Source organism: Pirellulaceae bacterium (genome assembly GCA_029243025.1).
Classification (GTDB): Bacteria; Planctomycetota; Planctomycetia; order Pirellulales; family Pirellulaceae.
Window position 1 is genome coordinate 57,672 of the sequence record JAQWSU010000060.1, and the last position, 57,671, is coordinate 115,342.

General features: G+C 52.7%; 52 protein-coding genes (1 of these 52 only partly in view). 16 read left to right on the plus strand and 36 right to left on the minus strand.

Going from position 1 to position 57,671, the window contains the following annotated elements:
• The 10 genes from moaA to P8N76_28995 form a co-directional block, all read right to left on the minus strand.
• Nucleotides 1-775 carry the 5' portion of a GTP 3',8-cyclase MoaA gene (gene moaA, locus P8N76_28950; GenBank protein MDG2385730.1) on the minus strand. 254 nt of this gene lie to the left of the window's left edge, so 775 of the gene's 1,029 nt are visible here — the first part of the coding sequence; its start codon is at nucleotides 773-775; its stop codon lies off the left edge, out of view.
• Nucleotides 776-784: 9 nt separating this feature from the next.
• Entirely contained in the window at nucleotides 785-1,213 is a 429-nt protein-coding gene (locus P8N76_28955; protein ID MDG2385731.1) for a molybdenum cofactor biosynthesis protein MoaE, read from the minus strand.
• Between the two features lie 135 nt (nucleotides 1,214-1,348).
• The gene (moaD, locus tag P8N76_28960) at nucleotides 1,349-1,594 is read right to left on the minus strand and encodes a molybdopterin converting factor subunit 1 (GenBank protein ID MDG2385732.1); all 246 of its coding nucleotides are present in this window, start codon (nucleotides 1,592-1,594) and stop codon (nucleotides 1,349-1,351) included.
• Nucleotides 1,591-4,581, minus strand: a complete 2,991-nt coding sequence (locus P8N76_28965; protein ID MDG2385733.1) for an FAD-linked oxidase C-terminal domain-containing protein — start codon at nucleotides 4,579-4,581, stop codon at nucleotides 1,591-1,593. Before P8N76_28965 ends, moaD begins: the two co-directional genes overlap by 4 nt.
• Before the next feature lie 70 nt (nucleotides 4,582-4,651).
• Nucleotides 4,652-5,131, minus strand: coding sequence for a hypothetical protein (locus P8N76_28970; protein MDG2385734.1), 480 nt, complete (start codon nucleotides 5,129-5,131; stop codon nucleotides 4,652-4,654).
• Between the two features lie 7 nt (nucleotides 5,132-5,138).
• Nucleotides 5,139-5,912: a hypothetical protein gene (locus P8N76_28975; protein MDG2385735.1), complete on the minus strand. Its 774-nt coding sequence runs from the start codon at nucleotides 5,910-5,912 to the stop codon at nucleotides 5,139-5,141.
• Nucleotides 5,913-5,924: 12 nt separating this feature from the next.
• Complete coding sequence (gene folE, locus P8N76_28980; protein MDG2385736.1) at nucleotides 5,925-6,575, minus strand: GTP cyclohydrolase I FolE; 651 nt, start codon at nucleotides 6,573-6,575, stop codon at nucleotides 5,925-5,927.
• 126 nt (nucleotides 6,576-6,701) lie between these two features.
• Nucleotides 6,702-7,391, minus strand: a complete 690-nt coding sequence (locus P8N76_28985; GenBank protein MDG2385737.1) for an LON peptidase substrate-binding domain-containing protein — start codon at nucleotides 7,389-7,391, stop codon at nucleotides 6,702-6,704.
• Nucleotides 7,392-7,444: 53 nt separating this feature from the next.
• Complete coding sequence (locus P8N76_28990) at nucleotides 7,445-7,834, minus strand: DUF309 domain-containing protein (protein MDG2385738.1); 390 nt, start codon at nucleotides 7,832-7,834, stop codon at nucleotides 7,445-7,447.
• Nucleotides 7,835-7,884: 50 nt separating this feature from the next.
• The gene (locus P8N76_28995; GenBank protein ID MDG2385739.1) at nucleotides 7,885-8,613 is read right to left on the minus strand and encodes a Bax inhibitor-1 family protein; all 729 of its coding nucleotides are present in this window, start codon (nucleotides 8,611-8,613) and stop codon (nucleotides 7,885-7,887) included.
• A gap of 337 nt (nucleotides 8,614-8,950) precedes the next feature.
• Between P8N76_28995 and nth the strand changes: the two genes are divergently transcribed.
• Both nth and dcd read left to right on the plus strand, forming a co-directional pair.
• A complete protein-coding gene (gene nth / locus P8N76_29000; protein ID MDG2385740.1) occupies nucleotides 8,951-9,592 on the plus strand; it encodes an endonuclease III in 642 nt (213 codons plus the stop codon).
• A gap of 79 nt (nucleotides 9,593-9,671) precedes the next feature.
• Entirely contained in the window at nucleotides 9,672-10,241 is a 570-nt protein-coding gene (gene dcd / locus P8N76_29005; GenBank protein ID MDG2385741.1) for a dCTP deaminase, read from the plus strand.
• Nucleotides 10,242-10,311: 70 nt separating this feature from the next.
• On the opposite strand, the gene P8N76_29010 is transcribed toward dcd, so the two are convergent.
• The 3 genes from P8N76_29010 to P8N76_29020 all read right to left on the minus strand — a co-directional run bounded on the left by P8N76_29010 (nucleotide 10,312) and on the right by P8N76_29020 (nucleotide 14,406).
• The gene (locus tag P8N76_29010; GenBank protein MDG2385742.1) at nucleotides 10,312-11,814 is read right to left on the minus strand and encodes an AAA family ATPase; all 1,503 of its coding nucleotides are present in this window, start codon (nucleotides 11,812-11,814) and stop codon (nucleotides 10,312-10,314) included.
• A 162-nt stretch (nucleotides 11,815-11,976) separates the two neighbouring features.
• Complete coding sequence (locus P8N76_29015) at nucleotides 11,977-13,521, minus strand: SLC13 family permease (protein ID MDG2385743.1); 1,545 nt, start codon at nucleotides 13,519-13,521, stop codon at nucleotides 11,977-11,979.
• A 30-nt stretch (nucleotides 13,522-13,551) separates the two neighbouring features.
• A complete protein-coding gene (locus tag P8N76_29020) occupies nucleotides 13,552-14,406 on the minus strand; it encodes a hypothetical protein (protein MDG2385744.1) in 855 nt (284 codons plus the stop codon).
• Nucleotides 14,407-14,716: 310 nt separating this feature from the next.
• Between P8N76_29020 and acnA the strand changes: the two genes are divergently transcribed.
• The 3 genes from acnA to P8N76_29035 all read left to right on the plus strand — a co-directional run bounded on the left by acnA (nucleotide 14,717) and on the right by P8N76_29035 (nucleotide 19,518).
• Entirely contained in the window at nucleotides 14,717-17,425 is a 2,709-nt protein-coding gene (gene acnA / locus P8N76_29025; protein MDG2385745.1) for an aconitate hydratase AcnA, read from the plus strand.
• 87 nt (nucleotides 17,426-17,512) lie between these two features.
• Nucleotides 17,513-18,409, plus strand: a complete 897-nt coding sequence (locus tag P8N76_29030; protein ID MDG2385746.1) for a UTP--glucose-1-phosphate uridylyltransferase — start codon at nucleotides 17,513-17,515, stop codon at nucleotides 18,407-18,409.
• 2 nt (nucleotides 18,410-18,411) lie between these two features.
• Nucleotides 18,412-19,518, plus strand: a complete 1,107-nt coding sequence (locus P8N76_29035; GenBank protein ID MDG2385747.1) for a hypothetical protein — start codon at nucleotides 18,412-18,414, stop codon at nucleotides 19,516-19,518.
• Here the strand turns inward: P8N76_29035 and P8N76_29040 are convergent.
• Entirely contained in the window at nucleotides 19,457-19,924 is a 468-nt protein-coding gene (locus P8N76_29040; protein MDG2385748.1) for a hypothetical protein, read from the minus strand. The two genes, P8N76_29035 and P8N76_29040, sit on opposite strands and share 62 nt — an antisense overlap.
• A gap of 1,121 nt (nucleotides 19,925-21,045) precedes the next feature.
• Here P8N76_29040 and P8N76_29045 point away from each other — a divergent pair.
• Nucleotides 21,046-21,402 (plus strand): hypothetical protein, encoded by a 357-nt coding sequence (locus P8N76_29045; protein MDG2385749.1) that lies wholly within the window; start codon nucleotides 21,046-21,048, stop codon nucleotides 21,400-21,402.
• A gap of 59 nt (nucleotides 21,403-21,461) precedes the next feature.
• Here P8N76_29045 and P8N76_29050 read toward each other — a convergent pair whose 3' ends face one another.
• Genes P8N76_29050 through P8N76_29060 form a run of 3 tightly spaced genes read right to left on the minus strand, consistent with a single transcriptional unit; the run spans nucleotide 21,462 to nucleotide 23,472 of the window.
• Complete coding sequence (locus tag P8N76_29050) at nucleotides 21,462-21,875, minus strand: pilus assembly protein (GenBank protein ID MDG2385750.1); 414 nt, start codon at nucleotides 21,873-21,875, stop codon at nucleotides 21,462-21,464.
• Between the two features lie 12 nt (nucleotides 21,876-21,887).
• Complete coding sequence (locus tag P8N76_29055) at nucleotides 21,888-23,072, minus strand: VWA domain-containing protein (protein ID MDG2385751.1); 1,185 nt, start codon at nucleotides 23,070-23,072, stop codon at nucleotides 21,888-21,890.
• Between the two features lie 4 nt (nucleotides 23,073-23,076).
• On the minus strand, nucleotides 23,077-23,472 hold the full coding sequence (locus P8N76_29060; GenBank protein ID MDG2385752.1) for a TadE/TadG family type IV pilus assembly protein: 396 nt from the start codon (nucleotides 23,470-23,472) through the stop codon (nucleotides 23,077-23,079).
• A gap of 417 nt (nucleotides 23,473-23,889) precedes the next feature.
• On the opposite strand from P8N76_29060, the gene P8N76_29065 reads away from it, so the two are divergent.
• Nucleotides 23,890-24,759: a deoxyribonuclease IV gene (locus P8N76_29065; protein ID MDG2385753.1), complete on the plus strand. Its 870-nt coding sequence runs from the start codon at nucleotides 23,890-23,892 to the stop codon at nucleotides 24,757-24,759.
• Nucleotides 24,760-24,784: 25 nt separating this feature from the next.
• On the opposite strand, the gene P8N76_29070 is transcribed toward P8N76_29065, so the two are convergent.
• Nucleotides 24,785-25,807: a zinc-binding dehydrogenase gene (locus P8N76_29070; protein MDG2385754.1), complete on the minus strand. Its 1,023-nt coding sequence runs from the start codon at nucleotides 25,805-25,807 to the stop codon at nucleotides 24,785-24,787.
• A 278-nt stretch (nucleotides 25,808-26,085) separates the two neighbouring features.
• Between P8N76_29070 and P8N76_29075 the strand changes: the two genes are divergently transcribed.
• From P8N76_29075 to P8N76_29090, 4 genes are all read left to right on the plus strand, one after another.
• Nucleotides 26,086-26,493, plus strand: coding sequence for an Hpt domain-containing protein (locus tag P8N76_29075; GenBank protein MDG2385755.1), 408 nt, complete (start codon nucleotides 26,086-26,088; stop codon nucleotides 26,491-26,493).
• 167 nt (nucleotides 26,494-26,660) lie between these two features.
• Nucleotides 26,661-28,379 (plus strand): ATP-binding protein, encoded by a 1,719-nt coding sequence (locus P8N76_29080; protein MDG2385756.1) that lies wholly within the window; start codon nucleotides 26,661-26,663, stop codon nucleotides 28,377-28,379.
• A 749-nt stretch (nucleotides 28,380-29,128) separates the two neighbouring features.
• Nucleotides 29,129-29,788 (plus strand): sigma 54-interacting transcriptional regulator, encoded by a 660-nt coding sequence (locus P8N76_29085; GenBank protein ID MDG2385757.1) that lies wholly within the window; start codon nucleotides 29,129-29,131, stop codon nucleotides 29,786-29,788.
• A 374-nt stretch (nucleotides 29,789-30,162) separates the two neighbouring features.
• Nucleotides 30,163-30,522 carry an HPF/RaiA family ribosome-associated protein gene (locus P8N76_29090; protein MDG2385758.1) on the plus strand — a complete coding sequence of 120 codons (360 nt, stop codon included), beginning with the start codon at nucleotides 30,163-30,165 and terminating at the stop codon, nucleotides 30,520-30,522.
• A 95-nt stretch (nucleotides 30,523-30,617) separates the two neighbouring features.
• Here P8N76_29090 and P8N76_29095 read toward each other — a convergent pair whose 3' ends face one another.
• Nucleotides 30,618-31,040 carry a universal stress protein gene (locus P8N76_29095; protein ID MDG2385759.1) on the minus strand — a complete coding sequence of 141 codons (423 nt, stop codon included), beginning with the start codon at nucleotides 31,038-31,040 and terminating at the stop codon, nucleotides 30,618-30,620.
• Between the two features lie 271 nt (nucleotides 31,041-31,311).
• Between P8N76_29095 and P8N76_29100 the strand changes: the two genes are divergently transcribed.
• Together P8N76_29100 and P8N76_29105 are read left to right on the plus strand one after the other, a co-directional pair.
• The gene (locus tag P8N76_29100; GenBank protein ID MDG2385760.1) at nucleotides 31,312-31,584 is read left to right on the plus strand and encodes a DUF4404 family protein; all 273 of its coding nucleotides are present in this window, start codon (nucleotides 31,312-31,314) and stop codon (nucleotides 31,582-31,584) included.
• Between the two features lie 61 nt (nucleotides 31,585-31,645).
• Nucleotides 31,646-32,329: a protein-L-isoaspartate(D-aspartate) O-methyltransferase gene (locus tag P8N76_29105; GenBank protein MDG2385761.1), complete on the plus strand. Its 684-nt coding sequence runs from the start codon at nucleotides 31,646-31,648 to the stop codon at nucleotides 32,327-32,329.
• 43 nt (nucleotides 32,330-32,372) lie between these two features.
• On the opposite strand, the gene P8N76_29110 is transcribed toward P8N76_29105, so the two are convergent.
• The 7 genes from P8N76_29110 to P8N76_29140 all read right to left on the minus strand — a co-directional run bounded on the left by P8N76_29110 (nucleotide 32,373) and on the right by P8N76_29140 (nucleotide 40,486).
• The gene (locus tag P8N76_29110) at nucleotides 32,373-32,573 is read right to left on the minus strand and encodes a hypothetical protein (GenBank protein ID MDG2385762.1); all 201 of its coding nucleotides are present in this window, start codon (nucleotides 32,571-32,573) and stop codon (nucleotides 32,373-32,375) included.
• Between the two features lie 132 nt (nucleotides 32,574-32,705).
• Nucleotides 32,706-33,137, minus strand: a complete 432-nt coding sequence (locus P8N76_29115) for a hemerythrin domain-containing protein (GenBank protein MDG2385763.1) — start codon at nucleotides 33,135-33,137, stop codon at nucleotides 32,706-32,708.
• 60 nt (nucleotides 33,138-33,197) lie between these two features.
• On the minus strand, nucleotides 33,198-34,706 hold the full coding sequence (locus P8N76_29120; protein ID MDG2385764.1) for a sulfatase: 1,509 nt from the start codon (nucleotides 34,704-34,706) through the stop codon (nucleotides 33,198-33,200).
• A 1-nt stretch (nucleotide 34,707) separates the two neighbouring features.
• On the minus strand, nucleotides 34,708-36,549 hold the full coding sequence (locus P8N76_29125; protein MDG2385765.1) for an alkaline phosphatase D family protein: 1,842 nt from the start codon (nucleotides 36,547-36,549) through the stop codon (nucleotides 34,708-34,710).
• Nucleotides 36,550-36,595: 46 nt separating this feature from the next.
• Nucleotides 36,596-38,005, minus strand: a complete 1,410-nt coding sequence (locus P8N76_29130; GenBank protein ID MDG2385766.1) for a sulfatase-like hydrolase/transferase — start codon at nucleotides 38,003-38,005, stop codon at nucleotides 36,596-36,598.
• A gap of 44 nt (nucleotides 38,006-38,049) precedes the next feature.
• Entirely contained in the window at nucleotides 38,050-38,997 is a 948-nt protein-coding gene (locus P8N76_29135; protein MDG2385767.1) for a hypothetical protein, read from the minus strand.
• 139 nt (nucleotides 38,998-39,136) lie between these two features.
• On the minus strand, nucleotides 39,137-40,486 hold the full coding sequence (locus tag P8N76_29140) for a hypothetical protein (GenBank protein ID MDG2385768.1): 1,350 nt from the start codon (nucleotides 40,484-40,486) through the stop codon (nucleotides 39,137-39,139).
• A gap of 526 nt (nucleotides 40,487-41,012) precedes the next feature.
• Here P8N76_29140 and P8N76_29145 point away from each other — a divergent pair.
• Entirely contained in the window at nucleotides 41,013-41,384 is a 372-nt protein-coding gene (locus tag P8N76_29145) for a winged helix-turn-helix domain-containing protein (GenBank protein MDG2385769.1), read from the plus strand.
• Between the two features lie 361 nt (nucleotides 41,385-41,745).
• On the opposite strand, the gene P8N76_29150 is transcribed toward P8N76_29145, so the two are convergent.
• From P8N76_29150 to P8N76_29165, 4 genes are all read right to left on the minus strand, one after another.
• Entirely contained in the window at nucleotides 41,746-43,293 is a 1,548-nt protein-coding gene (locus tag P8N76_29150; protein ID MDG2385770.1) for a tripartite tricarboxylate transporter permease, read from the minus strand.
• A 1-nt stretch (nucleotide 43,294) separates the two neighbouring features.
• Nucleotides 43,295-44,680 carry a tripartite tricarboxylate transporter substrate-binding protein gene (locus tag P8N76_29155; GenBank protein ID MDG2385771.1) on the minus strand — a complete coding sequence of 462 codons (1,386 nt, stop codon included), beginning with the start codon at nucleotides 44,678-44,680 and terminating at the stop codon, nucleotides 43,295-43,297.
• 151 nt (nucleotides 44,681-44,831) lie between these two features.
• Nucleotides 44,832-46,766, minus strand: coding sequence for a plastocyanin/azurin family copper-binding protein (locus P8N76_29160; protein ID MDG2385772.1), 1,935 nt, complete (start codon nucleotides 46,764-46,766; stop codon nucleotides 44,832-44,834).
• Nucleotides 46,767-46,839: 73 nt separating this feature from the next.
• Nucleotides 46,840-49,479, minus strand: coding sequence for a HEAT repeat domain-containing protein (locus tag P8N76_29165; GenBank protein MDG2385773.1), 2,640 nt, complete (start codon nucleotides 49,477-49,479; stop codon nucleotides 46,840-46,842).
• A gap of 389 nt (nucleotides 49,480-49,868) precedes the next feature.
• Here P8N76_29165 and P8N76_29170 point away from each other — a divergent pair, with 389 nt between their 5' ends.
• The gene (locus P8N76_29170) at nucleotides 49,869-50,819 is read left to right on the plus strand and encodes a sugar phosphate isomerase/epimerase (GenBank protein ID MDG2385774.1); all 951 of its coding nucleotides are present in this window, start codon (nucleotides 49,869-49,871) and stop codon (nucleotides 50,817-50,819) included.
• 77 nt (nucleotides 50,820-50,896) lie between these two features.
• The gene (selD, locus tag P8N76_29175) at nucleotides 50,897-51,949 is read left to right on the plus strand and encodes a selenide, water dikinase SelD (protein ID MDG2385775.1); all 1,053 of its coding nucleotides are present in this window, start codon (nucleotides 50,897-50,899) and stop codon (nucleotides 51,947-51,949) included.
• On the opposite strand, the gene P8N76_29180 is transcribed toward selD, so the two are convergent.
• The 6 genes from P8N76_29180 to P8N76_29205 all read right to left on the minus strand — a co-directional run bounded on the left by P8N76_29180 (nucleotide 51,950) and on the right by P8N76_29205 (nucleotide 56,193).
• Nucleotides 51,950-52,756, minus strand: a complete 807-nt coding sequence (locus tag P8N76_29180) for an RNA methyltransferase (protein MDG2385776.1) — start codon at nucleotides 52,754-52,756, stop codon at nucleotides 51,950-51,952. It abuts the gene before it with no gap.
• A 136-nt stretch (nucleotides 52,757-52,892) separates the two neighbouring features.
• Entirely contained in the window at nucleotides 52,893-53,792 is a 900-nt protein-coding gene (locus P8N76_29185; GenBank protein MDG2385777.1) for a TIM barrel protein, read from the minus strand.
• A 105-nt stretch (nucleotides 53,793-53,897) separates the two neighbouring features.
• A complete protein-coding gene (locus P8N76_29190; GenBank protein MDG2385778.1) occupies nucleotides 53,898-54,185 on the minus strand; it encodes a hypothetical protein in 288 nt (95 codons plus the stop codon).
• 387 nt (nucleotides 54,186-54,572) lie between these two features.
• On the minus strand, nucleotides 54,573-54,767 hold the full coding sequence (locus P8N76_29195; GenBank protein MDG2385779.1) for a hypothetical protein: 195 nt from the start codon (nucleotides 54,765-54,767) through the stop codon (nucleotides 54,573-54,575).
• 111 nt (nucleotides 54,768-54,878) lie between these two features.
• The gene (locus P8N76_29200; protein ID MDG2385780.1) at nucleotides 54,879-55,097 is read right to left on the minus strand and encodes a hypothetical protein; all 219 of its coding nucleotides are present in this window, start codon (nucleotides 55,095-55,097) and stop codon (nucleotides 54,879-54,881) included.
• Between the two features lie 133 nt (nucleotides 55,098-55,230).
• Entirely contained in the window at nucleotides 55,231-56,193 is a 963-nt protein-coding gene (locus tag P8N76_29205; GenBank protein MDG2385781.1) for a N(4)-(beta-N-acetylglucosaminyl)-L-asparaginase, read from the minus strand.
• Between the last annotated feature and the right edge of the window lie 1,478 nt (nucleotides 56,194-57,671).

The following is a 57,671-nucleotide window of genomic DNA, read 5'->3' on the forward strand; positions in this document are numbered from 1 at the left end:
CGATGCGACCAATTCCATCGGAGAATGCGAAGTCGACTGCTGGTTGGCTCGGATCGGGGCGGGGTAAGGCTTGTAACGGTCCGTAAGCCGCTTCGAGCAATTCGCGAATCGTCTCTCCACTCAGCACTTGGTCGGTCTTCCAATTGCCTTCCGCGTCCAACGGCATGAATTCGATAAAACGCAGTTCGAGTCCCGATTCTCGTGCGAATTGGCCGAGTGGTACGATTTCCTGCTCGCTGATGCCGCGGATCGCCACGGCGTTTAGTCGGATGCGATCGAAGCCGATTTGCCGGGCCGATTCGATGCCTGACAGCACGCGATCGAGACCCTTCCGGCGGGTGATCTGCTGGAATGTTTCTTCGCTCAAGCCGTCGAGACTGACGTTGAGACGCTGCAACCCGGCTTGGGCCAACGCTTCCGCTTGTTCCGACAGTAAAATTCCGTTGGTCGTCATCGCCAAGTCGCAAATGCCGGGAATCGCTGCTAAGCGGCCGATCAGTTCCGGCAAACTGGCCCTCACTAAAGGTTCGCCACCGGTGATCCGCAAACGGTTGATACCCATCGGAATTACCGCCCGGACGAGTGATTCGATCTCTTCAAAGGAAAGCAACTCTTCCCGAGGTTGAAAGCGGATCTGTTCATCGGGCATGCAATAAAAACAGCGAATGTTGCAACGATCGGTGACGCTGATCCGCAAATTGGTGTGAACACGACCAAGCGAATCGGCAACTGGTTGGGCGTCCAAACTAGGGAGATTATCAGGATGAGTTGGCATGTGTTCGACTCAAGTAGAGGAAGGGGGGAGGCCAGGATGCACCCACTCGGTGGTGCCATCCGTCCAGTTTTCCTGCTTCCAAATGGGAACTTCTTCTTTAATACGATCCATCAACCATTGAGCGGCTTCAAATGCATCTCGTCGGTGCGGGGTGCTGACAGAAACCAGAATACTCGCTTCCCCCAACTCCAGATGTCCGAGTCGGTGGATGATGACACAGTGAATGATTGGCCAGCGATCACGGGCTTGGTGCTCGAGCTGTCCCAGTTTTCGCTCTGCCATCTCCGGGTAGCATTCGTATTTTAGCGCCTGAGTTTGACGCTCGCCGGTGAATTCTCGCGTCGTCCCCACAAAAACAACGACCGCACCAGCCTGAGTGGAATGTGTTTGCTGCAGGGCTGCCGCGGAGTCGATCGGTTTGTCAGTTAGCTCAACCAAGGCACTTGCACGTTCGCGAAAAGGGAGATGGGTTCCGGTACTTTCCTCTCATTGTAAGTGCAGACCGACCAATTCGGAATCGGTTGCCAGCGGATGGAAAGCTGTTTTTAGAACGAATTTTCGAGTCAAGAATGGTTAGCCACCACTCACCGGCGGAATGCAGGCTACCTCGTCGTCGGCGGAAAGTTTTGTTTGGTCGTCGACGTATTCGGCGTTCACGGCGAAGCGTACATGATTTAGAAGGGATTCGAGAGCCGGGGCAGTCGTTGCGAGAGCCGCTTTCAAATCGGCAACGGTGGCGCCATCCTGACACTCGACAATGAGTGAGTCTTGTGCTGCAAGTTGTTGGGCAGCGGCGAAGAGACGAACGTGAATTTTCACTTGGCAACTAACTCCTCGGTGGAAGGCGACAGTTCTTGACTGATTTCGGGCATCAAGCCATAGGCCAAGGCGAGTAATTTGAGCGGGTGCAGCGTGGTTTTTGTGGTGCCTTGTTGCATCTGCAGTTTGCAACTACTGCATTCGCTGGCCCCAATTTGCAGCGACGGATTTCTCATGGCCGAAATCAGCCCCCAGCCGGCACGCAAGCTATTGCGGAAATTCTCGCGTTTCAAACCGTAAGTGCCGGCCATTCCCGAACATCCATCTTCCATCGGTCGGACGGACATTCCCGGGATGAGTCGTAACAGGTTTTCGCCCGCATTCCCTTTGTCGAGGGCGCGGATGTGGCACGGTTGATGATAGCCCACTGACGCGTTGATCGGTTTTAAATCAAGTTCCAACTGGCCCAGTTGGTGCATTTTCCAGAGGTATCCGCAAGCTTCACTGGCATTTTCTGAGACAAGGCGAGCGTCCTCGTCGTCCAAGATATTCGTGTATTCTCGGGTGAGGCAAAGCGCTGCAGCCGGCTCGGTTGCCACAATGTGATAACCTTGTCGAACTGCATCGGCTAATAGAGCCACGTTCTTCTGAATGATTGGTGTTGCGCGTTCCACCGCACCGAGCGACAGCATCGACATGCCTGATTGAAGCTGGTTCGGGGGAACGTAGATCGAGACGCCGTTGTGTTCCATTACGGACACAAAGGCTTCTGCGAGTTGTGGGTCGAACCAATTGGCGAAGATATCGACAAAGTACAAAACCTTACGCCCGCTTCGTCGGGTGGGTTTTGTCAGTCGTTTCTTGGCCGCTTGGCGGATGAAGCTGCGGGTAGCAATTCGAGGTAATTTGCGATTTTGGGCGATCCCGAATGTTTTTTCCATGAGCCAGCGAAAGCTCGGATTGGCGATCGCCCAATTGGAAAAGGGACGCACCAGGTTGCCCCAGGAGGCTGCTGCATCGAGGTGAGTTAGGAACCAATCGGAAACCGTGAGGCCGTTGTTCGTTACGTAATGCGCCTTACACTCCATCATTAACTTGGGAATGTCGACTTCCGCCGGACATTCCAGGCGGCATTGATGACAATTCACACAAAGATCGGCCACTTCTTTTAGTGTTTCGCCATGGAGTTCGGTTCGATCGAGCGCCCCAGTCACGATGGCTCGCATCAGATTTGCCTTCGCTCGCGGTGTGGCCTCTTCTGAGGGGGACAACCGATTGATGGGACACATGCGTTCGAAGCCTGATGTGGTGAGGCATCCACCGCATCCATTGCAGCTTCTGGCAGCCTGAACTATCGTTGTCTCGTCCCAATTCAGTTCGAGCGGAATCATTTCTGGTTGCGGTGTGTCATCGCCCGTTTGGCCGACGGCGTCCGGTTCACTGGAGTCTCCCAATTCGTCGCGGCGTTGCAGTTGAGGCGCGACGGGGCGCAGGTTTTGTGTGAGCACTTGTCCTGATTCATCGACAATCTTCCCCGGATTGAAGATGTTTTGGGGGTCAAAGATTTGTTTGAGCTCTTGAAAGACGTTGTAGAGCGGGCCGTATTGTTCCCGCAAAAACCAGGTGCGGCTGAGGCCGTCACCATGTTCCCCGCTAATCGTACCACCCACCTCCAGCACTTGCTCGTAAAGATCGCGAGCCAGGTGTTGCATACGGCGGACGTGGTCAGGGTCGGCCAGATCGAGAAACGGTCGAATGTGTAGCTGGCCGTGACCCACATGCCCGTACAGTGATGCGGTGACTTGATGTTTTTTTAAGACATTCTGAAGTTGAATGAAAAAACCAGGTAGTTCTGGTGGTGGCACGCAGATGTCTTCGACAAAGGGTAAAGGCCTTGTCGAGCCCTTGAGTCGATAGAGCGAGGGCACCACATGTTGGGGAAGTCGCCAATAGAGTTCAACGTCATCCGGTTCCAGGGCGATTTTCGCGTCGAAAGCCAGCCGTTTTCGTCGACAAATGTAGTGAACGGTCTGCTGGAGCTTGTCACGCACCTCTTTCGCGCTGTCTCCTTCCATTTCAACCAGCAGCAACGCTTCGGTCGACTCCGGTAACAGCAGGTCGTACCGGACGTCCGATTCGCAGGCGAGTCGTAGCAGGCGGCGATCCATCAAGTCGCACGCTGATGCGTTCATTCGAGGGATTTCAATTGCCGCGTGAGCTGCTTGTTCCAGACGTTCAAACAGTAGCAAAACGACGCCGCGATGTTTGGGGAGTTTCGAAACGCGAACTGTGGCTTCGGTGATCAAACCCAGCGTGCCTTCGGAGCCAATCATCAGCTTGGCAAGGTCCAACGAATCGTCTGACAGGATGTCATCCAAGCGATAGCCGCTGCGGTTGACGGGCGCTGCAGACCGATATTCGGCTACCAGCGACGAGTTGGCTGCGATCAGATCGCTGACTTGGCTGACCAGTCGCCTGACCGTGGCAGATGCAAGTCGATCTTGTAAGCGATGTCGCCCCAGTTGCACCAGCTCTCCGCTGGCCAGCACAACTTTCATGCTCTCGATATGTTGCCGCGTTGATCCGTATCGGAGCCAGTGGCTGCCGCTGCCGTCGATTGCCAACGCGCCACCGATCGTTGATACCGTACGATTCGCAGGGTCGGGGCCAAAGCCCTGGTGACGCGGTGCCAACATCCGATTTAGATCACTCAACACAACGCCCGGCTGCACGGTGACCGTTTCGTCGGTCGTCTCAACCAACCGCCGCATCGCATGAGAGAAATCGATCACGAGACCTGGACCGAGCGAATCACCGGCCAATCCCGTACCAGCTCCCCTGGCATGGATCGGCAGATTGTTTTCGCTTGCATATTCGACGCAGGCGACTACGTCTGCTGTATTTTGTGGGCGAATGACAGCGAGCGGCTTGATTTCATAGATGCTCGCGTCGCTCGAATAGACTTGCAGAAAAACGTCGTCACACCGGATTTCACCTTCCAGCAAGCCTCGTAAATCCGCCTGAATTCTGTCCCGTTCTTGGTCCATTCGTCAGTGGGCTTTGCAAATTCAGTGTCAAACCGAAAGGGGAAGGTAATGTTGTTGGGGCCGTTTGGGATCAGCCGGCTGGGTCCGTCTCACCAGCTTGTTTAAGTCGAGCCGTCTCTTGCCGATAACGCTCATGGACTTCCAAGTCAAAGTTGCGATGGGATTCCAAGTCGTCCAGGCCGCGATACTGTGCGTGGCACCGATAGCACTCGAGCAAGTCGCCCATCACAAGATAGAGAATGACGTCGACCAGAGCAGTCGCAAACAGGATGGCAAAACTTAAAATGACTTGGTGGTAAAACCAGGCGACGGAGCTGAGAACGAAGCCGGTACAGACAATCGCCACCCCGAGTCGCTGCGGAAAGTCTTTGCGAATAAATAATTCATGACTGGGGCAAGCGAGGCAACGCGTCAGGCTCGCCGACTGCAAAATCGGCACCCGCTCAAAAAGCTGTCGCGAGCATTCCGAACAGTTCAAAGGCTGATCGGTTTCCAGTGTGGACCGGCAGGTTTGTTCGCAGTACGGACAGTGAAAGGTGATGGTAGCCATAGCTTTATCATAACGGAAACGGGGTTTGCACTGACAGTAACTGAGACGTCAACTCACCCAGGAAAGCAAAAATGACAGCGACGTAAAGAATTCCAGTCGCACTTTGAGTGTTGGGAATCTTTAGCGTTTGCCAGGACATCCACGCGAGCGCCACCAATCCTAACAAGCCGGCGAGCCAACGGAGCCCAACAAAGGCCAAAAAGGCTTGGGACTGAAAACGATCCGGCGACCAACTGCCGACGAGGCCTCCGAGACCGACAACCGCACGAAACAAGACCGCAACGACCATCAACATGATCAGACGCCGCAGGGGACCCATCTTCATGCTGGGTGTGTTTAAGTACCAATGCCCCAGCAACATAGCCGAGAATGTAAAGCCGAGCACGAGGCCGGAACTCAGTGTGTTGATCAGATTAGTCCAGAGCGGTACTTCGTTTTCTGCTCCCAAGCTTGCCACAAGACAGCCACCGGAAAAGTCGAGGAGGGTGACGACCAACAAGACGATCCAACCGAGCTGTTTCATTTCGTAGAGCCAGAAAATGGAGCCGGCATAGGAGGCGATGGCTGCTGCGATGCTGATCCCCAAGATCCAGTTCGCGTTTGGAGTTGGAGAGGGCAGCATCGCCACGATAGCGGCCACAAACGTGTTTAATCCCAACGCGACCCATAGATGGACACGGAAAAATCCGCTCGTTACCGCCTTTGCGGAGGTAAACGTCATGGCGGCAGCGAGGCCGAATGCCAGACGAAAGACAAATTCAATGAGCACGAGCCACAACATGATCGACTTCCACTATGAGTGTCGATTGCCGTAAATCAATTGCATGATCTCGCTCCGTGACGATAGGTGGGAGCGAAACAGACCCTTCATCGAACTTGTGACGCACATGCTGCCCGGTTTACGGACTCCACGAATCGTCATACAGGAATGGGTCGCTTCAACGATCACCGCCACACCTTTTACATTCAGTTCGTCAATGAGCAGATTGGCAATTGTTTCGGTCATTCGCTCTTGCACTTGGGGACGTCTTGAGATGACTTCCACGACACGTGCCAACTTGCTCAAACCGAGTACTTTTCCATTCGGGATGTAACCGATGTGCGTCTGTCCAGTGAAGGGTAGGAGATGATGCTCGCACATGCTGCAGAAGCTGATGTCGCGTACCAAAACAACTTCGTCATACTTTTCGGTGAAAAACTTTTGCGTATGCACTTTGGGGTCTTGATGGAGACCCTGAAACATTTCCGCATACATTCTCGCGACACGGGCGGGTGTTTCCAATAATCCTTCTCGATCAGGCTCTTCGCCAACTGCAGCGAGAATTTCACGAACGGCTCGCTCGATTCGTCCGAGATCGACGTCAGGAGACTTGAGTTCAGATTCGTTGTCGTCATCGCCGCATGGCGAATCCTTGACGGCGTCAGCTTTTGAAATATCGGACATGCACAGACAACCAATGGCTCGAATGCGGTGAAAGACAACTCAGACCCCCAATCCTAGAGGATGTGATTCAATTCGGGGAGTGGGTTACCCGCGAGTTCCGGCGATGAACTTGTGCAGGAAAGAAGCCTAGTTTTCGCTGAATTCGGGTGGGAACGTCATTTGTGATCCAATGCTTACCGCCGAAAGTTGCTGCAGGTATTCAATCAACGTTTCACTGCGGCTCTTGACATTAAACTCTTCGAGGAGTTTTTGTTTTTGGGTGATTTGCAGAGGAGCTGAGTAGGCGATGACGTCGCTGAGCATCCCGAGCGAGAGCTGGCTTTTTAGCAATTTTTCCAGCGATTCCTCCGTCGTACTTCCGTCAACCGAGATGGTTCGATAGGCGGAGATGAGCGACTTTTGTAACTTCATGTCTTCCTCGGGCGTGAAGCCATGAGACAAATCATCGATGAGTTCGACCTTGGCTGATCGATACAGTTTGGCCTCGTCAAGTTCACGAATCACTAGCACCCGTTTGAGTCCTGCAAGCAGACAGTGGTAGCTACCGTCTTTTTGCTGGCTGTGAGAAATGATTTGACCCAGGCAACAAACGGGCCGAATGATCGGCTCCCCAGTGAATTCGGACTGCGAACCGGTTTCAAGCAGGGTCATCGTGATGAGTTGATCGCTGGCCAAGGCGTCCTCGAACATCTCCAAGTAGCGTGGTTCAAAGATCCGTAGAGGCTGGACCACATGTGGAAACATCACCAGATCGTGCAATGGGAACAGTCGCGTGATTCCGCTGAAATCGCTTGGGACAAGATTGGATCCGGACAATTGCTCCGCCTTTTCTGTTGCCTTGTAACGGTAAAAACTCGTTGTTGCGAGCGTTAACTGGGTGCCGGATTAAGATGTATCTCAGGGATTAAGTCAGGCTCGATTTCGATGTTCGGAAACTGTTCTTCGGAAGCGAGAATTTCCGCACAGCACGCTTCAAGTTCGCTCAATAATTTCTTCAGGTTCAGGCCCAGGTGGTGATCGCCGTAGTCTACTAAATAGGTACGACAGGTGTGGTACAACTTGCGCGATCCTCGAATGTTTCCGTTACCAAAATGGTGAAGGCAGACGGCGACTTGAATCAGCCCTTGGTAAAAGCGACGGGAATCCCCCTGGACGTCAGCCCACAATTCCTCCCAAACGTCGTGGGCTTCGAAAAACTCGCACTCATTGAACAGCTGGATGCCCTGGAGGTATCGCGGATCGTATTCGATGTTATTCATTGCTTGTTCGGGGGGGGAAAGCTGTCTGTTAACTGCAAATTCCTTGGTTCTCAATCGCGTCGCATGGACAAAATCAAGATGTAGTAGAACAGCGTAGCGACGGAGCTGAACAACGCAAGGGCCGCTGCCACATCCTGGTCGGTGCGATAGTGATGAAGCACGTTCGACGTGTGATACAGAATATATCCGCTTGGCAAGCCCACCATGGCAACCGAGAACCAAGTACCGATGTTTAACCCGAAGAATATGGAACAAAGGATCAGGCCCATTGCTAGGATTCCACCCAACAAGAGAAACATTCGCATGAAGGAGAAATCAAATCGCCCAATAAATAGAACCGCTGTCAGACCCCCGAAGGTCACCAGGGTAGTGAGGGCTGCCGATTCAATTACCGAGCCCCCCACCTGAAACTGGGCGATGGCCAGCAGTGGAACAAAAATAACCGCTTCCGCCGCAACAAACAAAAGCAGCCCGAGATATTGCTTTAGCCGGGAAGCGCCTGATTCGGCCCAACGATTGGCGATCCAACTTGCGCCCATGACCCCCCCGAGAACAAATAACCAGTTCCAGCCGCCAGTTGCTGTCATGCTGATCTGTTCTAAGGTTACCTGTGGAATGGCGGTGAAGATGATGCATTCCAAACCGACAAAGGCGAGAATTGCCAATCCCAGGTGCAAGTAGGTCCTCTGGATCAAGCCGATGCGGTCTGATTCTAAGGCGTGAGCGGCCGATTGTTCGGCGTATGCCGCGGGAAATGTGTTGGATTGAGCGTATCTCATCGAGGACTCCTCCTACTTTTCGCGTGTGGCGGCAGCTTTTTGGCCGTGAAATGCTGAGGAACCTGCAAAAACGGCTGTGGAGAGCGGCACGGTTCGCGAGTGGGCGCCAAACGCTATCCGACTTCTGGGTGATGCACATGGTGTGTCAGAGAAAATTTAGATCGCCGTTTGATCGGAGTCACGGGAATCATAGCCGATCGGTGCTGTTTGGACAACGAAACGACGCTCGCTCAGCAGGGGTGGAATTCTTATAATGCCGAACTTTCGGAATGGAAGAGCCAAGCGACACGAAAATATCGTTCGTCGTTTGGGTTCAATTTTGAGGGTTGTATCTGTCGTGGCCAAGAAAAAGATCAAGTCTGGCGTGAACCGTATCTTGAGAAGCCTGCGCAAGCAGTATCCGGTCGCCGAATGTGCCTTGAATTACGAGACACCCGTGCAGCTGCTGGTGGCCACGATCCTCTCGGCCCAATGCACGGATCAACGCGTCAACATTGTCACGAAGGAGTTATTTCGCAAATATCCGACGGCGGAGGCCTTGTCCAAAGCGCCTCTCAAAAAAATCGAAAAAGAGGTGAAGAGCACTGGCTTTTTTCGAAATAAAGCGAAAAACATCAAGGGCTGTTGTACGGCTCTCGTGGAACGTTACGATGGCGAGGTGCCGCGGGATCTGCAGCTTCTTGTTGAGTTGCCTGGCGTTGGACGCAAAACGGCAAATGTCGTGCTGGGAACCGGCTTTGGTCTTGCAACCGGCGTTGTTGTGGATACGCATGTTTCTCGCATTAGTCGGCGATTGGGACTGACGACTCAAAAGGATCCCGTCAAAATTGAACGTGATTTGATGGAACAACTGCCCAACAAAGAATGGGTCATCTTTTCGCATCGCGTGATTCATCACGGACGACAAGTGTGTAAGGCCCGTAAGCCCGATTGCGAACAGTGCAAAATGCGCGATATTTGCCCAAGAATTGGAGTTTAGGTGGTTCTGAGTTCAAGCCGTGATAGACTATCGGTTCATGTTTGTAGATGGAATGCTCGGGTGGCGACGGAAAGCGATCATGATTCTAACCGGCAATGAGATTCGCAAACGTATCGGGAACGAAATTGTCATCGATCCGTTCGACGAAGATCAGTTAAATCCCAACAGCTACAACTTGTCGCTTCATGATGAAATCATGACCTACGAAGAGGTTGTGCTGGATATGCGGTCGCCAAATCGGGTTCGTAGGACTGGCGTTCCGAACGAGGGATTGGTGTTGAGTCCGAATCAGCTCTACTTGGCGCGAACCGCGGAACGTACCGAGACGCATCAACTGGTCCCTTTGATTCAAGGCCGTTCCTCGATTTCCAGGCTTGGCTTGTTTGTCAATGTTTCATCGGGCTTTGGGGATGTGGGATTTTGCGGCTACTGGACATTGGAAATGTACGCGATTCAACCTGTCCGGATTTACGCCGGGGTTCCTATTTGTCAGATTTCCTACCACACGACCGTTGGTGAAATCTCGGAATACCAGAGTGACAAGTATCAACACAATCAAGATATTCAGCCGAGCTTGCTCTATCAGGAGCTGAATCCGGGTGTCGAGTCGTGTGAGCAGCAGCTGAAATTGGAGTTTGGTCGCCATTAGTGACGGCCGGGTGGCGTCCTCTTCAGAGCACCGGGGCGTTCATGACTGGCTAAGCCGTCTGGGGTGGTCTCTACATGACGGCAAAATAGTTTTCGACGGCAAAGTCCATGCGGGCTTCCGACATCTCGGGCTGTTCACCCTCGTACAACGCTAGATTTCTGACCTGCAACAGAATGTCACGAGGCTGGCAACAGCGAAACGGGCGGTTAACCGACGTGTAATGTTTCTCGATCAAATAGCGCACCGTCTGATCGTCGTACTCGATCCCCATAATCGGTGACATGATTTTGAAGAGTTCGATGAACTCGCCTTGAGACGGATTTTCCACTTCAATCTTGTAGGGGATTCGACGCAGAAAGGCGTCGTCGACTAAATCTTTGGGCTCAAGGTTGGTTGAGAAGACGACCAGTTGATCGAAGGGCACTTGAATGGATTTGCCCGATGGAAGGTTGAGGAAGTCGTATCTCTTTTCGAGAGGAACAATCCATCGGTTGAGCAATTCGTCGGTTCGCATCCGTTGGCGACCAAAGTCATCGATGACCAGGGTGCCGCAATTGCTCTTCATCTGAATGGGCGCTTCATTGATGTTGGTCGTTGAATTCTGCCGCAATTCCAAATGCTCCATGGTCAGTTCACCGCCAACGATAATTGTTGGCCGGCGAATACAGACCCAGCGTTTGTCCGCTTTTGACTCCGCGAGTAATCCACCATTCGACTCAATATGAATTTCTTCATGATGATTGGGGTCAAAGACACGAATGATTTCACCTTCGAGTCCAATCGCCCGCGGTATCCAGACGTGGTCACCAAAACACTTGGTGATTCGTTCCGCAATGCTCGTTTTTCCGTTTCCTGGAAATCCAAACAAAAACATGCCGCGTCCGGAGTTAATGGCGGGACCAAGCTTAGCAAACATCTGTTGGTTAATCAGCAGGTCTGCGAAGGCGCGTTTCAAATCGTTGGCGGTCGGATGTTGACTCGTCAGGCTTTGAGCCTTGACCGATTCAACGTAGGAACGAAGCGATACGGGGGCCGCGCCGTAATAGCTGCAGTCGTTGCTGTATCGTCGAGCCCGCTCCCGTCCCATGTCAGTCAGCTGGTAACGATAATCGTTGATTTGAGCCTGATCGCGATAGACGACCATCTGCTCGTGCTTGAGTCGTCGCAGTAATTGGTCGACCAGTGCGAACGGGATTTTGATCTGTTCCGCCACTTGACGACCCTCTGCATCACCGCGGGCCAGCAAGAATTTCATGATCAATTCTTCGATTTGGGTCTCTGTTAAACCGGCTTCTTCGAAGGTTGTTGGTTCCGCTGGCATGAAGCCGGTGGATGAATATTCGAGTTCCGGTTGGATGGTCGTGAGCCCTTCATCGTCCTCGACGTCACCCGAGGCAATGTGGTTGATGCGATTCAGCAGACCTTCCAAACGATTATCCGGGTTGTTGCCGTCGTTGCTGACCGATCGATCAGAGCGTTGCGGGGAAGGCGCGGTGCGGAGGGGCAGTTCCGGGCGTAGCGGTTGTTCGGGTAGCGTGGGGGCGACTGGGGAGGATTCTAAGGGATTGGACATTGGCAGGTTCGTCTCCTCAGCGGCCAGGTCGTTGGTGATCAGCAAGGCGCTCGCCTTGTGAAAACACTACGTTTTGACCGGGTAAGGGTCAAATTAATCGAGGCCGACTTGCCCGCGGAGTGGGGCCGCCCTGAAATCGGAAAAGCGGCGCCGAAAGGCGAATTAGGAAAGTATCGCCAACACATAGATGGTCGCCAAGGCAATTTGTAACGCAGCGAATGGGAGGGCGATTTTCACAAATTTCGCGAAAGACACGGTTAAGCCGTGCTTGTGCATGATGGTAACGGCGACCAAGGTCGAGGCCGAACCAATCGGTGTGATGTTTCCGCCCAAATTGGCACCAAAAATGACGGCCCACCAAAGCGGCGAGCTGTCGGGTGTCCCCAGGCCCTTCAGAATCTTGGCCAGCATGGCTGCGAGGGGAATGTTGTCCGTCACGGAACTGAAAAGTGCAGCACACACGAGAATGGCGCCCGTACCAATTTGGTCACCGAGCTCGATGACTTTGGCAAGACCTAACCCGATCAAATCCAGAACCCCAGCGTGCTCCATCACGTTGATGACGACAAACAACGCCATGAAGAAGCCAAGCAGATCCCAGTCGAGGGCTCGATAGAACTTATCGACCTCCGACTTAAAACGCAGCAGCATGATTCCTGCAAAGGACAATGCGACAAAACCCATCTGCAGATCATCGATATACGGCAGGATGGAAGTTGTGGCAATTGTCACAATAAACAGCGCCAACATTACGGCGGCAAAGTAAAAGAATCCTCTGCTCTGGATCCCGTCATTCTCGTCGAAGTCTGCCACCGTTCGCAGCGCCGACTCTCGCTCGTCGACGGTCTTTAATGAGTGAATGCCAAATAGTTTCGCCCCCATCCAGATGGTGACTGCCGTCGTGACCGCGACGAACGGTGAGGATTTGATGAAGAAGGTTGCGAAGTCAATATTGGCTGCGGTGCCGACGATGATATTCGGGACCGAGCTGATCAGCGTCAGCAAGCCACCGATGTTGGTCAGCAGCCCCTCCAGAAACAGGAATGCGAGCAGTTGCTGTCGTCGATTAAGTTTCTCCAGTGAGACCGCCGTCAGGGATCCCACGATGATCATTGCCGTCACGTTGTTCAGCACGGCGGAGAAAATGACGGTCATCACTCCGTAAGATGCCAATAGTTTTAAGGGGTCGCCGCCCGATGCTTTTGTGACTCGAATGGCAATCCAGGTGAACAGACCTGAACGGCTTGTCACGTCAACGAACAAACTTGAGCCCATGATGATCGCAATCACGCCCCAGTCGATGCCAGGGATGTAGACCGGCATGTGGATTTGGTGTCCATCTACATAGATTGGGTGTTCGCTGTGTGTCGCCGATGAACGTTCGTCCTGAAGAGGAGTGATGCGAATCTCTTGTGCTGTTTGGTCGTCCGTTCCCCCCTCGCCGTCTTCGACAAGGTATTCCCCCGCAACCTCACTGTGCGAGATCAGGTGATGACTGCCCACCACGACCGCCTGAAATGGAAGAATCTCGAAAAACGAACCTGCCAGTAAACAAACGATCGCAAACACACCGGCGATGATCGATTTCTTGGCGTGAATTTTCTCTTCCAACGCCAAGCACGTAATCAATCCAACAAGCAAGACCGCAAAAAAAAGCGTGACACCAAGCGACGTTGGCTCGATACGATTTGCGAGGATTATGGGCATTTGGGGTTCATCCGTGAGCAAGTCGTTTCCTTACAACAGCATTAGAGCTGTATCACGTAATTCAATAGAGAGAGGATAGGCTAAACCATGCATGGCAAGTTGGTCATTGTCTTTGGTGTTCATCACCAGGAGCTCAACGTCGTGTTGACGAATCAAGTCCGAGTAGTCTGTGAGGTGATGACCGAGTGCAACGATCGATTCGATCCGGAAGCTAATTCCAGATTTCGTTAAACGCTCTCGGCAGCTTTCAATGTATTCGGTGGGTTCTTTGAGTAACTGTTTAAGGATCGCCTCAGAGGCGATGTTAGTGTCGATCTCGGGGATTCGCCCAATCGTTCGTAAATATCTGTCAAAGACCGTTTTGTCCTCGATGTGCGTCAACAAGAGAACCCCATTCTCACCCACGCAGTTCGCTGCAACATTAACGAGATACGGTTGATCGGCCAAGTGATCGGTAATTGCCATGACGACATTTGCTGAGCAGTCCGAAGATGAAAGGTGGGTGCGGTGTGGGCTTGGAAACACAAGAACGGGTTGCGCGGTTGTTTGAGTTAGCACGTCGAGGTGAACGCCAAGACTGTGGGGATGCTCAACCACAGGGAGATGTAGGTTGCGGTAAGTGCAGATCAAATCGACGCGCGCGTCATCGATGGTTTTCAGCAAATGTTGAATTGAGGTGTCGTCATCTCGAGTCAAAAGAGTCCACTTGATTTCCGGCCGATTCAGTGTCTGTAGGAACTGCTGGATTTGATCGACGAACGCCTCGGCACCTTGCTGGTCGAGGTCGGTGACCACCAACACGCGTTGAAAGGTGACTTCTTCCAATACGAATTGTGCTTTGTCGGCGGATCGAAACACACTTTCAAATTGGTCGATATTGGTCATTTCGACATCATCTTTTTCTTGTCAATGGTCAAACACAGGTGACCCGCTTGGGCGAAACGGCGGCTTTTACAGGGCCCCTTCGTCGCAGAGCATATCACGCCCGAGACTGGCAATCGAGACCGAATTCGCCGCGACCGCGTACTAACGAGACTCGTCGAGTTTGGGTAGAATGCGGGCAAAATAGATTTGCTGCCGCCGAGCGCTGGCTTGGAGATAGGGTGCGGTCGTGCACCGTCACGCTACTCTGTTGTCTTGCTGCTGCTGCAATCGTTCGACTCTCCCAACCATAAGAGGTGCGAAGGTTTACGTCATGACTGTGAACGCTACTGATCCCTTTAACGCCCGAGATTCTTTCGAAACCGGTAATGGGCCGGCTGCGATTTATCGGCTTTCTCGTCTCGAAGATGCCGGTTTGGGAGAGATATCGAAGTTGCCATACAGCGTCCGTATCCTTTTGGAAGCTGTCCTGCGCTGTTGTGATGGCTATGTCGTCACCCAAGAGGATGTGAAAAAACTGGCCTCTTGGCAGGCCGCTGCTCCGGCGAAAAGTGAGATTCCATTTTTGCCGTCCCGAGTTGTATTGCAAGACTTTACCGGAGTTCCCGCCGTGGTCGATTTGGCGGCCATGCGCAGTGCCATGGCTCGGATGGGTGGTGATCCCGAAAAGATAAATCCGCTTATTCCAGTCGATCTCGTCATCGATCATTCGGTACAAGTCGACCGATTTGGTACGTTTGATTCGCTCGAAGCAAACGTCGATTTGGAGTTTCAACGAAATCGCGAACGGTACGAGTTTCTCCGTTGGGGGCAGCAAGCGTTGAACAATTTTCGCGCGGTTCCACCCAACATTGGAATCGTTCATCAAGTTAATCTCGAGTATTTGGCAAAGGGAGTTTTTCTGCGTGAGGATGCTCAGGGATTGGTGGCCGTTCCCGATACGCTGGTTGGAACCGATAGCCATACGACTATGATTAATGGCTTAGGCGTGGTCGGTTGGGGCGTGGGAGGAATTGAAGCGGAAGCCGTCATGTTGGGCCAGCCGTTGTACATGCTGATGCCTGAAGTCGTGGGCTTCGAGTTGACGGGCGAATTAGCGGCAGGAGCGACGGCGACCGACCTGGTCCTGACCGTCACGGAAATGCTGCGGAAAGAAGGCGTTGTCGGCAAGTTCGTTGAATTCTACGGTGCGGGGGTTTCCCGAATGTCACTTGCGGATCGGGCCACCATTGCCAATATGGCCCCCGAGTACGGTGCCACCATGGGCTTCTTTCCTGTTGATGGGGAGACACTCAACTACATGACGCGCACCGGACGAACGTCTCAGGAAGTTCAACTGGTCGAGCGGTATACGAAGGAACAAGGTCTGTTCCGAACGAATGATTCTACGGTGCCGACTTTCACTAAAACCCTTTCGCTGGACATGGGAGTCGTCGAACCGTCCCTCGCCGGTCCTAAACGACCTCAGGATCGTATTTCACTTGCTTCGATGAAGGAGTCTTTTTCTGAGAGTTTGAAAGCTCCCGTCAACGAACGGGGATTTGGGTTGTCGGGTCAGGACTTAAATCGGACCGCGGATGTCGAGAATGGTAAAGCGGTGCCGATTGGCCATGGTGCTGTGGTGATTGCAGCGATTACCAGCTGTACCAATACGAGTAATCCATCCGTCATGGTGGCCGCGGGTTTGGTGGCGAAAAAGGCGACCGAGCGGGGGCTCACGGTGCCCAGTTATGTCAAAACAAGTTTGGCACCCGGTTCGCGGGTCGTCACTGACTACCTGGACGAAGCAGGACTTACGAATTCACTGCAAAAACTTGGTTTTCATACCGTCGGCTATGGCTGCACGACTTGTATTGGGAATAGCGGTCCGCTACCGGATGCGGTTGCGAAAGCAGTCACTGATGGAGAGCTCGTGACTTCTTCCGTCTTGAGTGGAAATCGTAACTTCGAAGGTCGCGTCAATCCGCTCGTGAAAGCCAATTATCTCGCCAGCCCGCCACTGGTTGTCGCCTATGCACTGGCGGGGCGAACCGATATTGATTTGACGACGGAGCCTCTCGGGCAGGGTGTGGATGGAAAAGATGTCTATTTAAAGGAGATCTGGCCGACTCGAGACGAAGTTGCCGAGATCGTTGATCGTTCGGTCCAACCTGAAATGTTCTCGAAAGAATATGCTCAAGCTTTTGAGGGTAACGAGCGTTGGAATGCAATTTCGGTAAGTGGTGGTGAGCTTTATGGATGGCAAGACGAGAGTACTTACATCCAAGAGCCTCCGTTCATGCTTGACTTAACTCCCGACTCGGAGCCCATTCAAGCGATCAAGGATGCCCGAGTGTTGGCCCTGCTTGGCGACTCGGTGACGACCGACCACATTTCGCCTGCAGGAGCGATCGCCAAAGAGAGTCCCGCTGGCAAGTATTTGATTGAAAAGGGCGTTGATCCTAAGAACTTCAACAGCTACGGATCGCGACGCGGAAACGATCGTGTGATGTTGCGAGGCACATTCGCAAACATTCGAATTCGAAATCAGCTCGCGCCTGGAACTGAGGGCGGCTGGACTCGACATCTGCCTGTCGGTGAAACCATGGCGATTTACGATGCGGCCATGAAATATAAGGTGGACAGGGTTCCCTTGGTGGTGCTGGCTGGGCGAGAGTACGGTACTGGCAGTAGCCGGGATTGGGCCGCAAAGGGGACATTTTTGCTCGGAGTCCGCGCGGTGATTGCGACCAGTTATGAACGGATTCATCGCAGTAATCTGGTTGGTATGGGGGTGCTGCCATTAGAGTTTTCTGACGGCGCGACTTGGCAGTCTCTCGGATTGACGGGCGAAGAAACTTTTGACGTCCCGGTGGATGACCAACTCCAGCCACGTGCAACGATTGAGGTAACGGCGACGACCGCCGAGGGGCAAACCATCCGCTTTCCCGCGATCGTGAGAATCGATACTCCGGTTGAGTTGGATTACTATCGAAACGGTGGAATCCTTCAGGCGGTGCTGCGAAAACTGTTAAAATCCTAAATCAGTTCGTCGTTTTCGTTACGTTTTCCTTTAGGCTGGTAGAGGCAGAAAATTCCGTCGAAATCAATTCAGTCATAGGTTGATTCTATGCCAGTTAATGTCGCTGTGATTCCTGTTGCAGGGCGAGGGACACGCCTAATACCACTGACGAAAAGTCAGCCTAAGGAAATGTTGCCACTTGGACGTTGTCCAACAGTACAGCACGTGGTTCAGGAGCTGGCTAATTCGGGTGTCCGAGAAATGCTGTTCGTGACCGGACCGGGTAAAACGGCCATTGAAAATCATTTCGATATCGATTTGGAGATGGTTCGTCATCTGCGTAATTCAGGGAAAGAAGATCTTCTCGCCGAACTCGATTTTGAACGTGAGAAAATCGACTATTTCTACACCCGGCAACGACGTCAACTTGGGCTTGGGCATGCGGTCATGTGTGCCAGGCCTTTTGTCGGGCAACGGCCGTTTCTGATTGCTCTTGGCGATTCTTTGCTCGGTCTCAATAGTCGCTCGGATGTCTGTCGACGGATGATTGACCATTTCGATCGAGAGGGTGCCGATGCGGTGATTGCCTTCCAAAAGGTGCCCCACGAAGAGGTGGTTAAATACGGGATCGCTCAGCCACGCGGTGAAGCAGGAGATGTTTTCGAGCTGTCGGACTTGATTGAAAAGCCGAGCGTGGATCAGGCGCCAAGCAATTTGGCCGTGGCCGCTCGCTATATTTGCCGTCCGAGTGTCTTTGACTACCTCAGTCGTACCGCGCCGGGTAAGGGAGGCGAAATTCAGCTCACCGATGCGTTGCGGATGATCATCAAAGAAGGCGGGCGAATCCTGGGCGTGCAACTCGCGCCGGGTGAGAAACGATACGATGTGGGTAACTTTGAGTCTTACTATCAAGCGTTTATCGAAGCGGCTTTGGCCGACTCCCAGTACGGGCCCTCTGTGGCCCAACACATCCGGAAAATCCTCTCGGAATATGCGGAGGATTGACTATGCAGTTGTTGCGTCGAAGAGCGTATGCCCGAGCTGGACTGATTGGCAATCCTTCCGACGGTTACAATGGCAAGACGATTTCGATCAGTGTTCGCGATTTTTGGGCAGAAGTTGTGCTCTACGAATGGGACCAATTGGAGATTATTCTCAGTCAAGAAGACCGGTCAACTTTTCGGAATGTGCGCGAATTAAGCCGCGATGTGGCCTTGCATGGTTACTACGGTGGGGTCCGCTTGGTCAAGGCGACGATCAAGAAGTTTGTCGAATACTGCGAGCGCCAGGGACACACCCTGCATGAGCAAAATTTTTCGATCCGTTATTCGTCCAATATTCCACGCCAAGTCGGTCTAGCCGGATCGAGTGCTATTATCGTCGCGACCTTGCGATGTTTGATGGACTTCTATCAAGTGGGAATTGATTTGCGAGTCCAACCTTCGCTGGCTTTGTCCGTCGAGGCCGAAGAACTTGGTATCGGAGCGGGCCTCCAAGACCGAGTCATGCAAGTCTACGAGGGACTTGTTGCAATGGACTTCAGTCGCCAAAGTTTGCAGGTGATTGAAGGCTTTCAATGTGGTGTCTACCAACCTTTGGATCCCGCCCTATTGCCTCCGATTTACTTGGCATTCCGCACCGATTTAAGTGAGCCTACCGAAGTGTTTCACAATAATCTTCGCGATCGATATCGTCGAGGTGAGTCTGAGGTTGTGGAAGCAATGACTCAATTTGCCCGGCTGACTGATGATGCTCGGACGGCGATTGAAAATCGTGATCCGCAAAAACTGTCGGTCGCGATTGATGCCAATTTTGACTTGCGAAATCAGATTTGCGAATTGCACCCCGGCCAGATCGAAATGATTCATGGTGCCAGACAAGCCGGAGCAAGTGCCAAATTTGCGGGGTCGGGGGGGGCGATCATTGGCGTCGCGCCAACCCAGCAAGTCTTTCAGCGACTTACCGCGGAGTTAGCAAACATTGGCTGCCGTGTGATCCGGCCAACGATTGCCAATCAAGCCGATTACCCGCCGTGGCTCGACGTCGAAACAACTAATCAACCATCTCCAAGTCACTCTGATAGTACTCAATCGCCTCCAAAGGATTCAGATTGAAAATCGCTCGACCGTCGGTGGACCAGCAAGATCCGTTGTGACGAAAGACGGCGGTAGCCGCCTTCTGGTTTCCGACCGCTTCGACTTCTTCCATGCCGCCTCCCTCGATCGCCTCGAATTGGATGGCAACACCCACCAAAGCGGTCAAATCGCCACTTTTGCGGTCCCGAGCAAACGAAACTTCATTGGAAAAATCACAATCGACCCACGCTAAGCCACGCGGTCGCCCGGTCGCAGAAGCGGCGTTGAGAAAATCTGCTTCCAGCCATTCACGTCGCAAACAAAACTGTTTCCTTGCGGATTCCAAACGTGCTTCACGACGATATCCAGACAGAACACGGTATAGCCAAATGACTCCGACGGTCACTGCGACGCCGAGAATCACTAAAATGGTATTTTGAATCATGACGACTTTTCTCCTCACGGTCGTCCCAGCGGATAGAAGTGCCGAACTTGCATCGACCTCGATATTATGACAGGCCCCACGAATTCTACATTGAGCGACCTCCGTTCGGCAAGATTTCGCCTCGGAAAAGATCTGTTTCCTGTGTGGGCAAGGTCGCTTGCGATCATCTTACTTGGTAAAAGACTCCGCGGGGGAAAAATCTCATGGGAAAAGAGCTGGGTCGAACTGGCGACTCGAATCGACCTTTTCTGTTGGGGGTTCAAGTATGATTTGCAGGTTTTTTTCGGCTCGATTCAGTCTGTTTTGTGATGTTCATGACGATTTAGCCGGGGCGGAGCCGGTCGAAAAGGCGGCCTCGGCCCGCTATTAGCAACGTGAGGAAGATGGCTGGACGCTCGTGGATAAAGTATCTAAGGCGCCTTGTCGATGAAGAACAGGGAGTGTGGAGCCGATGGCTTTGGATCGGGAATCGACATTGGAGAACTGGCATCTTCGAATTCCCGAGGGCAAGAGTTTGGGTCCTGTTTCGTAAAATGTGTTGGATCGATGGTGTGCCGAGGGACGCATCGACGGCGATTGTGATTTGTGAAAAGATGGCGATCCCTGGCAGGAGGCGACAGCCGTCTATCCCGAATTGTTACGGTCAATTCACTCCGCGAACAATCCGTTTGTCGACGCGAAGGTGACGCCATCGACAGTGAATTCCAACCCGTCATGATGCCCCCCTCTTGGCGGCTTGAGATTGGGTTTGGGGCTCGCAGGAATTTTGATAACTTGCCCAATCATGAGCCTGATGGCCTGGGTCATGGGAGACGCGGATTTGCCGAAAATGCGTCCGCAGCAGATGGATGGATCCGAATGGATTATGAGATCACTCAGATAGGTCGGTGCTTCGGAATGGTTTTGTCGCTTCTTGGGAGCCTTGTTCTGGGAGCCTTGTTCTGGGAGCAGTGGCGCTGATCATTGCTTTTTGACTATTTCGTCATTTTATCTGGCGGAGATGGAGGGGGGGGGGAATGCCGATCGAATATGATTGTCCAGAATGTCGGAACCGACTTCGCGTGCTCGATGAGCATGCTGGACAGCAAGCTAAATGTCCTACTTGCTCTCACGTGTCAATCGTGCCCCGTTCAACGTCATCAACGAACGATGCTGCTGATCATTTGATGTCCGAGGAGTCTGGGGACATTGAAAACCCCTTTCAGGCCCCGCCGATTCGAGGTCAAACTGGCGAGTATGGTTTCCGTCCGCATCGTGGTGGCCAGATTTTGACGATTGGAATTCTGAGTCTGCTGTGTTGCAATCTGTTGGGGATTGCAGCGTGGCTGATGGCAAATGCCGACCTGCAAATGATGGACAAGGGCGCCATGGATTCCGCAGGTCGAGAACTAACTGTCGCGGGAAAGGTGCTTGGGATTATCTCGCTCGTACTCTGTGCCCTTATGATTGTTTTCCAACTTATTCTCGTCGCAATCTAATTTGTTGGAGCTCTCTTATCGCGCGGTCTGAGGCAATGAAGAGCCATCGTGGTCGCGGGTCAAAGCTTGGCGAGTTCCCGCATCATCGTCGATTGTCGATTGATTTCGTTGTCTGGGAAGAATTTTGTGATCAGCCAGCCGTTTGAATCGAGTGGGACCGATACCGTGACAGTGACCTTTTCTGTGTCGTTCGTGATGACACTCGGTTCTACATCGACCTGCGTGTCGGAAGCCCCCACACAGCTCATGACTTCCAGGGCAACGCCTTGCACCTCCTCAGCGGTTACACCGGGAATCACGCTGCGGCGAGCGGCCTCATAAGCCGCTTCGCTGGCCAGGTTTCGGAATGTGTTGATCTGCCAGAATTCCATCGTGGCAAAAACAACCAGGAATAGGATCGGTGCAGCGAGGGCGAATTCGACGGCCGTCGCGCCGTGTCGTCTGTGCTGTCGTTTGTGGGATGTCGATTGCATGATTGTTCTGCTTTAGTGAATAAGAACTACAGGAACGCTGTAAGCGATGTCGGCAAAAGCTTCTTTCAGTTCGTCGCGTGTGGGGGCATGATAGTGTTTGCCTCCAGTCAGCTCAGCAACTTCTATCATGTCGGCCTGGTTGGCGGCGTCGCTGAAGGTGATCGTATGAACAATAATTCCCAGGTCAGCCGCAGCTTGAGCCGTGACGGCCGGATCCGCTCCAGAATTCCAGACGCCATCGGTCATCAGAATGATGAGCTTGAAAGCATGGGACCGATTGGTTGAACTGTTCGTGAGTGTCGCGATCGCGTTGTTAACCCCGGCGGAAATATTCGTGCCACCGATGATTGCTTCTTCGCCAATTTCCGAGATTTTGTTGAGGATGACGTTGGGATCAGCTGTCAGTTCGCAATGCGTGGTCACGGTCGCAGCACTGATACCCTGATAGGTATACGCATCCGAATACGAGACAAGTGAGATTAACTCTTCCTCGACGGTCTCTGTAATGGCACCTTCGAATTCGTGGATTGCTTCTACTAATCCGGCCCAACGACTACCGGTCGGGTGAGGAGGTGTTGCGTAGTTGACCTGCCATGAGTTGTTTTGCAGGTCTCCCGGGTATCTCCAGCTTATGCCTGATTCATCCCAGGCCATTGACCCGGATCGGTCAACCACAATGCAAATGTCACGATCAATTCTTGTCGCTGTGGAAAAGAGTTCGGGGTGGAAATGGCTTTGTCCGAGCAATTTGCCGAGGAACAGGGATACGGCGCCTGACGCGGAAGCTTCGGTGCGACGTCCGCGAATGCGGACCGAGTTTTTGGGTGAGCCAACCTCTTCGAACGTGAATGATCCGTCGGCCGACAACACACTCTTGCCAAAAACGATGTCCTCGTCCTCAAGGATAAATGATTCGCCAGCCACTGTGTTTTCGCCTGCGATGTAGATCGCTACATCGCGAGCTGCATCCAATTCTTCTGTATTGCCAATCGTGTGGCTGGCGGCGCGTGCGGCAGCATCGGTACCATGTTGTAATTCGGAGCGGACGGAATGCATGTAGGCAATGTCGATGGTAAAGGCCGCAGCTGCCACCAGCATCGCCATCAGGAAAGCGGTCATCAGAATGATCGTACCTGCTCTCTGACGGTGTCGGTTTGCAAAACCGAATTGGCTTGGCATTCGAGTTGCGTGGGGCATGGATCTACTCCTTAAGCATGGTGACGTGGGCTTGAGGTGTCTTGTCGATGTACCAGAACCCGAGCAGGCAGTTTTGCGAGAACGGGGCTGTCACTGTCACCGTGAGAGGCATACCAGCAACAAGGTCGGCTTCCGCGACCGAAAAATCAATGGAAGATCCATTGATGTCGCGGTCGAAAATCAATTGATCGTACTGTTGTTCCGCTAAGGCGTAGGTGCCTTTTTTTCGCGTTGCGATTTTGGCCGTTTCGTAAGCGGCCACCGAAAGCGACTGCTTCAAGTGAATCATCGTGCAGAGTTCAATGGGCACGATCGAAAAAAACATGACGAACGGCAGGACCACAGCCAATTCGGTCACCGCAATCCCGTTTCGTCGGCGACTGAATTTGAAACGACGCATGCGAATTCCTCGTTTGGCAATCATCGATAGTGAAGGGAATGCGAGGTGAGGTGAATAGGGTTGCATTCATAAACTGGAATTGGATCGACTGTTAAATGAATATGCTATTTTGCGTCCTGCGCCAAATTAGATTGGTCGGAGCTGAAGACCGTGCTTTTGCGAGACCCGTGTCTTGTTTGCGCTGCATGAAGATGGAAAACAACCTTCCGGTCCCCGACAGGCTTCGTGGGAGGTAAGAATGCAACCGAGTTGTTAGAATTCATCATCGGCGACTGCTTGAAATGATGCAGCGATCACTCAATGCAGTAATTTTTTCAGCGATCGACTCGCGTCGACTCGACCAGTTCGCCCGGAATCAATTTCATGAAAATCGGGAAACATTTTCTCGACTAGCCGGTTTTGCTGGAGAAATGCAGGATGATGCCGATACTCGGATGCCATATGTCGATTGCGGGGGGATTTCATCAAGCCGTCAAGCGAGCTGCCGAAGCGGGCTGTGATTGTGTGCAAGTGTTTACGATTGCACCGCGTATTTGGCCCAAAACGACCACCAAAGCGATCGATGCAAGCGATGCTCAAACCTTCCGAGAATCTCTCAAAACGGAACGGATTCAGGCACCGTTAATCCACGGCTCCTACTTGATCAACTTGGCATCCCCCGATCAAACATTGTGGTTGAAATCGGTTACCGCATTGGCAACCGAATTATTACGGGCGGAAGCACTATCAATCCCCTACGTCGTTTTTCACCCAGGGGCTTTCACGACCAGTAATGAACAAGCTGGATTGGAGCAAATCACGCGAGGATTGGATGCCGTACATGCCCAGGTTGGGCAGATCAAGGCATGTTGCTTACTCGAAACGACGGCCGGGCAGGGTAGCAACTTGGGATTTCGTTTCGAACAACTGGCTCAAATCTTGGATACTGTCGATGCGCCAGAGCGATTGGGAGTCTGCGTCGACACTTGCCATATTTTTGCAGCAGGCTATCCGCTGATCGAAAGAGAAGATTACTTGAAAACGATGCAAGATTTAGATTCCGTGATCGGAATCGATCAAGTTCGTGCGTTTCACCTGAATGATAGTCAACAACCTTTGGGGTCACGAAAAGATCGACACGAACAGATTGGGAAAGGCTGTTTAGGACTAGAACCGTTTCGCCATCTCTTGAATGATGAACGTTTTCGCGGAGTACCGATGTACTTGGAAACGCCCAAAGGTGAACAGGCAGATAAGAGTTTGGATGAGCTCAATTTGGCCACGCTCAGGGGGCTCGTGGCTGGTTAGGATGGTGGAGACGCTCCGGCCCGGTTTACGGATTGAGGACCGCCTTGACGATTTCACCCGAGTGCATCGTCTCGAAAGCTTCCTGCCAGTTTTCCAGTTCCCACTGCCCACCGATGATCGGAGAAACATCAAGTTGTTCCGTCGACAGCAACTGCAGGATTCGTTCCCAAATCGGCCAATTATGGCTGAAACTTCCCTGTAAACGTACGTTTTTTTGAACCAGCGGGTCCAGCGAAAAATCGAGAGGCTGTGGTCCCCAACCGACTTTGGTGATCCAGCCGGTGGGGCGAACGACTTCCAACGCCTTTTTCAATGCAATTGACACACCGGTTGCATCAATGACGCCATCGACGCCGTAACCGTCACCCTGTCTGCACCAGTCGTCGGGGGCTTCCAGAATTGTTTCGCAGCCATAGTGCGAAGCTATCTCTAATCGTTTTCGATCTCGTTCCAGTCCGACAATTGCGACCGTCGCGCCACTGAGGCGCGCCATCGCGGCGCAGAGAATGCCAATCGGGCCCGGCCCCATCACCAGTACTCGATCGCCTGGTCGAATGGTGGAATTGACGACCGCAGCGTTGTACGCCACGCAACATGGTTCGGTTAATGCCGCCCGTTCGAAGCTAAGGCTATCGGGAATGCGGTGCAGGATGCGCGTGGGAACGCTCACGTGCCTTCTCATCGCACCGTGAACGGCAGCTCCAAAACCCGACCGTGACGGATCTAGGTTGTATAAGCCAACACGAGAAAGTGGAGCGTTGGGGTCAATGATCGCATGCGTTTCACTGACAACTCGATCGCCGACCTGCCATTCCGATACCCGACTTCCGACTTCGCGAATTGTGCCCGAGAATTCGTGTCCCAGCACCATCGGGTATTTGACCTCCCAGCTTTGTTGACCTGTCCACATATGCAGATCGCTTCCGCAAACGCCGACGGCTTGTACTTCGAGGATCACCTCGTCTGCAGCTGGGGTGGGAGCAACGATTTCTCGAAGCTCAACACTGTACGGGGCAGGTCCGAAATTAACGACAGCGGGTTGAGTCATGATTGGCAATCCTTCACTCAAGTTGATTAGGGGAAATACCTTCGAGCCCGTTTCAGTTTCGACGCCTATGGTAAACCGGATTTGGATCCTTTTAAACCGTCTAACTGGTGGCGTTAGTGCCGTGGGGGTCCGCAAAAACCGGAACCTTGTCATAACCTTACCGCTTTGATTCCTTTCTGCCCGCAATGTTGCCCGTTTGCAACGTGTGACCTAAGTTTGTGCAGATTTTAGGCAAACCGAAGGGATTAACGACACGACCAAGAAGCCCCATTTCACTGATGAATAGACGACCTGATTTGAATTCTCGCCAGTCTTCGCGACGGTTGGATCCGCCGATCGATTTTCAAAGACTGCTGCATCGTTGCCGCGGCAATGAGCGCTTAGTGCGGCAGCTTGTCGCCACCTTTCAGCAGAAGATCGACGAAGATGTGGCCCTTCTGGAGGGAGCGCTCGATCGTAAGGACGCTTCTGAAATCGCAGCTGTGGCCCATCGCGTCAAAGGGACTGCCGCAAATATCGCGGCAGATGGAATCCGAGAAGCAGCTGAGGAAATCGAACAAAGCGCGTGGTTGGGGGAATTTGCACAGATTCCCCAATGGTTGCTGCGCTTCAAGGTTGACGGATCGAGATTGGCGCAAATTCTTAATCTGGAAGAGGGGCGATTCGAAACAAAGGAGTCTCAATGAGGGGCATGACGCGAATCCTTATTCTCGACCGCGATCCGACTGTGGCACAATTGACCGAGCCGAATCCTCCCAGGTTGGGAAGGGTCTTGCCGACAAAAAAGACATCTGAAATCCAATCACCGCCAAACGAATTTCTTCAGTAGGGAAGCTAACTTCGGAGGGTCGCCGTGAGCAAACAATCGGAACAAGAACGTTTGGCTATGGAAAATACGTTGGAATCGTTGCGACGGGAATTGATGCAAACCAAAGCGTCTCATGAAAAAGTCCGTCGATTGTTGGATCGACGAGAATGCGACTTTCTGCATCTTGTTCATGATCTTCGCAGTCCGAGCTGCGGCATTCAGGGGCTCTGTACCCTTTTACAGCAAACGACGTTGTCGGATTTGCAGCGGGAACAGATAGGGATTATCGAATCGACCGCGGGAGAAATGACGGCGTTGGTCGATCGGACCCTCGAGCTCGCTCGTCTCGAGGTTGAAGAAATCGAGTTGCAAGCTGTGCCTCTTGATTTGGAAGCCTTAATGCTGGAGACGCTTAAAATTTCGGCTCATCGAGCAGCACCAAAAAAATTGCAGTTGTTTCACTCGCGGACTGAAAATATATCTCGTTTCATTCAAGCCGATCCCGTGCGGCTCAAACAGGTGCTAGACAACCTGGTCAACAATGCAATCAAGTTCACGGATCAAGGATATGTTTCCATTTCTGCACAGATGACGTCGAGCAATTCCGAGCCCCGCTTGCAGATCTCTGTTGAGGATTCTGGGAGGGGGATGACCGAGGAGATGCAAGCGGTCATCTTCGATCGCTTTCAAACGACCGGGTCGAATCCAGAGGAGGGCACGGGTTTGGGGTTGTCGATCTGCGCCGAAATCGTGAGGCAGATGAAGGGTGAGATTCACGTCCAAAGTGTGCTAGGTCAAGGGACTTGTTTCCAGCTGATTCTACCAGTTCGCCAGATTGATGAGGACCAATCGGAGCATCGTCGCAAGTCATTGATCGGTTGCCGATTATTGCTCGTAAGTGATTATCCATTGAGTCGTACAACTTATCGACGAGTGCTCACAGCAGCCGGAGCCACGGTGACGATCTGCGATTCGAGCACGCTCGAGCGAATGATCGCTGCGAGAGCCGAGAGTCTGTCATACCATGCCTTGGTGGTTGATGCCGTGAACGTGGCGGCCGTCGCCGAAAAGTTTGATGATGCTGACAATTGGCGGTCTTGTCGTCGCGTGCTGTTGGTCGATGGCTTGCAGGCTCGAGAACTTGATAGTTGCTTTGCCTCATCCATCGTGGTTAGTAAGCCAGCAGACTACGATCGACTCATTGAAGCGATTTGCGAGGGGCACGGGGCGACTTCTTCGTTTATCTCGGAAACCGCCAAACCAATGCGAATTCTGCTTGTTGAAGATAGCGAGGTTAGCCAGATGTTTGCGGACGGCCTCCTTTCGATGCAAGGACACGACGTTAAGATTGTCAGCGATGGACGGAGTGCTGTGGAAGCCGTGAAAGCGACGGAGTTTGATTTGGTCTTGATGGATATCGAATTGCCCGAAATGGATGGTTATGACGCGGCACGCGAAATTCGTAGATGGGAGCAACCGTCCACTTCACGGTTGCCGATCGTCGCGATGACCGCTCATCGGGATTCACGCCGACACTCGGATCCATCGACGTCTGATATGGATGCGTGGTTGACGAAACCTGTCGACGCGGAGCAACTATCAGAACTCGTGATCCGGTTGCAAACCATCGCCCCTGCAACGCATCGGTCAAAGTTGTCAGACCAGGGGGACAGCTCATCGGCCCATTTAGAGGTTCATCCGCCACGGGACGCAACACCAGGTCCAAGTCGTCGCCCGGCCCCTCGTCCATTGCGACGGCGATGACCAAGCTGGTTGGGGGATCTGGCGATGATTCGATTGACGTAATCATTGCTGCGATCAAGTCGAGTGAGCTGATGACACCGATCGGACGCTGATCGTTGTCGACAACGATCAAGCGATGAATAGGCCCTCGATGCATAAGTCGTGCTGTATTGAAAATAGGGGCGTTAATGCCAACGGTCGGTACAAGAGGCGGCATGGGTTCTCACACGAATTTCCTTCGCGATTTAGCCAGGGTGGGCAACACTTGTTCGGCTGATCCATCGGTAGCAGTAGTTGCATTTGGCTGGCCTGATCGCCAGCGGCTCGGACCATCGCGACGATACTGACCTTCGTTGTTTGATTCAATTTGGGCCAGGCTTCGATGATCAGCTGTAGATTAAGTTCGATCGGGATATTTCGTGCGACAACTGCGCCGCTCGGATCACCATTTTTGCCGCAAGCTAGGCAGCACAGCTAATCTGCTTGAGCCAGTCCCGGTCGCAACATCTCCGCTCACGTTATTGGCGTCAGATACCAACCGCGATTGACGCTTCAGCGTTTCGTTGGATTCCATTCCAAAGCCATAATGCGCATCGATGTCACTACGGAGGCAACAGCTACACCGAACGAAGCTAATCGAACAATAGCGCGAGCCGAACCCACAAGCACTCAACCAGAACAGCGTCTACTCAGCCCGCCTAAGCTGCGCCAAAAATGGCTCCCGTCCCCGTTGTTTCCCCGGCCACGAAAAACGGGCCTTTACGGGTGCGGTGACCGCCAAGCCTGGTCTGTTTGAAGTCGCGGATGGAGGAACACTCTTCATCGATGAGATCGGTGAATTGGCCGGCTCATTACAAGCCAAGTTGTTGCGGGTTTTGGAAGACGGATCACTCAGGCGACTGGGATCCATTAAGGAACGTCGGGTTCATGTACGACTGATCGCTGCAACCAATCGAGAGATGGCGGTTGAGGTCAATGCTCATCGATTTCGAGAGGACCTGTTCTATCGGATAAACGTTCTCACGATCGACCTGCCTCCCTTACGGGAACGTGCCGGTAATGTGCGACTGCTGGTCGAAAGTTTCGTCGGTCCCGATTGGACCATTGAGCCTGAATTGATCAACCTCTTGGAGCAATACAGTTGGCCCGGAAATGTTCGGCAGTTGCACAATGCGATTGAACGCGGCAAAATTCTGGCACAGGATGATTGGATCCGAGTTGAAAATTTGCCGCCCGAAATTATTCGCGGTATCCAAAATCAACGGCCGGCGCCGGCCGGCGTGAAGTGCAATCTGGAAACGGTCAATAAAGCGCACATCGCAGAAACTTACCGTCGCCATCATGGCAATAAGGCGCGCACCGCACGTGCTCTTGGGATCGGGCGACGAACGCTCTATCGATTGCTCGAAAAGTATGCAATCGAAAACTAGCCGGCTCGAACACCGGCAGCTGATGATGCCGAGGGAATCTGCCTGAAATCAGGCCGAAATGTGGCCTCCGATCGGTCCGGCTGCTCACTTTTTTGAACCCTCTTGCGCTTCTTCGTGAGACGGAGTGCGAACTCGACATTTGGTATGCAAGTTACACTTGTCAGAGCCGGCAGAAGAAGCCAAAGCGGAAGACGCTAAACCTTAGCGGATGGCCCTAACGCGACGAATCGGCCGCATGTCCGCCAAATGACCGTTCTTGTTGAATCTGCCTGGTTTTCAGCTAGTCAACGGCGCATTTGACGCAATATTTCAGTAGGCGGCGGTCGGATTCGAATCGCCCCGTTGTTTGCCGTGGTTTTGCTGGAGGAGGAGACATGTTGAATGTCAGGTACTCGTTTCAAAACAAGAAGTCAGGTGCTAGGTTCAAACAGTTTCTTGAAGAACGATTGCAATTTAGCTTAGATCGGTTCGAATCCAAGATCGAAAGTATCGCTGTTCGAGTGAGCGACCGTGATCGCTCCGGAGCAGCCGCCTGTCGCATTCAGCTGAAACTGAGTCCGTCCGGAAAGGTACAGGTCAATGCTGAAGGAGAAAACCACTACCTGGCTGCAACGGAAGCCATACAACGACTCAGAAATTCACTCACTCGTGACAATGAGTTGCGTCGTCGTGGCAGGAAGAATCGCCAACGTCGTTCCATTAAACGTGATTCTGGAGCGTTTTTTAACTCGTGATTAGCCGGGATGGGATCCACCATCGCCGGGCGCCGGCCCAATCTTGGCTGGTGCCCATTTTTTGTTGCTGAGGCACAATCTGTCCACGACAGAGATCACTTTCGCAGGACGAGAACTGGGCAGTGAGCCAGACGCACAACCCGTTCTGCGACCGACCCAAGTAAGATACGTTGCATGCCGCGTCGTCCGTGCGAAGGGATAACAATCAAGTCGCATTCGATTTCAGCAGCTAAATCGGTGATGACGTGTCCTGGATCTCCAAAGCTAATATTTATATTCGTTTTGGGATAATTTTTTAGTTTCTCGTCGATCGCTTCCCGGGCATGCGTCATGCGGCTCGCGTCATCGACGGACGCCCAAATTACGCCGGGCTCGGTAGCCGTCAGTTCCGGCAGGACATGGATGATGTGCAGATGGCTTGGATCGTCTACCAACTGGTGGCCAAGCACCATGGCTTCTTCTGATTCGGCCGAAAAGTCGTAGGGGACAACGACGCGTTTGCGGGGCAGGAAACCCATCAAAAATCCTCCGATTCAAATGATTTTCAAGGCAAGCAATTTGCGAGCAAAATAGGCAGAAAACGGCTTCGGGTTGTTGCTGTCAAGCCGCTTGCGGCACGTGAGAGACAAAGGGAAAATGTTTCTTGAAGCAATTATAGGCAACTCGTGTTGCGTCGCGCGCTATCTTAGACGAAAGTGGCGTAGAACGCACGACGATTTTGGCTGGAAGCATTCTCGCTTCCTTGCAAATAATGGTGTGGCAACTCACGCTGCGGAGAGGAATTAGGCAATGGAAAAAAAACGCCTTCAAGGTACGCTCGAAGAACTGCATGAGTCACTGCAGGAAACTCATGAGATCGATGAGCAGACGCGTCGTCTGCTCAAAGATTTGACGAACGACATTCAGCGATTGCTAGAGCAAGAAGATCAACCAAGTTCGGATGACTTAAATTCGGTGTCGGATGATTTGAAGGAGTTGCTCCTCAAATTTCAAACCGAACATCCGCAACTGAATGGTGTGCTGAGGCGGATTGCCGACGGGTTAGCCAACCTCGGCATCTAAATCGTTAGGCCACTGTCGTGTGCAAATCGTAATCAACCAATCTGATGGTCAGGTAATCCGCATGAATTTCGCGACGAATGGGGCTCCTGATCGTCAGGCAAGTTTACGAGTCCGTCGCCTGGAGATGGTGGAGAAACAACTGCGACTCCGCGGTATTAATGACGAACGCGTGATTCAGGCGATGTTGGAAGTGCCGCGGGAAAAGTTTGTACCCGAACGACTGCGAGATTCTGCCTACGACGATTGTGCCTTGCCAATCGAAGCGAATCAGACGATTTCCCAGCCATTTACCGTCGCTTTTATGTGTCAGGCAGTTGGATTGCAGGGGGGAGAGTCAGTGCTCGAGGTGGGCACTGGTTCCGGTTATTCGGCAGCTGTGTTGGCCTGCTTGGCCCGAAATGTCTATTCGGTTGAGCGGGTTGACGAACTTTTTCAGACAGCTTCGACTCGTCTTGAGCGGCTGCGTTGCAGGAACGTCCAAGTGAAGCTGGATGACGGCACGCTCGGGTGGCAAGAATTCGGACCGTTTGATGCGATCCTAGTGACGGCGGGTGGAGTGCAGCTTCCTGAACCGCTTGGGAAACAACTCAAAGAAGGCGGTCGACTTGTGATGCCGATCGGTCGCTCCCGAACATCACAAACAATGTACCGATACATCCGGCTGGGCGAAGGATTTCAACGAGAGGAGCTCGGACGCTTCCGATTTGTGCCATTGATCGGCACGCATGGGTGGGAGCCCAATTGAGGCGGCGGACTCCCGTTGCTTTGAGCCCGCCGGGCCGCGCCGACTAATCGTCCAGATCAAGGGCCGCGTCACCTCCTAGCTGTTGCTGATTGATCAGCGGCGGACCCCAATACTCGACTTTCGGTAAACCGGCTCGCCGGCGTCGTTCGGAGTCCGTCCAACGCGACTGAATTCGCTCGCATGCCTCGCGAATGTCTTTCCAGGACGGGTCACGATCTTCTAGCATCTTTCGAGTGCGTTTCATGGCTTTGCTCTGCTCCAGGGGAATACGGCTTGCCTCTCTTCGCCATCTACGCATCGGAAATGTTTTCAGTTCGTTCACCGCTTTTTAAAAAATAATACTTGGGATGTGATCGGCAGAAACTTCGGCGTTTTCCTAATCACCTCGGCCTAAATCATCGTCGTAAGCCGCCAGGATTAAGTCTTGTTCACGTTGTTCGTGAGCGTTGTACAAATCGCTAAACTTCTGAAACATTTGTTCGAGTGCGTCCCTCTCTTGCCGGCCAAGATTTTCGGATTTGGCTTGTTCGCAAAGTGTGTTGAGGAGTTTCAAAAGTTGCTCATGATCTTGCCGCAACAGGTCGATGGCGTGCTGGAGTCGCGGTGCCATGGCGATCAAGCTGTTGAATAGTTCATTTTCCACCTCCTCCTGGAATCGAGCCGTGACATGTTGTTGTAGTCGATCCAGCAGGTCTGCTACTTCTGACGCGGCTGTTTGCTGCTCTGGTAGTGTTCGCTCTGCCGTTGCCAGCAGTTCATCGATGATTGCGTGATTATTTCGGATCAACAAATAGGTTTCATGTTTCATTGTTTTTCGCTGTTGGAATAGCGTCCTGGGGTCGTTGGAGTCCAAAGGAGTCGGAGAATTTTAGGGAGCAGTTAGGCCTGCTTGGACCATCCGCTTCTTTGACCAACGAGGTCGTCGGCGAGCAGCGGTTGGGGTGCCTGTGACGCGATCGAACTCGTCAGCAGTTCGCATTTTTGGGATTTGATCGTTGGTGCGTTGTTTCCACTCGGCGAGCGCCGTGCGGTGAATTCTTAATTCTTCTTGATATTTGGCGGATCCGGACAGATTGTTAAGTTCAAACGGATCTGACTTAAGATCGTAAAGTTCTTCTGACGGTCTTGGTTTGACGAAGCATTGTTGTTGATTGTGGGCCAGTTGCCCGATGGTTGCCAATCGTTTCATCTCGACGTAGGTCGGACTGCGAACTGCGTCTGCGGGGGGCGTATTGGGCAGATCGTTGTAGACATTGTGAATGTATTTGAATTGTTTTGAGCGAGCTGCTCGGGAGTGATCTTCGAAGTCGTGCCAATTTTTTTCGGCGAACACATAATCGCGAATCGATTGGTCTGGTTGAGTGAGCAAGTTCTGGAAATTGCGACCATCCATCTTCGGGTCTGGTGGTAGACCCGCGAGGTGAAGTATTGTAGGTCCGATGTCGACAGAGCTGACCAATTGTTCGCAACGCGAGCCGGCTGAGATCTTAACCGGCCAGCGGATCATGAGCGGAGTGCGAATACCGCTGTCGTATAAAGTGGTCTTGTCACGTGGAAACGGACGTCCGTTGTCACTCAGGAAAATTACAACCGTGTTACGACTCAACTGCTGTCGTTCCAGTTCGTCGAGCACTCCTCCAATATATTGATCGAGGCGAGCGATTTCGTTGTAATAGCGAGCATAATCGGCTCTGACTTTGTCGGTATCTGGATGGTAGGGCGGCAAACGCACGGTGGCCGGTTCGTGCGGAGAATCAGAAATCTGCTTGTCATAAGGTCGATGAGGATCGACAGCAGCCAACCAGAGGAAAAAAGGTCGGTCCTTGGGGCGGAGTTCTAGAAGACGAAGCCAGTCCGTACATCCGCTCTTTGCTTCACCCACTGCGCTTTCCTGGAAAGTGCCCGATGCTCCTGATGTGCCGCTTGGTAATTGGAAGCCTGAGGTGTCTACTTCGTGGATCAAATCAAACCGATCTCGGACCTGATTGCCCAGGTGCCATTTTCCGGCCGCTGCGGTCCAATAGCCCGCCTGCTTGAGTTGTTCTACGAAGGTTGACTGTTCTTTTGGCAAAGGCCAATGTAGTTCGTCGGCATCCGTGTTATGGGGGTAGCGACCGGTTAGCAAGCTTGCTCGACTTGGACTGCAAGAACTGATTGTTAAGAAAGCGCGATCGAAACAAATTCCCTCCCGGGCGAAACTATCCAGTCGTGGTGTCTTGACGATGGGATTACCAAATGCTCCGCAGTCATCCCAAGCCATGTCATCGGCGATGATCAAGACGAAGTTCGGACGATCGATCGAACCTGTGGGCATATCTGCCCAAGAGTTTGAACAAAGCCAGCAGACGATGAAGAAACCGGTAAATTGTCGAGTCAAGTTATTGCTCCTTACGTGTATGAATCGTTTCGGAGTATTTCAGCGCGCCCGTTTTGCCGTCGAAGTATTGGAAAATCACGAAGGGCCGGGGAAACGCGACCCAACGAGTCCCGTCCTGTTGGGGAGGGTTGTTGAAAACATTTTTAACTTGCACGATGCAATAATGGGGAAAGAGCCGGTGCTTGCGGGGAATGTCGCTTAACACATAACTTGACCAGCGAATGTCGCATTTTCGCGGTCCGTACTGGAATTCACCGTTCGCCGGTCGCCCCCCTTCGTCTTCGATTGGCCGGTGATTCACGGAGTTGTGAGGACCGGAGGCAAATTCCCAAACGTTGTCGGTAATCTTGATCGCAAAGCTATTGTGCAGATCGCCCGTCAGAACGAACACGGGCGCGTCGAGTTGATCCCAGAAGTTAATTAGTTTTTCTCGGTCGTGTAAAAAAACTGTCCAAGCATCATCTTTGGCTGTTGCAAGATTTAAATCGTCACCCCCGCCCGCTCCCACATGCGGAACCATGAAATTGACGGATGAAATAACGAATTGAAAGTCAGCGTCGCTTTGACCCATCGCTCGGATGAGCCAATCCATCTGTTGCCGACCAAGCATGGAAACATCTGGGCGGTTCGGTCGTGTGACATCGTGGAGATCCCGATGGGATCGCGTATCGAGAAAGAAAAAATCACAGTTTGCGATTCGAAATTGTCCATACGTGCGTCGGCCAATGGAATAACTTGATTTGCCGGTTGCAACGGCTGCCGGTTGAATTCGCAAACGATGTTGATCGATCACCTCAACGATTTCGTAGACACCATGATTGGGGTCAGCAGACGACGAATCCGGCTCAGGATCCAATACACCTGCCAACTGCCCGCCCCAGTGGACGTGTAGATTTGCCAGCTGATTTAAGGGCATCTCTTGGAATTTCGCGGCGCCATCATAAAGCACATCCTGGTCTTTCGTGAGCGTGGCACTGCCAAAATAGGCTGGCTGTTTGTGACGCAACGGATTGGACCAGGCCAGGTAGTCAAACCAAGCCCGCACGGCGATGTCACGAAAAACGGCGCGGCGGTCACGGAACCCCGCGGTCCCTGTGCCATAAATATCATTCAATGCTTCGTGATCATCATAGGTAAAGAAAGACGGAACGTGACGATGCCATTCGGCCAAGTTCGGTGCCCGATCAAGATATTGTTTGTAGTTCTGCCAAACCCCGGTGATGCTGGGCGCTTGCTCAACGATTTTTGGGAGTGGGCTCTGTTGAGTTTGTGTTTTCCATTGGTTGACTGGGTAGTCCCGTTGCTCTTCGTAGAGCCAATCGCCATTGAGAATTGCAAAGTCAACCTTGTCTTTTACTTGTCGGTTAAGTGTGTCGTAGGTTGGTAAACTTGGCCCGGCACCCGATTCGGGTTGCTGATTGTTACCGCAGGCGAATTCGAAGGAAAAATTGAACAACCCTTTGGGGTTATGTTGTGGATCAATTCGTTTTTTTGCATCCGGAAAGGTCCGGAAAGATCCTCGTTGTGACGAGTCATGGTCCGGAGCAAAGATTTCGTAGAAATAATCGGTATTGGGTGCCAGGTTTTTCAGTGTCACGACACCGGTGCAATCGTCCTCGATCTTGGTGGGTTGCCGTTTGGATATTTGATCTAACTCGTCGGAGGAAGTCCCGTAGCGAACTTGGAGCGATGCGGGTTTCGATGTCCGAGCCCAAATGCTCATTGAATCGCTAGCGGGTCGTCCGAGGATGGGGCCGTGAGTGATCTCTTGAGCGAGGCAGGGAATCGTCAGTAAACAGCAAATTAGCGAGAGTCCGCAGCGCGAAATAGGGCTCTTTGTCATGCGATTTCCTTAATCTGTAACGCGCGAGGTTGTTAATCCGTGGTCATCAATCCGGAACTCGACCCGATGCGTTCGTCTCGTTCAAGTAAATTGGATCGTACCTTGGCCAACCATCTTTTTCCGGGAAAGTGTCAACGATGGCTTCTAGATTTTTGCGAGCTGCTAGAACATTGGCGTCGACCGAATTAATCAGATTCGTAGACTCGGTTGGGTCTTGCTGCAGGTCATAAAGTTCGATTGGTTGCTGTTGTTGATCGATTCGCAACTTAAACCTCTTGTCGCGAATGACGCGATCCCGAAATTCAAACTGAGGGGCTACGCGTTGGCGAGTTTGATCAAATCGTGCGGGTTGCCCACCCATTGCCATGATCCATTCACGAGGTGAGTCATCGGCATGTCCGAGAATCAGTGGCGCGAAGCTTTTGCCATCAATCACGGTGTTGTCGGGGAGCGATGCATGGGCTAAATCGATGAAGGTTGGAAATAAATCGCTGAAGTCCACCAACGCATCGGTTACCACCCCGGCCGGCACTTGTCCTGGCCCATAAACGATAAACGGTTGGCAAACACCTGCCTCGTTCGATTGGCCTTTGGCTCCCCGTACAGTTCGCCCGTTTCTCCGACCACTGATCCCACGGGCGCTACCATTGTCGGTCGTCCAAATCAGGATGGTATCTTCCGCAAGCCGGAGATCGTGAAGAGCGTTGAGTAGGCGACCGAGCAGCTGGTCTGTGTAGCGTACCATGGCCCGATGTTTTTCTCGGGCGGTGGTCACGTGCCGTTCCGCCGGAGTGGTTGTCAAGGGACCGTGGGGAAGACACATCGGATAGTAAATAAGCATCGGGTGGTGTCGATTGGCTTCCATGAAGTCGACAACAAACTGCGTGAAGACTTGGTCTCCAAACTCCGACTCGTAGATGCGACTGCCGTCTGAAGTGTGGAGATAGGGATCCCAGTAGCGTTGGCCACTGGCGGGATTTCCCTTTTCATAACCTGTCCACATGCAGTACTGATTAAATCCGTGTTCTCGCATCACTTCTGGGGCGACGCGGAAATCATTGATTTGCCATTTTCCAGCCGCGCAGGTTCGGTAACCTTGGCGGCGGAGTAATCGAGCAAAGCTCAAGTTATGGTTGGGGTCGAAGTGGCAGCCTTTTCCCCAGCGGGGTACGTCCCAATGGTTGATCCAACCATTTCTCCAAGGGTATTGTCCAGTCAGCAGGCAGGCTCGCGATGGCGTGCACTGCGGCATGGAATAGGCATTCTGAAATCGCATTCCTTCACGGGCAATGCGATCGACGTTTGGTGTTTCGATGTCGGTGGCGCCGTAGCAGCTAACCCACTCTTTTCCCAAGTCATCGAGTAGGATCAAGATAATGTTGGGCGGGCGATCATCCGCGTGACTGCAAGTTGTCAGCAGGCAAAGGATGGCGAGTGAAAGGGCAAGGCGGAGCATTCGTTTGAGCCTATTGGAATGGCTTCTTCGTGAGGGCTTCTCAATTACGGTTGAACGACTTGATCCTGGCTTCGCTTGGGCCAGCTGAAGGGGGGCCAGCTGAAGGGGGGCCGCGGTTCTTGGCCAAATCGTTTGAGGTGGGGTTGGTTCGTACGGCTCTCAGGCGGGGAGTACTGCCATGGCGTATCCACAAAGATCTCCTTGATGAGCTCAAACAAGCGACGATCGTAACGTCGTAATTCATCACGCGTGTCGACATGATTATGATCGTGGTCAGGTGGGCGATTCGTGCCGAAAAAGGACTGAACGCCTTCTGCCCAATACTCATCGGCGTTGTTCGCGGCGTAAGTTCCCTTCCAAAGGCCATGGGCAAGAGCCGCCTCAAAGCAGAACTCCAGCCGTTGCTGAAAAGTGGCATCGATTCGATCAAGACCCATCAGGTGGATCGCGTGCGCGAATTCATGAATCAGGATGTTTTCTGCGCCATAAGGGTCGCCCGGGAATCGTAAGAGATTCTCTTCGCCACAGCTTACTGCGGGCCGATGCGGAGTCGGTCCGAGTCCCCGTGCTCGTCGGTCCCAGTAGTGAGTTGGCTTTAAATCAGAATGTTCCGGAATGTCCGTGGTCAATTCGTCAGCTGCCATCACGACGAATCGAACTCGGTTCGCTGCGAGTGCCTTTAGGATATCGCCACGCTGTTTTAGCATTGAGCGGATCAGATGAGCCGCTTCTAGCATTGCCATGTCGCTAACCTTGGCTGAGGCGACAATCGGAAGATGTTCGACAAGGACCTGTTTATGATAGAAGGGATCAAGTGAAAACGTGATACGTACCGAATCGGTTATTGCCGTGACCTCAGGACTTGTCTCGGCAGCCTCCGGAATCGTCGAAACCGAAAACAGGATGCCGATTGCCAATCCAGCATAAATCAAAAGCGCAGATTGATCGGCTTGGTACGGAAACGAAGCGATTGCAGTGCGAAGCCGGATCACGATCTTCGATGTCCCTAACCTTTTTTCGTTCGAAACAACAAGCAGACACGTTGTCTCCTTCCCGCATGCATGCCGAAAGGGTGCGTTTCACGGAGCATCCATTGTAGCAGGGAGTGACGGCTGTCGTCGGATGACGATGCTACTTTATTCGTTTTAGACGGACTTGGATCGTGCCTCGATTGTCGGCCAGTCCCAGCCAATTGTCGTGGCAACGTAGATAGACGAAGCCTTCGTGCGAGGTTCGTAGAAGTGCTTTGGAGCCGAGAATTCTTGGCGGCTGCAATTCGAAATCATTCAGGATGACTGCTTCGAGTTGCCCATGCCCCGACTCATCTCCGTCGACATTCACTCGTGCAGCGTTTTTCGTGATCAACCAATCGCCAAGAGAAGTAAGTTGATAAGTCTCGTTGCGACCGACAAGAAGTTGGGTCGCTTGATAGCCTGCGTTCGCCTTCAGTTGTACCGTAATCGACTCGCCAATCTCGATCGAACTAAAGGTTTTTGACCAATTCCAGCGACAGAGATCGGCCCGATAGCCGTCACCAATGTTTTCCCCGAATTGTTTCAATTCGAAGTCGATGTTTTGCATGACTGGGCGAAAGAGGTCTTCAAATTTTACGCTGTTGTTGTTCAGAAATTGCCGCCCTAACATGCGAAAGCGTTTTTCATAATTTGGATTGTGATGCAGCAGGTAACAGAGTGCCCAACATTCAGCGTAAGCGACCTGTGCCGATCTGAGCCTTTTCGAATTGGTTGACTCCCAATTGTCGGTGGTAATATCAAAACCACTGTCCGCTCCGTTTTTATCCGTGTCTCGACCAATCATCTCGGAAATGGAAGCGGTGAAGTTTTCGCGCGCGAGTACCCGTTTTAGCGATAGGGGAGGGCCATTCTTTAACATGGAAAGTGTTTGTTCTCGACAAATGGCTCCGGTTTTCGGACTCGCATTCATCGCGAATAATTCCGCCATGCCTTCCCGATACCATTGTGGGCCGGCCGTTCCGAAAACTTGGAAGCAATAGGCATGGATGACTTCGTGTTCGACCACTCCTGGTTTTGTCGTCGCATAAATGCTTGTCTGCTTTACTACACCAGATTTGATCCTCTTCAAATCGAATACTGTTTCACCACCGACCAGCAAGAGTAGCTTGCGAGTGGACTCCTTCGGGAATGATTTCGCGGGCCAAGCTTCCAGGTCGTCGACCAAGTAACAGTGGATTTGTCCCTTTGAGCGACGTCCCCAGTAATTGATCCCAATTCTGAGCATCGATTCCATCTTCGACAGCCTGGCTTTGGCTGCGATCGCATCCAGATCGGTGTGAAGAATGAAATGGGTGGACCGAAGTTCACGAATCTGTTTTGGTTCCGCGGAACTCTCGCTGTCGTTCCCCCAACAGCTGGGCTGTTGCAGGAAAACGACCGTTAGGATAATCGGAATGTGAAAAAAAAACGATTTTCGTCTTTGATTAATACGGGGCCCCGTTCGCATCCAAGCAATTCTTTCGTCATGAGATTAAGTCAATGATGTGCTGCTTCAGCGGAATCTGCTCATGACGATAGACCGCGATCCAGGCGCAAATTTGCTTGCGGAAAGTAGCGAAATCTATCGACTCGGCTCGAGAATACGAACCTGCCTAGCCAGTTAGCGTTGTGACCGGACTGATGGTCCGCTCCACCGCAGCCAAAGAAATGGCATTGAACGCCTATTGTAGGTGAGTCTCTTCTATTCCTGTCCGCCGAAGTCTAAACCAGAGTCTCAACAACTACAAGGACAATTGTGCGCTGATTTCCTAATTGGTTTTGATTTGAACAACTATCTGGAGCGGCCGTCATTGCCTGTGCTGAGATCTTAACAATTGCGGATAGAAACGCCGCGTCAGATGATTCCTGCAGGAGTCCGTTGTGAGTCGTGCGAGGGAATGTTTTGACGTTTTAAGAGACAATCTGTGGCCGCTATTTATCTGAATCGAAGCGGGACAGTACAATGACCAAGGACTTACTGGACGAGGTAGACCATGAACCGCGATGAAGACAAAGAGTCGTCCTACGTTGCTTCATTCGAACTCGAGTTTCGTGAGCAAGAGGAGGTCGGGCGTCGAGCGACCTTAAACGACGAACAGCTTGCACCTCGCTCGGGTTATCTCGTGGAACTAGGCGGACAGCCAATCAATTTGGATTACGTCGAGTTTCGGATTCTGCGGTTTTTAGCAAAAACCCCTTATCGAGCTTACACGAAGAAACAAATTGTGCAGGCGGTGAGTAGCGAAGACCAACCGGTGGCCGAAGACGATATTGGGGCCCACATCACGTCGCTTCGCGGTAAGCTCGGTCTGTTTAGCGACTACGTTCAATCCGTTCCGCATGTGGGATATCGCTTTAAAGCGTAGCCGGCTGGGGCGTGATGCGAGTTTGACGCTTGTTTCGCCACGCTGTTGTCGCTCTCGGTTTGAGCGATGTGTCGCAAGCTTCCACCCGCTTCGGGTAACGATTTATTGTTTTGGCAAGCTAAATGCCATTTCGAAAACGTCAGCGCATCGGTGTATGGCGAGAATCTTCGGTTTTTTTCTTGAGTCTGATGGGGCGGGCCGCTTGGTGCGCCGTTGAAGTCTGAGCTCGCGATGGGAGAGACGGTAGTTCATCTCAGAAGTTTGAGGATGGTACGAGTCCGCAACCGGTTGGCGGTTTATCCTCTGTCCGCGGTGTTGCTGGCGACCTGGGCTCGAAATTCAGTCGGCTGAGTTGGCCGACTTATTCATGGGGCAAATCACCACTCACGGATGAGCGACGGCGTTTGGAAAAAATGAGGGGCCAAGCCCACAAGCTGAGGCAGCAGATCGCCAGGGTCCATGAAATGGGGGAGCTTAAAAACGCCAGCGGGGAATTCGATTTTGTCAGGCATTGAATGAATTTGTGTTCCAAGGCGCCACCTAAGATAATTCCTAACACGACAGGTCCGAGCGGCGCACCCAGGCGTTCGAGTAGGAACCCGAGGATTCCCATGACGAGCATCACCGTCACGTCGAAGTAACTCGCGTTCAACGAGAATGATCCGACGATGCAGAAGATGACAATGGCTGGGATCAAAATGTTTCGAGGAATGTGAACGAGCAGGGTGCCCGCTCGGATGGCGATCAGGCCGAGTGGGATTAGTAAGAGGTTTGCCAGAATGAAGGTGATGTAGATTCCAAACACCAAGACAGCTTGAGGTTTGGAGAGATCAAAGATGTCGGGGCCCGGTTGAATATTCTTCATCAGAAGCACGCCAATCGCGATCGCGGTGACCGAATCGCCGGGAATGCCAAAGACCAAAGCGGGGATCCAGGCACTTCCCAAGGCGGCGTTATTTGCTCCCGTGGCATCGGCGAGTCCTTCTTCAGAGCCTCGCCCGTATTTCTCTGGATGAGCTGAGAATCGTTTGGAGACCGCATATGAAATCCAGGCGGCGATGTCCGCTCCCGCTCCCGGCAGCATACCGATGAGCGAGCCGATCACACTGCTGCGAATCAACTGCGGTACACGGCGGATCGACATGGGGACGACGTACTTGATCACTGTCGAAATCGCGTTTTGGTCGTTGGTCGTACTTTCTTCGCCGTCGATTTCATCCGCCGGCCGGCCCAGATTGGAAGTGAGTGCGTTACGAAGTAACTCCGAAACCCCAAACAGGCCGATCATGGCGGGTATAAAATTGATTCCCGTAATCAGCTGATCAAAGCCGAAGGTTAATCGAGGTTCGCCGTAATCGGCTCCTAAACCGATCGTGGAGAGCAACAAGCCGATCAGCAACGCCAACGCTCCTTTGAGCCGTGAATCGTCGGAAACAACGGCTGCACAGGTGAGTCCTAGAAGGTAGAGCCAGAAATACTCGAAGCTCGAAAAATTTTCGGCAATCCGAGCAAGTAACGGGGCGGCAAAAATCAATACCAGCGTACCGAACAGGCCGCCGAAGACACTAAAGATCAACGAAATTCCCAATGAACGCCCCGTTTGGCCTCGTTGGGTTAACGCATAGGCATCTGAGGCATATGCGGCGGACGCTGGGGTACCCGGAATTCGAACTAGGGTCGCCGGAATATCGCCGGCGAAAATGCTACATGTCACCGTCGTCACAATAGCGGCGAGTGCTTGAATATCGGACAAGAAAAACGTTAATGGAACCATCAACGCCACCGCCATCGTCGCCGTGAGTCCCGGAATCGAACCCACGAAGATACCGTAGGCCGCTGACAATAGAATGATTCCCAAAACTTCCGGTGTCAGAATCAATTCCAACGCCGAGCTAAGTACTTCTAACATGTCACCATCCAAACCATCCGCGTGGCAACGGCACACGCAAAACGGTTGTGAAAAGCTGATAAATGCCCACGGTAAATGTGATCGCCAGCAAAATCGCCAGCCAGGGGCGAACTCCCATCCAGACACCGAGTCCGCACAAGATGACAAAACTGATAATCACAAAACCTACGGTTTCGGCAAATGCCGCGTAGAGCCCGATCGCCATCAGCACGAGCAGACAGCTGATCACGCCGTGCGGCGTGATTTGGAGTTTTTCTCTTTCGTCCCTGACGTCGCTCTTGTTGCGCGCGGATTGAATGACAATCCCGATGATTGTGGCTGCCATTAAGGCCACGATGATGTAGGGAAAGGTCATCGGGTTGAACGGATCCTCATTGACCGATTGCATCGCGTCACTTGTGAGTAACACGCCGAACTTTTGATCGGTCTCGCGCAGGAATTGATCCAGTTGAGCGCCCGTGCGATAGGTGTGGTCAAACCCTGATTTTTCCATGAATTCGGGGAAGGTTACGTCGGATACGGTCGTCTGACCGGCCACGATTCGATTCAATGCTTGCAGCAGCGTGCGTTGAACCTCTTTCGGTGTGCCTTTGGGAAGGGCCAGTGCCCGCCAGCCGCCCAGCGACCAGTCTGTTCCCTGTTCAGCAAAGGTGGGAACTTCTTCGTAGCCCTTCGCTCGTTCAGGCGACATTACGCCAAGCGGTCTTATTTTTCCAGCCTTATAGAGCGTTGCGGCTTCTGGCAGGCTGCAGCAGACCATATCAATGCCGCCACTAATCAAATCCTGTAAGGAGGGTCCGGATCCGGTTGACGATACCCAGACGACATCATCCGCGTTGAGACCCGACTCGATGAGCCAGCCTGCGATCGCCAAATGCCAGGCTCCTCCGGAGGAGGTCCCCGATGCCGTGAGCTTTTTCGGGTTTTGGCGAATGTCCGCTTCTAACTCTTCCAACGTTTGCCAGGGCGCGTCGGCGAGAACAAACAAAGCGGCATAGTCTTCGTTGACGGAGATCAAGGGTTCGCAAGAATCAACGTCTAATGAAGTCAAGCCGCTCCAATGCATCATGTTGAGCTCAAGTGTCGCCATTCCGATGGTGTAGCCATCGGGCCGAGCGTCCATCGCTCGGCTGTGACCGGTGACGCCTTTGCCCCCCGTCGCGTTAATGACGTTGACGGCCGTACCCAGTTCGCCTTCCAGATGTGCGGCCATGGTTCGTGACACACGGTCAGTGCCGCCACCTGCTGCCCACGGGCAAATCAGTAAGATTGGGCGATTGGGGTATTGATCCGTTTTGGAACAAGCACCAAGCAGAGAGACCGCTATCCCCAGAATCGTCACCCAAGTAAAGCGAATAAATTCGAATTTCGCCCTGCAACCGTTCATTAAGAGACGCCTCGTCAAGTTAGAAGAGTGCCTGAGGTTTGTTTCCTTTGGCCCGGATTATAACTCGCTGGCTACGACAGGTCATCTCCCTGTTTCGGCCAAATCTGTCATCACCCAATTCACAAGATGGAGCCGTTGCAACGCCCAATGGCTACTTGAAGAGCTCGTGATCGGCGTTGCCTCCGGCGATAAGGTAGGCCAGCAGGTCGTAGACGTGGCTTTCTTCGACGAGCGTGTTGAGCAATTGCTCGGGCATGGGGGAAAGCTTCGATCGGGAGATGTTTTCGATCGAAGCTTTGGCGATGATGGTGGGGTCACAGGTGGCAAGGGGATCTTCTTTAATCAGCAGCCTGTCTTCGCTGTCCTCGACGATTACCCCTCGTACGATCCGTCCATCGTCGATCTCGACGATCGCGGTCGCATACTTATCCTCCACTTTTTTAGAGGGGTGCATAATATGTTGGAGGATTTCGGTCGATGTTTTGTACTGCTCACTGATCTTCGTCAGCTCGGGACCGATCCGCCCGCCCTCATTATTGATTTTGTGACACGAGTAGCAGGATGCCTTGAGAAACATTCGTTGGCCATTTTCGAAGGATCGACCTTCGCTCAAGCGAGATAGGTTCTCAGACAACCGATCGTAGGTCCATTCCACAGTGCGAATGCCAAGTAATTCGTCGGCGGATGGTAAGACTGGGTACCTGGCAAAGTACTCATCGACTCGATCGACGACGACAATTGCACCATACATTTTGCTCCAGTGGCCCGGGAAAGTGCAGACGAACGCATAGGTGCCAAGTTGATCCGGAGCGACAAAAAACAGCGACTCACGATCATCTGGTTGAATCATGTTTGTTGCATGGAGAATTTTGTCCGACTCGGGAAGATAGCCACGTTCGATGGCATTCGCATCATTTTGCATGCGATCGGCCGCAATGCCGACCTCCTCGCGAGCCGCGGGCGAGTCAACGATTACCAAGTTGTGTGGCATGATGTCGTGATTTTCGAACACGATTTGCACGCCTTGTCCGGCCTGGAGCACGAGCACCGTTTGGTCATACCTCATTTGTTCTTCAATCGACTTGATGCGAATCGTCTTAACCGCCAGCCGTTTCAATTCGGATTCGATGACTGCTGCTTCATCTGATGGCAGGAGATTCGAAATGGTTTTTAATAGCTTCCGTGTATTCTGGGCGTTGGAGCTTGTTCGTTGGTTGAGTGGCATCTTTTCAAGGTGTTGTAGCAGACCTTTCGCGAGAGGTTGGTGTTGACCGGGAGTCCACCGGTCGCTGGAAATGTTGGTGATGGCTCGGATACAGGCGTCGGGGTGGGTGCCCTGTTGCACGAAAGTGCTGAATAGATCAAACGTGTCGCTACCTTGTTCATCCAATAACGCAGCCGCTTCAATGGCGGCACTTTGGATCTCGTTCGAGGGAGCGTTCTTGAGAAGTGGCTTAACCTGTTGGAACAGTTGTTCTCGGGATATCTCCGTCGGGAAATGCGGCACCGCACGAAGTAAATCCAACAAGATGGCGTTGGATTCTGATGCGAGTTGCCAGGCCTCAACCGTTGATTGGTCGGCGGCAACGAGTGCAGCCAGTGCGGCTTGACTGGTTACTGGGACTTTGGCTTCCATGCCGAGTCGTTGCAGAGCATCTCGATGTCTTATTAGGTCGGGGCTTGGCTGTCGTGGCAGTAAGCGGGTTAGATCTGCGAGTATGTCAAGTTGGTTTTCCGCCTGGGGATGGTTGTCGAATTGTTGGATCCACGGGAGGAGTTCCGCGACGGGATCTGTTTTGCGGATCTCGGCGAGTTTTTCGATCGCTTCGAGTCGAGCAGCCTCGGGGATCTGGGTGCGTTTCAAGAACTGGATGCAAACCGGTTCGGCCCGTTCAAATTGCAGTAATTCAGTGACATCGCGGGTTCCCAGATAGCGATCGGCGATGACAGGGTTGCGAATGAATCGCGGCAGAGGTTTCCGCTTCGCCAAATCATCGGCTTGCGTTCGTGCTCCCAGGCCGATGGTACCCAGGGTCATCAGGCAGCAGAGCAAGCAAAGCCAATGCGTGCTTGTGCGGGTCAACATCGCGAGCCTCTTTTGATGGCAAGTGACGGAGGGCAAGAAACTCGAATACAACTTCGCGCGTGCAGATGATCGCTCACTGGAGATAAGGATCCAGCGTGTCCATCGTTTCCTTTAACGTGTACTTTAAGTACGTGTCGTCGGGTTCGGCTAAGGACGAGAGGGCGATTTCGGCGGCGGTGATTGCCTGTTCATCTCGGAAGAAACTGCAGGCTCTGACTGCTTCCAATCGTACACGAGGGTGTTCGTCAACAGCTCGATCGGCCAGCAATCCGAGGGGATCGTCAAGTTGATCACGCCAATAGCAGAGCACTCGTGTGGCTGCTGCTCGTGCACGCGGTTCAGGTGAGTTCAGAACTTGTTGCAACAGTTGGTCGTCCACTTGGTTGTGGTGTTGCAGCACCCAAAGTGCTTCCAGTCGATGATGCTCGTAGTCCGGGTCAGCCGAATTCAATCCACTCAGCCAGTTCTTGATAGCGGCCGCCACCTCTTCAGTGTCGTGCAGACGTAATTCGAGACGAGCTCGATAGCGGGTTCGGTCTTCGGGTTCTTTGAGAAGGTCCAGTAATACCGGGGTGGGTTGACCCGCGATCTGGACCGGCTCTAATAATGGACGATCTTTGCAACTGATTCGCCAGATCCGTCCGTGCTCGTGGTCTCGACTCGGATCTCGAATCGAGTGCTGCATGTGTCCGACTAAAGCATTTTGCCAATCGCAAACGTAGAGAGCCCCATCCGGCCCAAACTGTAAGTCGACGGGGCGGAAATTGCGATCTTTGGATCGGACAATGAATTCAATTTCTTTCGCGTTGAACCCCGATCCATCATCGTTCATTTGATGTTGGTAAACCCCCTGTTCTCCAATGCAATTATTCAGCAAAAAGTTGCCTTGCATTTCTTCCGGGAAATGGCGGCTGGAAACAAATTCGCAACCGGCCGTGGGCCGAAAGCGTTTCTTGATGAATTGGTTCATTCCACGATGTTTGCGGTGATAGCCTACATGTCCGGAAAAGGCGGTACCGAAATAGTTGGCTCCGCCTGATGCGTCCGCGACAAAGTTTTGGCCCCAACGGTCGAATACATGTCCCCAAGGATTGGCGAAATTATAGGAGACGAAAACGTCGAGCTTTTCTGTGCGTGGTTCGTAGCGAAAAACACCCGAGTTTTTTAGTCGGACGGGCCCATGTGGGGTTTCAATCTGGCTGTGATGAAAGGTGCCTTCTTGGAAGTATAAAGCTCCGCCAGGGCCCCATTCGAAGGCGCTGATCGCGTGATGCGTGTCAGCTGAATCGAAGCCACGTAGCTGGCGAATGCGGAGATCTGCACGGTCGTCGCCGTCGGTGTCCCGCAAAAACAAAATGTCAGGTTGTTGAGCCACATAGGCCCCACCATCTGCCAACTCGAAGCCCGTGGGGACATGCAAGTCATCGGCAAACACAGTGCACTTGTCCGCTCGCCCGTCGTGGTCCGTATCCTCCAGGATCAACAGCTTGTCATTGACGTCTGTCTTTGGCTGATACTGAGGATAGGATGGCATGCAGACCACCCAAAGTCGTCCCTGGGCATCAAAGGTGAACTGGACTGGATTGGCGAGTTCCGGGAAATCTTGTTCGGAGGCAAAGCAATTGATTTCAAAACCCGGAGCTAATTCGAACTGTTCGATCGCTTGATCCGGACTCAAGTAATCGAGCTGTCCGGTTTTTCCTTGTTGTTCGATGTTGAAGTTGGTTTTGACGGGGATGAAATCAGGGGCGTTGCTGTCGTCGATCGTTTCGGCAACCGGCTGACCTTTGGCAACCGCCCAAATCCGTTGGTCCCGATTGGCCGTCATTGCATCAAGAATCTCCCGTTCCCGTTCCATCACGTCACGATTCGAGATGGATTTGTCGGGCTCAAAACGTAAATTCGAGCGACCCCCGTAAATGTAGAATCCATCGACAGCTCGATATCGATGCCACCACTGGAAGTTCTTTTCATCAATCTGGGCTTTCAATTTGGCGTTAATTGTGTCACTTGAGCCAGCAGCACCGAATAAGCCCTTGTCGAGGATTTTTGCCAACTGTTGATGGCCTGCGTCATTGAAATGCACTCCGTTGATGGTCAGTTGCTCGTCACCTTCAAGCATTTGCTGGCTCGGCGAAAATAAATCGACAAAACCGACACCTGTCTCAACCGCTACTTCTTTCATCGCTTCGGTGTACAGCCGCAGGTTTTCATTGATCGGAACGACGTCCGGACGATTCGAATCACCGAAATCTTCGTGGGCGTTCGGCGAGATCAGAACGATGCGCGGTGCCGCCTGGCCATCGAACTGCTTGCCTTGTGTTTGTGCGATTAGCTTTTTTAAATCGGCCTTGAACGAGACAATTCCCTCGGGGCCGGCAAATGCTTCCGTCGCGCCGAAGAAATAAAGAATCACCGAAGCAGAACTGTGTTTCAGATGGTCATCGGGGCTGCCAAAGTTCGCCGAGCGAGGACGCAGGAACGCTTCATCTGCCGGGAAGCAAAGGTTGCGAACGACCAGCTTGTGATCCGGGTAGCGTTGGTGTAAATGCGATTCCCAGTAATTAGCATGTTGGAGGCTTTCGCCCAATCCATTACCTACCAAACAAATGTGATCGCCTTTTTTTAGCTCTAAAGCCTCTGCGTGAACATGAGCCACCATGGCACTGGCCAGCCAGCTGACAACCAATAATCGGATTGCTTGTCCGTTCATCGTATCTCCATTTCTTAGCAGTGAAATTCTTGTCGAATTGAGTCGACCTGAAAGCTCGGAGGGAAGTGCCTTCCGCGACGATAATTGGCAGGGAGGGATGCGTGAGGCGAAGAAGGCTCGAAGATTGTCGATCGGGCCAACGACACCCCGGTTCGAAGTGGCAGGCTTCCCGCAGTATACAGCAAAAACGAGCCGTTGCCGAACGGGGAGTTCAGTTCAAGCAGTGAAACAGCCGAACACGATTGAATACCGATCAACGTCGGGGTGAGTTTACATCAGCCGGTGGCTGACGTACGATCCAAGCCTGGCTGGGTTGGGGATTCGTGCCCCTACGGCCCTGGTTCCCAATAATTGCGGACTTTTCCATTTGCATTTCTTGAGGTGTTCCCATGTCGATTAACCGTCGCAAATTCCTCTCAGCTTCTGTCGCCACGGCGACGGCTACATCGGTCGCGCTGGCTGGACAGCGACCTGCTGCTCATGCTGACGACCAGACGACCTCGACTCACCACCCAAATCCGATTGCTATTTCGTCATATTCTTTTTGGCGCTACAACGACGCCACAAAACTTCCGATTGAACGTTGTATCGATCTCGCGTCTGAGATGGGGTTTGATGGTTTCGAAGTATTGCATGTTCAAATGCAGGACGAATCAAACGGGTATTTGCAAAAGCTGAAACGTCGCGCGTTTGTCAATGGAATGTCGTTGTGCGGCTTTTCGACCCATCAGGGATTTGTCAGTCCAGATCCGGCAGTCCGCAAAAAAAACATTGACCATACACGCCGCTGTATGCAATTGGCTCACGAGATGGGAATTCCCACCATGCGAGTGAATACGGGACGCTGGCGGACGACGAAAAGTTTTGATGAACTGATGGCGAACAAAGGAATCGAACCTCGACTTGAAGGTTACACAGATGCCGAAGGCTTTGAATGGGTGATTGATAGTTTTGAGCAACTCATTCCAGACGCAGAAAAATACGGGGTTCTGATGGGACTCGAAAACCACTGGGGGCTGGGGCGGACGGCCGATGGGGTGTTGAAGATTGTCGACGCCGTTGACTCGCCTTGGTTGCAAGTCACGTTGGATACGGGGAATTTTTTTGAAAACCAGTTAAAGCAGTATCGTCAAATGGCGCCGAAGACGGTTTTTGTCCAAGCGAAGACTTATTACGGCGGGGGCAAATGGTACACGCTTGATGTGGATTACCCTGCCGTGGCAAAAATATTGCGAGAGCAGAATTATCGAGGTTTCGTTTCGTTGGAATTCGAAGGGAAAGACGATTATGAAACGGCTATTCCCCAAAGCCTAAAACTTTTGCGAGCTGCTTTTGCCTAATTATTTTGAAATGGCTTCAATTGATGCGACGCTGGGTTTCTTGCTAAACAATTAATATCAGATGGAAAGAAGTGCGGATGCCTTTATTTGGACGAAAAAAACGTCTCGTTGATTACGCCAGTTGTGCTGGCTGAGCGGGAAAGCTTCCCCAGGAGGGAATTGCACAGGTTGTGCAAGGATTGCCAAAGTTTGAAGATCCCAACTTGTTGGTTGGAGCGGAAGGTTTCAGTGATGCGGGGGCTTACCGATTGCGCGATGATCTACTGATCATTCAGTCGCTTGATTTTTTTCCACCGCTGGTGGATGACCCCTTCGTTTTCGGTCAAATTGCTGCCGCGAATTCTTTGAGCGACATCTATGCGATGGGTGCGAGCCCCACGACAGCACTTAACATTGTCGGGTTTCCAGACGATAAGCTCGAGCTCTCGATTCTTGGCGAAATATTACGGGGTGGTGCCGATCGGGTGCAACAGGCAGGGGCGGTGATTGTAGGTGGCCACACCGTTCGAGATACCGAAATCAAGTACGGTTTATCGGCGACTGGCGTCGTAACGCCAGATCAGATGCTGACCAATCAAGGTGCCAAGCCAGGGGACGAGTTGTGGCTGACAAAACCACTCGGTACGGGCTTCATTACGACTGCGTTCAAGATGAATCGTTGTCCCGAGCAAGTAATCCTTGCCGCCTGCGACAGCATGAAACGTCTGAATCGAATTGCGAGTGAAGCAGCGATTGCCTCTCAAGCCAACGCCGTTACCGACATCACCGGATTCGGGTTGGCAGGTCATGCCAGTGAAATGGCGCAAGCCAGTCAGGTTACGGTTTTACTGGAAAGTGCCCAACTGCCCGAATTGCCAGGGGCGGCAGAGCTGGCGGAACGGGGGAATCGGACACGCGCCAGTGACAGTAATCGCAGTTTTGCCGAACATCTGATGCGCATCGAAGGCAAAACCGATTCACTCAAGGTCGAGTTTTGTTTTGACGCACAGACTTCGGGGGGGCTCTTGATCAGTTTGCCCCCCGAACGGGCGTCTGGATTGCAGGAACAGATTGTGGCGAACGGTGAGCCGGAACCCGTACGGGTTGGCGAAGTTCTATCGCAAGGCGATGTGGCTTTGATAATTACTTAGTCAAAGCTGGCCATCATTTGCTGCGATTGAAAACTGGTAAAGGAAAATACCACTCGCTGTGGCCACATTCAGGGAGTCGGTTTTTCCTGCCATAGGGAGTGTGACCTGTCGATCCGACATCGCGATCCATTCAGCCGACAAACCGTAGCCTTCTCCGCCAAAAAGCAAGGCGGTACGGGACGCACGATGGAAGTTCATGAGAGTCTCCGCGCTTTTGTCGAGTACGGTTGCGACAACTTGATAGTTGGTTTGCTCTCTCAGTTGTTGCAAATCTTTAGTTAGGTTGACGGCCGTGCGAATGGGGAGGCGGAATACGTTGCCCATCGAGACGCGCACGACTCGACGTGAATAAGGATCTGCTCCCGTCGGGCCTAGCAGCATGCCGGTGGCTCCAAACGCTGTCGCATTGCGAATGATTCCCGCTAAATTCGTCGGATCGCCAATTTCTGGGCAGACGACGATGAGCGAGCTAGAGCCCTCGCCTGTCAGCGAGAGCAGGGACGGTTCAGGGGGACGGCGGACGCTCGCGACTTGCCCGCGGTGAAACTCAAAGCCGACGATTTGACTCAACAGCTCGTTCGCTGCCACATAAATTGGCAGTGAACAGGGCGTTGACTCGTCGAGTTCCTCGACATACCGCTCATCGGTCAAGATTGATTCTAAGCTGAATTGGCTGGTGATCGCTCGTGCGACCGCCAACTTACTCTCTGCGATGAAGGTGTTGAACGGGCGGGATGACTTGCGATTTAGGTGGCGATACCGTTCTACGCGGGGGTCGGCAACTTCGCGGATCCTGAATTGTGGCATAGGGCGTTGGCGTCTGATTCCCGAAGTATTCGGTTCCGTTGGCGATTTTCAGCTCAGCAGCGTGCCAGCCCTCAGATCGGCTCCAACGGAAGGCGCATTTTGACTCTTACAAATCAAAGAATGGCTTTGACGGGGGTTAGCGTGCCAGCTTCTGTTGGGCGCCGCCGACATATTGGTCAAAGATGCTTTTTTGCTCGCTTAATCGCTTCGCAACTTCATGCGGTTTGACGTCGCCCCTGGCTTCCAGCAATAGCCAACCGTCGTAATTCATTTGCACGAATAGTTCCACCAGTTCGGCGAATGGATAATCCTTGTTCTGCAAGGCTCGGATGTGGGCCGTCTGTCCAAAGTAGTCCTTGACGAGATTAAAATTGGCTCGAAGTCCTTTGCCTTGTAAATCCTGTCGATTTGAATTCCAGCAGGTACGCACATTTTTGTGGTTGGCGGCTTTGATGACCGCAGCATGGATCGGAATTTCGGAAAAGCCACCGTGGATTTCCAGCCGGATTTCTTGGCCATGTTCTGCCCCGAAATCTCCCAATTCGTGCAGTGCCGCGCCGACTTGGGCCAGTGTTTGTTCGTGGGGTACGTCGTCATGAAAGCGATCGCCTTTCACTTTGACCCCCGATCCCCCCACCTGTTGGCTTAAAAGGATGAAATCTTTGGTGGCCTGGATTGCCGCCTTGACCTTCGCAGGATTCCGGTCATCGTACCGCTCGTTGCTGCCCATACCGACGAGGGTTACCGGGCTATCGGCCAGTCTCGCTTTCACCTCGCGTCGCTGTGGCGGAGTCAGGTCCCGTTCCACACCATGCCGGTGAGTTGTACGAAGTTCCAAGCCCAGAACCCCGCTCTGTTCGCAGACTTCGATCAGCTCGGGCAGCGTCAGATCCTTACCCCAGAGATAGGTTACCAGCCCGAGTCGACACTTGTCGCCGACGGCGGCCTGTGCGCGATTCGAGAGCATAACGGGCAGAGCGGCCGCACCCAGGAGGGCAGACGATTGGCGTAAAAAGTGCCGTCGATGATACGACATTGGGGCGGAACTCCTCATGGATCGGTCGGAAGCGGTGATGGGCACCATCATAACCGACGATCCTGGGAATTCCACACAGATCACGAGGATGTTGCGGCCAAAAGGCTACGCTGCTAGGCGCCGAGGCTCGGAAATTCGCCGGGGCTCCGATTCCATCAATAGATTGGTGCGTCGAAGCATGTTCCCCTCGGCGTCGTAGTACTGAATGATACCAATATCAATCAGCCACATCGCCATCAGATCGGCGATTCGATAGGAACGGGCACAAAGACGGCCGTCATCAATCCTGACGGTTTCATTGACGTCACACAGGGTCATCTCACTAATGCCTAATTCGAGAAAACCATGGTGGACGATCTCTCTTACTTCTGCTGCATCCGGGCAGATTCTCATCGCAACCTCCTGTTGCCGTTATCGATTGTCCGTCGCTTCGATCGCAATTTACCCAGAACGGAAAGACGGTAAAAGCCGAATCGCTTGCCAACGCCAAAGTTCTCGTGATTAATGACTCGGCGGTGATAGCAATGCTGCTGCCTGCGTCGGTTGACGTTGGCCAACGAAAATACGGGCCCTTCGCATCCATGCGATTCACAAGTGTGAGCCGAAACTCACTCGGGTAAAGCCCCTTCTACGAACAGTAATCGTTATCGGTTCGTGGGGCTGCTGGACCGTGAGAAATCGGTTGGGTGTTTGTTTCAACCGATTGTCGGGGACGCGTAAAGTGAAACGATGGAAACCGTTTGCCGAACTGCAACGACGAGCGATCTTTTGCCGGCGGCCTTAGTGAGCGGCCAACGCCTGGTTGATCGCCACCGAGGTCTTGCCAGTCAGGCTGCTGTGCCACGCGACTTTGCCGTCTTTTCCCACGACAATTTCGGTCGGATACACTTTCACTTCCAAATCTTCGATCGCCTTGACCGCACCGTAGGCATTGGGCCAGGGGATGCCATTGTTCTTGATAAACGTTTCGCTCAATTGCAGCGAACTGGCATCTTCTGGGGTAAGTCCGATAAAGACGACGTTCGGGTTTTCTTTGAATTCTTGATAGGCCTGAACCAGGCTCTGTGCCGACTCGTGGCAAGCGCCTCACCAGTAAGCCCAAATATCGATCACGACGACCTTGTTTTTCAAATCGGCCGAACTGGGGCCGGGGCCATTGAGCCAGCCTTCCGGCAGGATGGGGGGCATCGTTTCCCCGACGGCCAGCGGCGCGTCGGGCGATGGAGCCACAGCTGACGGAGCGCAGCCAGTGTTACTGACAATCCACGCGAAGAGCAGCAAGGTCAGCGAACGGGTGTGTTTCACGGGTGTCCTCATTCGTGTTTTGGGGAAGCGGTGGTTAGGAGACGAACTCGAATCTCTGCTCGATTGTACAGGATCGATGGGTGCCGACGAATCTCGAATCGGGTGGGGCAAATAAAAGCGAAAAGCTCCGAACTTAGCTTGCTGCTACGGTCAACACTTCACTGTAACCCGGATAGGTCACAGCGTGTGGGAAGTCGTCTGTGCCTGCTGCACCAAACCGACCTTGTTTGTCGAGGGCGATAAAGTTGATTGCTAGTTCCTTGCCTTTGGGTTCATTCGCGGTCAACCGCGAGATCGCTTTTTTGCAGGCTTCTGTTGGGTGAAGCCCTTGTCGCATGAATTCAACGATTAAAAAAGAGGCGCAATATCGCATGACGTTTTCACCGATGCCGGTCGCACCGGCTGCGCCGACTTCGTTGTCCACATAGAGTCCGCTGCCGATGATCGGAGAATCACCGACTCGGCCAGGCAGCTTGCCGCCCAAGCCGCTCGTGGAACAGCCGCCGGATATCGTTCCATCGGCGCCGAGCACGAGCACAGTGATCGTATCGTGGTTGTCAGGGCCGCCAGCTGGAGCCTGTTTTGGCTTGGGATCGCGGTCGCGTTGACGCCATGCTTTTGCCTGTTGGGGGCGTTTGGAAATGTCGACCGATTCAAAACCCTCCTCCAGAGCAAACCAGCGAGCTCCGTCGCCGGCCAAAAGGACGTGTGGGGATTTGTCCATCACACGGCGGGCAACGCTTATCGGATGTTTGAAGCCTTCGATCGCTGCGACGCCCCCGGCTGTATGTCCCGGGCCATGCATGATGCAGGCATCTAGCTGGGAAAAGCCCGCGGCATTGGGCGTGCCACTCAGGCCAACCGATGAATTGCCGGAATCTTCGATCACTCGAATGCCTTGCTCGACACCATCGAGCGTCGAACCGCCGTGCAGAATGGTATTGAGTGCCTTGTCGTTGGCCTGTTTGCCGAATTTCCAGGTTGAGATGATTAACGGACGTTTGTTTGTTTGCTGATCTGCCGACACGCTCCCCGATAACATTGCACCACCTGTGAGAAAAGCTGCACTACGCAAAAAATGACGTCTGTCGACCATTCTTGTCCGTATCCTCTCGTGTTAATCCGCAGGAATTCCTCTCCCTCTACTTTGTACTGTAGCCATTAGCAGCTGTCATCCAACAATTCTTAAGCGGTCGCTGCTCAATCCGTCGATCGATGCAGATTTTGGCTGCTCGAAGCCCGATTAGCCAAGCTTTTGGTCCGAACCGGCACTCGTTTGCGCTTGGGTTCCGCCGCTGGGGAGACGTTTCAGCCACCGAATCATCGGTTGGGGTCAAGCTTTTATCCTCTCCGGGCCGTGTGCTTGCCGGCAGCCGTATCGCGTCGCTTTTATTTGATTTCCGAATTTGATGCGCAGGCCCCGTCTTAATGGGCCCCGTCTTAATGGGCCAGCTACCGATTGCTCTGGAAACGCCAATTGTCCGGGCGGTTGGATTGTCGGGAGTTCGTCTGTGGGCTTTGCAGCGGATCCTTCAACAGTCTCATCTCAAGAGCTTCTTCATTGATTCTCAGTCTGGCGGACTTAGGGCTATTTCTGCTCGTGATGATGGGGATTTGTGTTGTTGTTTGACCGCGAGCTGACGGGCTTGCTTGGGGATTCTCGGGGCAGAATGCCGATCGCGGTTGAAATGGCGATTCGTTTTCGGGGTTTAGAAGTCGATTTTTGATTGTCGTTTTGGTTGTTCCGAACTCTTTCATGGGGCGCCCTCAGGTCTCAACTTGAATTTTTTGATCAGTTTTTTGTCTTTCTTACAAGTCGCTTGCTGGCGATGCTAACGGCAGCCGCCAGCGATCTTTTGCGTTCTCGCGGTAGCAACGGTGAGGGTAGGTTAGAGCTGCTATATAAGCATAGTATTGGTGTTGGCGCTCACGGGCGAGAGCCAAATTGACCGCTCTCCCATTAGGTAAAGTGGCGCGATCGAATCAGTTTGCGTAAACGACAGGACGGCGGTTTGTAAAAAAATCGCAACAGGGATATAGACGAGCGTTTACATCTTCCGATAGACTATTCGCTTCGCCAGTTGGGAAAGCAATGGAGCTATCCGAATGGAAAGGAGTGTGACCCAGTTTGACGTGTCACTAGCGTGATCGTCAGCGGGTTCTTCGGTCGCTTGTCTTGGCATGCACCACGCACCCCTTGAAGCTTTGTTTTCGACAGCCCTTGACGGCTTTCGAGCAAAGGGATAAACTCCGGGACTTCACCCCAGCGGTGAGACGACAACGGGTCAGCTTTGGTTGGCTCGGGACTGCTTCGGCAGTTTTGATCCTTGGCAATTTGGTTGTGGTAATTGGCATCTAAAAGATGTCGGCTGAGTTTTATGCTCATGAAGACTTTGGTCAGATTGAGTGGTAAAGCGAAGTCGACTCTCCACGAGTGTCTGGACCAACTTTTGAAGGGCGAGAGCCTTGCAAGATGTTGGACAGATTCTTTTGAAAAAAAAATCGTTGCGACGTTCCAGCTTGCTTGCAAGTTGGAACGAGTAGAGTGTGGCCTTCAGGCTTTCTCATGCGAGT

Excerpts from the sequence above, each read along its gene's own strand:
- P8N76_28970 (MDG2385734.1), bottom strand. The coding sequence starts at position 5,131 with ATGGCTACCATCACCTTTCACTGTCCGTACTGCGAACAAACCTGCCGG.
- P8N76_29015 (MDG2385743.1), bottom strand. The coding sequence starts at position 13,521 with ATGCCCATAATCCTCGCAAATCGTATCGAGCCAACGTCGCTTGGTGTC.
- P8N76_29030 (MDG2385746.1), top strand. The coding sequence starts at position 17,513 with ATGCCAGTTAATGTCGCTGTGATTCCTGTTGCAGGGCGAGGGACACGC.
- P8N76_29100 (MDG2385760.1), top strand. The coding sequence starts at position 31,312 with ATGGAAAAAAAACGCCTTCAAGGTACGCTCGAAGAACTGCATGAGTCA.
- P8N76_29110 (MDG2385762.1), bottom strand. The coding sequence starts at position 32,573 with ATGAAACGCACTCGAAAGATGCTAGAAGATCGTGACCCGTCCTGGAAA.
- P8N76_29150 (MDG2385770.1), bottom strand. The coding sequence starts at position 43,293 with ATGTTAGAAGTACTTAGCTCGGCGTTGGAATTGATTCTGACACCGGAA.
- P8N76_29115 (MDG2385763.1), bottom strand. The coding sequence starts at position 33,137 with ATGAAACATGAAACCTATTTGTTGATCCGAAATAATCACGCAATCATC.
- acnA (MDG2385745.1), top strand. The coding sequence starts at position 14,717 with ATGACTGTGAACGCTACTGATCCCTTTAACGCCCGAGATTCTTTCGAA.
- P8N76_28990 (MDG2385738.1), bottom strand. The coding sequence starts at position 7,834 with ATGAATAACATCGAATACGATCCGCGATACCTCCAGGGCATCCAGCTG.
- P8N76_28995 (MDG2385739.1), bottom strand. The coding sequence starts at position 8,613 with ATGAGATACGCTCAATCCAACACATTTCCCGCGGCATACGCCGAACAA.
- P8N76_29070 (MDG2385754.1), bottom strand. The coding sequence starts at position 25,807 with ATGACTCAACCCGCTGTCGTTAATTTCGGACCTGCCCCGTACAGTGTT.
- P8N76_29010 (MDG2385742.1), bottom strand. The coding sequence starts at position 11,814 with ATGTCCAATCCCTTAGAATCCTCCCCAGTCGCCCCCACGCTACCCGAA.
- P8N76_29035 (MDG2385747.1), top strand. The coding sequence starts at position 18,412 with ATGCAGTTGTTGCGTCGAAGAGCGTATGCCCGAGCTGGACTGATTGGC.
- P8N76_29185 (MDG2385777.1), bottom strand. The coding sequence starts at position 53,792 with ATGTCGTATCATCGACGGCACTTTTTACGCCAATCGTCTGCCCTCCTG.
- P8N76_29205 (MDG2385781.1), bottom strand. The coding sequence starts at position 56,193 with ATGGTCGACAGACGTCATTTTTTGCGTAGTGCAGCTTTTCTCACAGGT.
- P8N76_29165 (MDG2385773.1), bottom strand. The coding sequence starts at position 49,479 with ATGAACGGACAAGCAATCCGATTATTGGTTGTCAGCTGGCTGGCCAGT.
- P8N76_29190 (MDG2385778.1), bottom strand. The coding sequence starts at position 54,185 with ATGAGAATCTGCCCGGATGCAGCAGAAGTAAGAGAGATCGTCCACCAT.
- P8N76_29065 (MDG2385753.1), top strand. The coding sequence starts at position 23,890 with ATGATGCCGATACTCGGATGCCATATGTCGATTGCGGGGGGATTTCAT.
- P8N76_29105 (MDG2385761.1), top strand. The coding sequence starts at position 31,646 with ATGAATTTCGCGACGAATGGGGCTCCTGATCGTCAGGCAAGTTTACGA.
- P8N76_29020 (MDG2385744.1), bottom strand. The coding sequence starts at position 14,406 with ATGACCAATATCGACCAATTTGAAAGTGTGTTTCGATCCGCCGACAAA.
- P8N76_29125 (MDG2385765.1), bottom strand. The coding sequence starts at position 36,549 with ATGACAAAGAGCCCTATTTCGCGCTGCGGACTCTCGCTAATTTGCTGT.
- P8N76_29140 (MDG2385768.1), bottom strand. The coding sequence starts at position 40,486 with ATGCGAACGGGGCCCCGTATTAATCAAAGACGAAAATCGTTTTTTTTT.
- P8N76_29170 (MDG2385774.1), top strand. The coding sequence starts at position 49,869 with ATGTCGATTAACCGTCGCAAATTCCTCTCAGCTTCTGTCGCCACGGCG.
- folE (MDG2385736.1), bottom strand. The coding sequence starts at position 6,575 with ATGTCCGATATTTCAAAAGCTGACGCCGTCAAGGATTCGCCATGCGGC.
- P8N76_29145 (MDG2385769.1), top strand. The coding sequence starts at position 41,013 with ATGAACCGCGATGAAGACAAAGAGTCGTCCTACGTTGCTTCATTCGAA.
- P8N76_28975 (MDG2385735.1), bottom strand. The coding sequence starts at position 5,912 with ATGTTGTGGCTCGTGCTCATTGAATTTGTCTTTCGTCTGGCATTCGGC.
- dcd (MDG2385741.1), top strand. The coding sequence starts at position 9,672 with ATGATTCTAACCGGCAATGAGATTCGCAAACGTATCGGGAACGAAATT.
- P8N76_29060 (MDG2385752.1), bottom strand. The coding sequence starts at position 23,472 with ATGCGTCGTTTCAAATTCAGTCGCCGACGAAACGGGATTGCGGTGACC.
- P8N76_29130 (MDG2385766.1), bottom strand. The coding sequence starts at position 38,005 with ATGCTCCGCCTTGCCCTTTCACTCGCCATCCTTTGCCTGCTGACAACT.
- P8N76_29160 (MDG2385772.1), bottom strand. The coding sequence starts at position 46,766 with ATGTTGACCCGCACAAGCACGCATTGGCTTTGCTTGCTCTGCTGCCTG.
- P8N76_29075 (MDG2385755.1), top strand. The coding sequence starts at position 26,086 with ATGAATAGACGACCTGATTTGAATTCTCGCCAGTCTTCGCGACGGTTG.
- P8N76_28965 (MDG2385733.1), bottom strand. The coding sequence starts at position 4,581 with ATGGACCAAGAACGGGACAGAATTCAGGCGGATTTACGAGGCTTGCTG.
- P8N76_29180 (MDG2385776.1), bottom strand. The coding sequence starts at position 52,756 with ATGCCACAATTCAGGATCCGCGAAGTTGCCGACCCCCGCGTAGAACGG.
- P8N76_29090 (MDG2385758.1), top strand. The coding sequence starts at position 30,163 with ATGTTGAATGTCAGGTACTCGTTTCAAAACAAGAAGTCAGGTGCTAGG.
- P8N76_29055 (MDG2385751.1), bottom strand. The coding sequence starts at position 23,072 with ATGCCCCACGCAACTCGAATGCCAAGCCAATTCGGTTTTGCAAACCGA.
- P8N76_29040 (MDG2385748.1), bottom strand. The coding sequence starts at position 19,924 with ATGATTCAAAATACCATTTTAGTGATTCTCGGCGTCGCAGTGACCGTC.
- P8N76_29050 (MDG2385750.1), bottom strand. The coding sequence starts at position 21,875 with ATGCAATCGACATCCCACAAACGACAGCACAGACGACACGGCGCGACG.
- P8N76_29155 (MDG2385771.1), bottom strand. The coding sequence starts at position 44,680 with ATGAACGGTTGCAGGGCGAAATTCGAATTTATTCGCTTTACTTGGGTG.
- P8N76_29095 (MDG2385759.1), bottom strand. The coding sequence starts at position 31,040 with ATGGGTTTCCTGCCCCGCAAACGCGTCGTTGTCCCCTACGACTTTTCG.